Source organism: Marinitoga okinawensis, assembly GCF_055387075.1.
The window spans coordinates 519045-576715 of record NZ_AP042422.1; the positions used below are offsets into that span (position 1 = coordinate 519045).

Annotated in this window: 52 protein-coding genes, 1 tRNA gene and 3 rRNA genes (2 of these 56 cut by a window edge); 24 read left to right on the forward strand and 32 right to left on the reverse strand. The window is 29.1% G+C overall.

Annotated features, from left to right (window positions below; all coding sequences use genetic code 11):
* On the reverse strand, positions 1 to 2397 hold the 5' portion of the coding sequence (locus ACZ5CK_RS02515) for a DNA polymerase domain-containing protein (RefSeq protein WP_464582340.1). 63 nt of this gene lie to the left of the window's left edge; the window shows 2397 of its 2460 coding nt (coding positions 1-2397); the start codon lies at positions 2395 to 2397; the stop codon falls past the left edge of the window.
* Between the two features lie 69 nt (positions 2398 to 2466).
* On the opposite strand from ACZ5CK_RS02515, the gene ACZ5CK_RS02520 reads away from it, so the two are divergent.
* Positions 2467 to 3015, forward strand: coding sequence for a 3'-5' exonuclease (locus ACZ5CK_RS02520; protein ID WP_464582341.1), 549 nt, complete (start codon positions 2467 to 2469; stop codon positions 3013 to 3015).
* Between the two features lie 26 nt (positions 3016 to 3041).
* Here ACZ5CK_RS02520 and ispG read toward each other — a convergent pair whose 3' ends face one another.
* Positions 3042 to 4082, reverse strand: coding sequence for a flavodoxin-dependent (E)-4-hydroxy-3-methylbut-2-enyl-diphosphate synthase (ispG, locus tag ACZ5CK_RS02525; RefSeq protein WP_464582342.1), 1041 nt, complete (start codon positions 4080 to 4082; stop codon positions 3042 to 3044).
* Positions 4083 to 4096: 14 nt separating this feature from the next.
* Positions 4097 to 5614: a M50 family metallopeptidase gene (locus ACZ5CK_RS02530; protein ID WP_464582343.1), complete on the reverse strand. Its 1518-nt coding sequence runs from the start codon at positions 5612 to 5614 to the stop codon at positions 4097 to 4099.
* A gap of 358 nt (positions 5615 to 5972) precedes the next feature.
* Here ACZ5CK_RS02530 and ACZ5CK_RS02535 point away from each other — a divergent pair.
* From ACZ5CK_RS02535 to ACZ5CK_RS02560, 6 genes are all read left to right on the forward strand, one after another.
* Positions 5973 to 7514, forward strand: a 16S ribosomal RNA gene (locus tag ACZ5CK_RS02535).
* Positions 7515 to 7562: 48 nt separating this feature from the next.
* Positions 7563 to 7639: transfer RNA gene (locus tag ACZ5CK_RS02540), tRNA-Ile, on the forward strand.
* Positions 7640 to 7669: 30 nt separating this feature from the next.
* Positions 7670 to 10584, forward strand: a 23S ribosomal RNA gene (locus ACZ5CK_RS02545).
* Between the two features lie 33 nt (positions 10585 to 10617).
* Positions 10618 to 10731, forward strand: a 5S ribosomal RNA gene (gene rrf / locus ACZ5CK_RS02550).
* Together the 16S, 23S and 5S rRNA genes with 1 tRNA gene alongside form the textbook arrangement of a ribosomal RNA operon.
* 187 nt (positions 10732 to 10918) lie before the next feature.
* Positions 10919 to 12883 (forward strand): methyl-accepting chemotaxis protein, encoded by a 1965-nt coding sequence (locus ACZ5CK_RS02555; RefSeq protein ID WP_464582344.1) that lies wholly within the window; start codon positions 10919 to 10921, stop codon positions 12881 to 12883.
* A 79-nt stretch (positions 12884 to 12962) separates the two neighbouring features.
* Positions 12963 to 13589 (forward strand): hypothetical protein, encoded by a 627-nt coding sequence (locus ACZ5CK_RS02560; RefSeq protein ID WP_464582345.1) that lies wholly within the window; start codon positions 12963 to 12965, stop codon positions 13587 to 13589.
* A 24-nt stretch (positions 13590 to 13613) separates the two neighbouring features.
* On the opposite strand, the gene ACZ5CK_RS02565 is transcribed toward ACZ5CK_RS02560, so the two are convergent.
* The 4 genes from ACZ5CK_RS02565 to ACZ5CK_RS02580 all read right to left on the reverse strand — a co-directional run bounded on the left by ACZ5CK_RS02565 (position 13614) and on the right by ACZ5CK_RS02580 (position 15994).
* Positions 13614 to 13979, reverse strand: coding sequence for a VanZ family protein (locus ACZ5CK_RS02565; protein ID WP_464582346.1), 366 nt, complete (start codon positions 13977 to 13979; stop codon positions 13614 to 13616).
* Positions 13980 to 14292: 313 nt separating this feature from the next.
* Positions 14293 to 14712, reverse strand: a complete 420-nt coding sequence (locus tag ACZ5CK_RS02570; RefSeq protein WP_464582347.1) for a hypothetical protein — start codon at positions 14710 to 14712, stop codon at positions 14293 to 14295.
* A 24-nt stretch (positions 14713 to 14736) separates the two neighbouring features.
* Positions 14737 to 15327, reverse strand: a complete 591-nt coding sequence (locus tag ACZ5CK_RS02575; protein ID WP_464582348.1) for a hypothetical protein — start codon at positions 15325 to 15327, stop codon at positions 14737 to 14739.
* 19 nt (positions 15328 to 15346) lie between these two features.
* On the reverse strand, positions 15347 to 15994 hold the full coding sequence (locus ACZ5CK_RS02580; protein WP_464582349.1) for a hypothetical protein: 648 nt from the start codon (positions 15992 to 15994) through the stop codon (positions 15347 to 15349).
* Positions 15995 to 16323: 329 nt separating this feature from the next.
* On the opposite strand from ACZ5CK_RS02580, the gene ACZ5CK_RS02585 reads away from it, so the two are divergent.
* From ACZ5CK_RS02585 to ACZ5CK_RS02620, 8 genes are read left to right on the forward strand one after another with little or no spacing between them, the layout of a single operon-like run.
* Positions 16324 to 16674: a carboxymuconolactone decarboxylase family protein gene (locus ACZ5CK_RS02585; protein WP_464582940.1), complete on the forward strand. Its 351-nt coding sequence runs from the start codon at positions 16324 to 16326 to the stop codon at positions 16672 to 16674.
* Position 16675: 1 nt separating this feature from the next.
* Positions 16676 to 17704, forward strand: a complete 1029-nt coding sequence (locus ACZ5CK_RS02590; RefSeq protein WP_464582350.1) for an L-threonylcarbamoyladenylate synthase — start codon at positions 16676 to 16678, stop codon at positions 17702 to 17704.
* A 1-nt stretch (position 17705) separates the two neighbouring features.
* The gene (locus ACZ5CK_RS02595) at positions 17706 to 18473 is read left to right on the forward strand and encodes a type III pantothenate kinase (protein ID WP_464582351.1); all 768 of its coding nucleotides are present in this window, start codon (positions 17706 to 17708) and stop codon (positions 18471 to 18473) included.
* Positions 18473 to 19816, forward strand: coding sequence for a B12-binding domain-containing radical SAM protein (locus ACZ5CK_RS02600; protein WP_464582352.1), 1344 nt, complete (start codon positions 18473 to 18475; stop codon positions 19814 to 19816). The genes ACZ5CK_RS02595 and ACZ5CK_RS02600 overlap by 1 nt, the downstream gene beginning before the upstream one ends.
* A gap of 1 nt (position 19817) precedes the next feature.
* Positions 19818 to 20168, forward strand: a complete 351-nt coding sequence (locus ACZ5CK_RS02605; protein ID WP_464582354.1) for a hypothetical protein — start codon at positions 19818 to 19820, stop codon at positions 20166 to 20168.
* An 8-nt stretch (positions 20169 to 20176) separates the two neighbouring features.
* Positions 20177 to 21265: an AAA family ATPase gene (locus ACZ5CK_RS02610; protein ID WP_464582355.1), complete on the forward strand. Its 1089-nt coding sequence runs from the start codon at positions 20177 to 20179 to the stop codon at positions 21263 to 21265.
* A gap of 58 nt (positions 21266 to 21323) precedes the next feature.
* Positions 21324 to 22271, forward strand: a complete 948-nt coding sequence (fba, locus tag ACZ5CK_RS02615; RefSeq protein ID WP_464582356.1) for a class II fructose-1,6-bisphosphate aldolase — start codon at positions 21324 to 21326, stop codon at positions 22269 to 22271.
* Positions 22272 to 22327: 56 nt separating this feature from the next.
* Positions 22328 to 22942: a YigZ family protein gene (locus ACZ5CK_RS02620; RefSeq protein WP_464582357.1), complete on the forward strand. Its 615-nt coding sequence runs from the start codon at positions 22328 to 22330 to the stop codon at positions 22940 to 22942.
* A gap of 331 nt (positions 22943 to 23273) precedes the next feature.
* Here ACZ5CK_RS02620 and ACZ5CK_RS02625 read toward each other — a convergent pair whose 3' ends face one another.
* From ACZ5CK_RS02625 to ACZ5CK_RS02650, 6 genes are all read right to left on the reverse strand, one after another.
* A complete protein-coding gene (locus tag ACZ5CK_RS02625; RefSeq protein ID WP_464581024.1) occupies positions 23274 to 24521 on the reverse strand; it encodes an IS256 family transposase in 1248 nt (415 codons plus the stop codon).
* A gap of 173 nt (positions 24522 to 24694) precedes the next feature.
* Positions 24695 to 25441, reverse strand: a complete 747-nt coding sequence (locus ACZ5CK_RS02630; protein ID WP_464582358.1) for an ABC transporter permease — start codon at positions 25439 to 25441, stop codon at positions 24695 to 24697.
* Positions 25441 to 26454, reverse strand: coding sequence for an ATP-binding cassette domain-containing protein (locus ACZ5CK_RS02635; protein ID WP_464582359.1), 1014 nt, complete (start codon positions 26452 to 26454; stop codon positions 25441 to 25443). Before ACZ5CK_RS02635 ends, ACZ5CK_RS02630 begins: the two co-directional genes overlap by 1 nt.
* On the reverse strand, positions 26399 to 26737 hold the full coding sequence (locus ACZ5CK_RS02640; protein ID WP_464582360.1) for a hypothetical protein: 339 nt from the start codon (positions 26735 to 26737) through the stop codon (positions 26399 to 26401). The genes ACZ5CK_RS02635 and ACZ5CK_RS02640 overlap by 56 nt, the downstream gene beginning before the upstream one ends.
* Positions 26734 to 27093: a hypothetical protein gene (locus tag ACZ5CK_RS02645; RefSeq protein ID WP_464582361.1), complete on the reverse strand. Its 360-nt coding sequence runs from the start codon at positions 27091 to 27093 to the stop codon at positions 26734 to 26736. Before ACZ5CK_RS02645 ends, ACZ5CK_RS02640 begins: the two co-directional genes overlap by 4 nt.
* A 269-nt stretch (positions 27094 to 27362) precedes the next feature.
* Positions 27363 to 27494 carry a hypothetical protein gene (locus ACZ5CK_RS02650; RefSeq protein WP_464582362.1) on the reverse strand — a complete coding sequence of 44 codons (132 nt, stop codon included), beginning with the start codon at positions 27492 to 27494 and terminating at the stop codon, positions 27363 to 27365.
* 271 nt (positions 27495 to 27765) lie between these two features.
* Here ACZ5CK_RS02650 and ACZ5CK_RS02655 point away from each other — a divergent pair, with 271 nt between their 5' ends.
* Positions 27766 to 29358: a hypothetical protein gene (locus tag ACZ5CK_RS02655; RefSeq protein ID WP_464582363.1), complete on the forward strand. Its 1593-nt coding sequence runs from the start codon at positions 27766 to 27768 to the stop codon at positions 29356 to 29358.
* A 90-nt stretch (positions 29359 to 29448) separates the two neighbouring features.
* Here the strand turns inward: ACZ5CK_RS02655 and ACZ5CK_RS02660 are convergent, their stop codons facing one another.
* Together ACZ5CK_RS02660 and ACZ5CK_RS02665 are read right to left on the reverse strand one after the other, a co-directional pair.
* A complete protein-coding gene (locus ACZ5CK_RS02660; RefSeq protein WP_464582941.1) occupies positions 29449 to 32037 on the reverse strand; it encodes an ABC transporter permease subunit in 2589 nt (862 codons plus the stop codon).
* 5 nt (positions 32038 to 32042) lie between these two features.
* Positions 32043 to 33824 (reverse strand): ABC transporter permease subunit, encoded by a 1782-nt coding sequence (locus ACZ5CK_RS02665; protein ID WP_464582364.1) that lies wholly within the window; start codon positions 33822 to 33824, stop codon positions 32043 to 32045.
* 166 nt (positions 33825 to 33990) lie between these two features.
* On the opposite strand from ACZ5CK_RS02665, the gene ACZ5CK_RS02670 reads away from it, so the two are divergent.
* On the forward strand, positions 33991 to 35100 hold the full coding sequence (locus tag ACZ5CK_RS02670; protein WP_464582365.1) for a THUMP domain-containing class I SAM-dependent RNA methyltransferase: 1110 nt from the start codon (positions 33991 to 33993) through the stop codon (positions 35098 to 35100).
* Between the two features lie 20 nt (positions 35101 to 35120).
* Here the strand turns inward: ACZ5CK_RS02670 and ACZ5CK_RS02675 are convergent, their stop codons facing one another.
* Genes ACZ5CK_RS02675 through ACZ5CK_RS02705 form a run of 7 tightly spaced genes read right to left on the reverse strand, consistent with a single transcriptional unit; the run spans position 35121 to position 40907 of the window.
* Positions 35121 to 35543: a biotin/lipoyl-containing protein gene (locus ACZ5CK_RS02675; protein WP_464582366.1), complete on the reverse strand. Its 423-nt coding sequence runs from the start codon at positions 35541 to 35543 to the stop codon at positions 35121 to 35123.
* On the reverse strand, positions 35540 to 35917 hold the full coding sequence (locus tag ACZ5CK_RS02680) for an OadG family protein (protein WP_464582368.1): 378 nt from the start codon (positions 35915 to 35917) through the stop codon (positions 35540 to 35542). The genes ACZ5CK_RS02675 and ACZ5CK_RS02680 overlap by 4 nt, the downstream gene beginning before the upstream one ends.
* A 14-nt stretch (positions 35918 to 35931) precedes the next feature.
* Positions 35932 to 37485 carry an acyl-CoA carboxylase subunit beta gene (locus tag ACZ5CK_RS02685; protein ID WP_464582369.1) on the reverse strand — a complete coding sequence of 518 codons (1554 nt, stop codon included), beginning with the start codon at positions 37483 to 37485 and terminating at the stop codon, positions 35932 to 35934.
* Between the two features lie 24 nt (positions 37486 to 37509).
* Entirely contained in the window at positions 37510 to 37914 is a 405-nt protein-coding gene (gene mce, locus ACZ5CK_RS02690) for a methylmalonyl-CoA epimerase (RefSeq protein ID WP_464582942.1), read from the reverse strand.
* Positions 37895 to 38827 carry a methylmalonyl Co-A mutase-associated GTPase MeaB gene (meaB, locus tag ACZ5CK_RS02695; protein WP_464582370.1) on the reverse strand — a complete coding sequence of 311 codons (933 nt, stop codon included), beginning with the start codon at positions 38825 to 38827 and terminating at the stop codon, positions 37895 to 37897. Before meaB ends, mce begins: the two co-directional genes overlap by 20 nt.
* Entirely contained in the window at positions 38805 to 39206 is a 402-nt protein-coding gene (locus ACZ5CK_RS02700) for a cobalamin B12-binding domain-containing protein (RefSeq protein WP_464582371.1), read from the reverse strand. Before ACZ5CK_RS02700 ends, meaB begins: the two co-directional genes overlap by 23 nt.
* Positions 39207 to 39224: 18 nt before the next feature.
* Positions 39225 to 40907, reverse strand: a complete 1683-nt coding sequence (locus ACZ5CK_RS02705) for an acyl-CoA mutase large subunit family protein (RefSeq protein WP_464582372.1) — start codon at positions 40905 to 40907, stop codon at positions 39225 to 39227.
* Between the two features lie 212 nt (positions 40908 to 41119).
* On the opposite strand from ACZ5CK_RS02705, the gene ACZ5CK_RS02710 reads away from it, so the two are divergent.
* Genes ACZ5CK_RS02710 through ACZ5CK_RS02730 form a run of 5 tightly spaced genes read left to right on the forward strand, consistent with a single transcriptional unit; the run spans position 41120 to position 46507 of the window.
* Positions 41120 to 41731: a septum site-determining protein MinC gene (locus ACZ5CK_RS02710; RefSeq protein ID WP_464582374.1), complete on the forward strand. Its 612-nt coding sequence runs from the start codon at positions 41120 to 41122 to the stop codon at positions 41729 to 41731.
* Between the two features lie 13 nt (positions 41732 to 41744).
* Positions 41745 to 42779, forward strand: coding sequence for a M20/M25/M40 family metallo-hydrolase (locus tag ACZ5CK_RS02715; RefSeq protein WP_464582375.1), 1035 nt, complete (start codon positions 41745 to 41747; stop codon positions 42777 to 42779).
* On the forward strand, positions 42772 to 43809 hold the full coding sequence (locus tag ACZ5CK_RS02720) for a M42 family metallopeptidase (RefSeq protein ID WP_464582376.1): 1038 nt from the start codon (positions 42772 to 42774) through the stop codon (positions 43807 to 43809). Before ACZ5CK_RS02715 ends, ACZ5CK_RS02720 begins: the two co-directional genes overlap by 8 nt.
* Positions 43809 to 44807 (forward strand): M42 family metallopeptidase, encoded by a 999-nt coding sequence (locus ACZ5CK_RS02725; RefSeq protein ID WP_464582377.1) that lies wholly within the window; start codon positions 43809 to 43811, stop codon positions 44805 to 44807. Before ACZ5CK_RS02720 ends, ACZ5CK_RS02725 begins: the two co-directional genes overlap by 1 nt.
* A gap of 11 nt (positions 44808 to 44818) precedes the next feature.
* Positions 44819 to 46507, forward strand: a complete 1689-nt coding sequence (locus ACZ5CK_RS02730; protein WP_464582378.1) for a transcriptional regulator — start codon at positions 44819 to 44821, stop codon at positions 46505 to 46507.
* A 41-nt stretch (positions 46508 to 46548) separates the two neighbouring features.
* Here ACZ5CK_RS02730 and eno read toward each other — a convergent pair whose 3' ends face one another.
* From eno to ACZ5CK_RS02770, 8 genes are all read right to left on the reverse strand, one after another.
* Positions 46549 to 47841 (reverse strand): phosphopyruvate hydratase, encoded by a 1293-nt coding sequence (gene eno / locus ACZ5CK_RS02735; protein ID WP_464582379.1) that lies wholly within the window; start codon positions 47839 to 47841, stop codon positions 46549 to 46551.
* A 14-nt stretch (positions 47842 to 47855) separates the two neighbouring features.
* Positions 47856 to 48554 (reverse strand): UMP kinase, encoded by a 699-nt coding sequence (gene pyrH, locus ACZ5CK_RS02740; RefSeq protein WP_464582380.1) that lies wholly within the window; start codon positions 48552 to 48554, stop codon positions 47856 to 47858.
* A 52-nt stretch (positions 48555 to 48606) separates the two neighbouring features.
* Positions 48607 to 49206 carry a translation elongation factor Ts gene (gene tsf, locus ACZ5CK_RS02745; RefSeq protein ID WP_464582381.1) on the reverse strand — a complete coding sequence of 200 codons (600 nt, stop codon included), beginning with the start codon at positions 49204 to 49206 and terminating at the stop codon, positions 48607 to 48609.
* Positions 49207 to 49270: 64 nt separating this feature from the next.
* A complete protein-coding gene (gene coaD / locus ACZ5CK_RS02750; RefSeq protein WP_464582382.1) occupies positions 49271 to 49759 on the reverse strand; it encodes a pantetheine-phosphate adenylyltransferase in 489 nt (162 codons plus the stop codon).
* A 1-nt stretch (position 49760) separates the two neighbouring features.
* Complete coding sequence (mnmA, locus tag ACZ5CK_RS02755; protein ID WP_464582383.1) at positions 49761 to 50852, reverse strand: tRNA 2-thiouridine(34) synthase MnmA; 1092 nt, start codon at positions 50850 to 50852, stop codon at positions 49761 to 49763.
* Entirely contained in the window at positions 50809 to 51291 is a 483-nt protein-coding gene (locus ACZ5CK_RS02760) for an RrF2 family transcriptional regulator (protein WP_464582384.1), read from the reverse strand. The genes mnmA and ACZ5CK_RS02760 overlap by 44 nt, the downstream gene beginning before the upstream one ends.
* A gap of 4 nt (positions 51292 to 51295) precedes the next feature.
* Complete coding sequence (locus tag ACZ5CK_RS02765; protein WP_464582385.1) at positions 51296 to 53530, reverse strand: peptidoglycan DD-metalloendopeptidase family protein; 2235 nt, start codon at positions 53528 to 53530, stop codon at positions 51296 to 51298.
* The gene (locus ACZ5CK_RS02770) at positions 53530 to 54186 is read right to left on the reverse strand and encodes a DUF2225 domain-containing protein (RefSeq protein WP_464582386.1); all 657 of its coding nucleotides are present in this window, start codon (positions 54184 to 54186) and stop codon (positions 53530 to 53532) included. Before ACZ5CK_RS02770 ends, ACZ5CK_RS02765 begins: the two co-directional genes overlap by 1 nt.
* 198 nt (positions 54187 to 54384) lie before the next feature.
* Here ACZ5CK_RS02770 and ftsY point away from each other — a divergent pair, with 198 nt between their 5' ends.
* The gene (ftsY, locus tag ACZ5CK_RS02775; RefSeq protein ID WP_464582387.1) at positions 54385 to 55293 is read left to right on the forward strand and encodes a signal recognition particle-docking protein FtsY; all 909 of its coding nucleotides are present in this window, start codon (positions 54385 to 54387) and stop codon (positions 55291 to 55293) included.
* 33 nt (positions 55294 to 55326) lie between these two features.
* Here ftsY and upp read toward each other — a convergent pair whose 3' ends face one another.
* Positions 55327 to 55962, reverse strand: a complete 636-nt coding sequence (upp, locus tag ACZ5CK_RS02780) for a uracil phosphoribosyltransferase (RefSeq protein ID WP_464582388.1) — start codon at positions 55960 to 55962, stop codon at positions 55327 to 55329.
* Between the two features lie 164 nt (positions 55963 to 56126).
* On the opposite strand from upp, the gene ACZ5CK_RS02785 reads away from it, so the two are divergent.
* Positions 56127 to 57302 carry an ABC transporter permease gene (locus tag ACZ5CK_RS02785; RefSeq protein WP_464582389.1) on the forward strand — a complete coding sequence of 392 codons (1176 nt, stop codon included), beginning with the start codon at positions 56127 to 56129 and terminating at the stop codon, positions 57300 to 57302.
* A gap of 115 nt (positions 57303 to 57417) precedes the next feature.
* Here ACZ5CK_RS02785 and ACZ5CK_RS02790 read toward each other — a convergent pair whose 3' ends face one another.
* Positions 57418 to 57671 carry the 3' end of a glycine C-acetyltransferase gene (locus ACZ5CK_RS02790; protein ID WP_464582390.1) on the reverse strand. It continues 931 nt past the right edge of the window, so 254 of the gene's 1185 nt are visible here — the last part of the coding sequence; its start codon lies off the right edge, out of view; the stop codon is at positions 57418 to 57420.

The following is a 57671-nucleotide window of genomic DNA, read 5'->3' on the forward strand; positions in this document are numbered from 1 at the left end:
TTTTATATTAGCTTTTTCTATTAAATTTATATACTCTGAAAATTGTTTTAAAGAAGATAGAACTTGTTTCTTAAATAAAGTATAATAGTCTATCTCAAAATCATTATATAATAATTTTTTAAAATCTTCAAGATGTTCTCTTTCAATGCTGGCAGATATATAATATACATTATTTTCAGGATTTTTATTAAATATATTTTTTATAGCATCAAAATTTTTATAATTATAATACTTTATATAATAATATAAAAGTCTATCATCATAGTTAAATTTAAAGTTATATATTCTGTCCATAAATATTGCAGATCTAATATGATTAGGTAGGGTTTTATATTTTGAAAAATTTTTTCTTCTGACACTTTTTATTAGAGCGATTTCTTCAATATCATAATCTTTAATTTTTAAGTATTCCGAAATAATATCATCTATGGTTAATTCTTTATCTAAAGCTTTCAAAAATAATTTAGTTAGAATTTTTTTTATTGCTTCCGGGGTATCCTTTCTTATTATTTCAACTCCATGTGTAATAATGTTTCTATTAAAATCATAACCGAAATATCTCTTTTTAACACCAAAAAAACGCACTCTTTTATAAATTTTATCAACTTCAATGTTTAAGGTGCAATCTATTTTCTCGTTTGTAAATTTGGTAACGAATTTTTTAGGAAGTATGTCATTAATATAATTAGCAATGTAATTTCCAATTTCAATCATATCCTGATGAGATAATGTTTCTTCACATTCTATGTAATTAAATGAACTGTCAGTATCTGAATATAATACATGTGTTTTAAATGAAATAGTTTTATTATTTATTTCAATATTCTCAAAATAATGATTATCTAAAGTGTTATTAACAAAACGTAGAGCAGATCTTGCGGCAGCTAAAATAGCTAATGAAATTCTTATATCATGTAATGCAAAGTTATTAGTTCCTAATACGCCATAAATAGAATTCAATAGTATTTTATAATTATATTGTTTTATATCATATATTACATAATCAGGATTATCTTTAGGAGTTTCTTTTTTTAATTTTTTATAATATAATCGTTCTTTTAATAAATGTCTAACCAATGAGGATATAATGCCATTCTTTTCTAAAGTAAATTTTAGGGGTAAATATTCGTCGTTTTCTTCTTCTGATAGAATTTTTCCCAAGTCTATATGTTTTTCGTTATAATTTGCGTCATATATTAATGTTTCTGTAGATATATTAAAAGTGGTTATTATGTTAGGATAAAGCGAAGTGAAATCTAAAACAACAACATTATCAAAAGTTTTATTTGGCGGAGTTAATACTATAGCTCCTGTGATTTCTAAATTATTTTTTGGTCTTTCATAATATCTAAATGTGATTTTATCTTTCATTATAAATTGTTGAATATAATGTTCAATTGAATTAGAAGTGCCAAAAAGCAAATTAAATGGAATTCTTATTAATGCTTGTAATGAACATATTAAACCTATTAATTTTAATTTTTTTTCTAATTCTACTAATATTTCTACGTCACGAAATATGTAATCAATAAATTTATTGATATCAACATTGTAATAGTTATATCCTTTAATTTCAGTTTTTCCTTCTATTTTATGATGTTTAGCTATAATATCTAATTTATATGAAGATGGTTTATCTAAAACATATCTTCTATATAATTCAAGATAATCTATTAAATTAACACCTGGAATTAAATTATAATATCTTCCATCTATTTGAAAGGAATTATGTTTTAAGTTAGATATAGCAGATATATTAATTTTATAATTATTAGCTCTTTTTATAATATATGGTATGTCAAACCCATTTGAATACCATCCAGTGATTATATCGGGCTGTTCCTTATTAATTAAATTAGCAAAGTATTTTAACATATCTATTTCTGTATTAAAGAATATTATGTTTTTATCTGATTTTAATTTTTTCTTATATACAATAAGAGCAATATATTCTTTTTTAAAAGTATCATAGTATGTAATTGAAGTAATATTGCCACTATAATCTTCTATATTTTCTGAATCTACTTCAATATCTAAAAACCATATTTTTTTATCATCAGGATTTTCAGAAATTGTTTTTTTAAAAATATTCATAATGTTCTGACCGTATACTTTAATATTTTTATTTTCCATATCTTCAGTTATTCTTTTAAAAAGATGGTATGGAATATCAAGAGTAGCATTAATTAGTTTTTTTCCGTATATATCTTTCCAATTAAAATCCACGTCAATATAATTATTTATTCTGTATTTTGACAGAATTTTTTCTACTCTTATTATTTCATTTTCTTCAAAAATTAAATTAAAATATTTTTTTTCTTTTTTTAAAGGTGTATTTATACCTTCTTTAAAATAAAATTCTTTAGAATTAGGATTTTGCCAGATAGAAATAACCATTTCTTCAACTCCTGTATGATATAATATGCTAGAAAATATAAAATAGTATATTTTTATTTGGAGGTTGCAATGATTAAATTATTAAAAAATAATGAGTTTTGTATTTTGGATACAGAAACTACAGGACTTAATCCTCAAAATGGTGATAGAATAATAGAAATAGCTGTTTATAATATTATAACTGAAAAAGATGATTATTTTGTTAAAGATAAATTTGTAACGTATATTAATCCTGAAAGATCTATACCTTATTTTATTACAAAAATGACAGGTATATCAGATTATCATGTAATAGGTGCTCCAAGATTTTTTGAAATTGCAGATGATTTTTTAAATTTTATACATAATAAGATAGTGGTAATTCAAAATGTTGGATTTGATATGAAATTTTTAAATAATGAATTGAGATTATGCGGATATAGTCCTTTAAATAATAATACTATTGATACTGTATTATTATCTAGGAGGCTTTTTAAAACAGAAAGAAAACATAATCTAGATGTAATTGCTGAAAGGCTTAACATTAGGAAGAAAGTTAATAGACATTCTGCTGAAGGTGATGTAATAATTACAACAGAAGCATTTGTTAAAATGAGGAATATGATATTAAACAGCTGAAAAGGTCAACTTTTCAGCTGTTTTAATTATATTAATTTCTCAATATATTTTTTAAAGGTATCTTCTAATTTGTTTTCAGGGACTGTTTCTATAATTTCACCATTAATAAAAATTGCTCCGCCCGTTTTGGTTCCAGCAATCCCTATATCGGCGTGTTTTGCTTCGCCAGGACCATTAACAACGCATCCCATCACTGCAATATTTAAATCTTTTTCGATATTTTTCGTCCATTCTTTTACTTTTGTAGCTAATTCTTCAACCTTTATTTCTGTTCTTGCGCAAGTTGGACACGCAATTATTCTTGGCCCTTTTTTAAATCCTAATAGAGTTAATAATTTTTTTGCAACTAAAACTTCTTGAATAGGATCACCAGCTATGGAAATTCTTAAAGTATCTCCGATATTATTTAATAATAATGCGCCTAATCCAGCAGAAGAAAGTATTAAAGCATCTTCATATATTCCAGCTTCGGTAATTCCTATGTGTAAAGGATATAGCACTTTATCTGAAATATATTTATTTGCGAGAAAATTTTCTTGTGCATCTGTTGATTTTATGGAAATAACAATATTTTCAAAATCTAATGATTCCATTATTTTTACTTCTTGTAAGGCACTTTCAGCTAAGGCTTGATATCTTGGCATATTGCTATTTTCAAATTCTTTTTTTATTGATCCTGAATTTGCACCGACCCTTATTGGTATATTATATTCTTTTGCAGCTTTAACAACTTCTTTTACTTTCCAAGAGTCGCCAATATTTCCCGGATTAATTCTAACTTTTGCTGCTCCTGCTTTTATTGATTCTATAGCGACTTTGTAATCAAAATGAATATCAGCTACAATTGGAACATTTGAATTTTTACATATCTCTTTAAAAGAAGGAATATCTTCTAATGTTCTTACTGATACTCTTACAATGTCTGCTCCAGCATTGGCTAGTTTTATAATTTGTCTTATTGTTTTTTCTGTGTTTAATGTATCAGTGTTTGTCATGCTTTGAATTGTTATAGGGTGGTTTCCTCCAATTGGTATTTCATTTACAAATATTGTTTTTTTAGAAAACATATTTATTCCTCCAATTATTTAAAGAATCTTAAAATATCATTATATGTGAAGTATACAAATAACCCCATTAATAATAAAAATCCTATAGTATGTATTGTAGCTTCTACTTTAGGATTAGTTCTTTTCCCTGTTACCATTTCATATATAGAAAATACAATTCTTCCACCATCTAAAGCAGGAATTGGTAAAAGGTTAACTATACCTAAGTTTAAAGTTATTAAAGCTATTAAAGAAATCAAAGCTTCTGGTCCAGCTTTTGCAGCTTGGCCTACGACACCTGCTATTCCTACAGGGCCTAATACTTCAGTTGTTTTGGTTTTTCCTGTGAATAATTGACCTATTGAATCAACCATTGCTTTTAATAATGTATTTGCCCATTGAATAGAAACTGTTATTATTTCAAATCCTTTTGGTCTCCATTTATCAAATGCAAATTTTAATACTTGTGGTTCTTGTAATATTTTTAAAAATTCTGATTTGCTAATAACAATATTTTGTTCCTTTCCGCTTCTTAATAATGTAATATTTAAATTTTCTGTATCAAGCCCTGATATAAAATCTTCAATTTTATTATCAGTTATTGTTAGCATTTTATCTTCTGGTTTCATAGATATAGAAGAAAGTAATGTAATTATATCTAATCCACTTTTAATTTTATTTCCATTAATGTTTGTTATAATATCATTTGATTTGAATGGTTCAATATCCTTATTAATTATATTAGAAAATGTAGCAAAGTAAACCCCAATGGCATATCTGGATTCAGAAATGGAAATTCCTTCAATTTTACCTTCAATTTTATCTCCATTTTCCAGTTCTAAAATCAATTTATCTTCCTTTTCTAAATTAGGTAAAATTTCTCCAATTTTTTCTGGTGGGTTTAAATTGAAAGATTTAATTTTTTTTGATTTTAAATTAATAATATTATTATTATCTGTTTTAAAAATGATTGTATATTCTGGATTATATAATTTAGGCTTAATAGGTATAATTAATTTATTTCCATTTCTTATTACTTCTAAATTTAATTCTTTTCCTTCTCTAACGGCATAACTCAATATCCCACTGTCAAAAACAATATCTCCGTTTACCTTCTTTATAACGTCACCAGGTTTTAATCCTGCATAATAAGCAGGAGAATCGTTTATTACTTCTTCTATTTTAACTTCAGGAAATCCATATAATAATCCAGAAATAGATAAAATAATGTATCCTAATATAATTGAAAATAAAGGTCCTGCAAAGGCTATTAAAAATTTTTGCCATGGTTTCTTATTATAAAACATTTTAGGATCATCAGAAAGTTCATTTTCTATTTCTTCACCGGCAATTTTTACATATCCACCCATAGGTATGATATTAAATCTAAATTCCGTTTCTTTTCCTTTTATTGAAAATAATTTTGGTCCCATACCAATAGCAAATTCTTCAACTTTTGTATGAAATAACTTCGCAAAAATATAATGACCTAATTCATGAAAAAATACTACAATTGTAATTACAACCATAAACCAAAATAACGTTAGTAACATTGAAACACCTCCGAACATTATCTCTATCTTTATAAAGATTTTATCATATATATGTTAATGAATAAGTATAAAAGTTTGAAGTAATTAAAAAGAAGGATAATAAAAATTAAAACTAAGGAGATATGTAATAATGGCGGAAGTATAGAAATAGGAAAAGAAAAGGGTTAGGAATGAATTCACGAATGATTAACAAAATTAACGAAGCTGTAAGTTGACAAAGTGAAAGAAAGATGGTAATATATATACTCGGACGCGGACGAAGAGGTCTGCGGGAGAAAAAAGGAAGAAGCTCCTTGACAAGTGAACAGAGACACCCAGCGGAAGTAAGAAGTGAGAGTTAAGATCGAACTCGAAGTCTTGGATGGAGGGTTTGATCCTGGCTCAGGGCGAACGCTGGCGGCGTGCTTAACACATGCAAGTCGAACGAGGAGGCAGTCTTCGGGCTGTAGTACTAGTGGCGAACGGGTGAGTAACGCGTAGGAAAGTGTCCCTCAGACCGGGACAACCACTGGAAACGGTGGCTAATACCGGATAAGACCGAGAGGTGAAAGCGTGCTAAGGCATGGCTGAGGGAGCTGCCTGCGACCCATCAGGTAGTTGGGAGGGTAAAAGCCTACCAAGCCGACGACGGGTAGCCGGCGTGAGAGCGTGGCCGGCCACAGGGGGACTGAGACACGGCCCCCACTCCTACGGGAGGCAGCAGTGGGGAATATTGGACAATGGGGGAAACCCTGATCCAGCGACGCCGCGTGGAGGACGAAGTCCTTCGGGACGTAAACTCCTGAATTTATCGAACAATAAAGTGAGCAGGGAATGGCTCACAGATGAGGGTAGATAAAGAAAAGCCCCGGCTAACTACGTGCCAGCAGCCGCGGTAATACGTAGGGGGCGAGCGTTGCCCGGAATCACTGGGCGTAAAGGGGGTGTAGGCGGTCATCTAAGTCAGATGTAAAAGACCTTGGCTCAACCAAGGAGTTGCGTCTGAAACTGGAAGACTTGAGGTTACTAGAGGGAGACGGAATTACCTGTGTAGCGGTGAAATGCGTAGATACAGGTAAGAAGGCCGGTGGTGAAGACGGTCTCCTGGGGTAAACCTGACGCTGAGGCCCGAAAGCTAGGGGAGCAAACCGGATTAGATACCCGGGTAGTCCTAGCCGTAAACGATGCCCACTAGGTGTGAGCGGTAGTACCGTTCGTGCTGAAGCTAAGGCGATAAGTGGGCCGCCTGGGGAGTACGTCCGCAAGGATGAAACTCAAAGGAATTGACGGGGACCCGCACAAGCGGTGGAGCGTGTGGTTTAATTCGAAGCTAAGCGAAGGACCTTACCAAGGCTTGACATATAGGTGGTACTCACTAGAGATAGTGGGGACCTGGTACTTCGGTACTGGGAGCCTATACAGGTGGTGCACGGCCGTCGTCAGCTCGTGCCGTGAGGTGTTGGGTTAAGTCCCGCAACGAGCGCAACCCTTGCCGTTAGTTACCAGCACGTAAAGGTGGGAACCCTAACGGGACAGCCGCCGACGAGGCGGAGGAAGGAGGGGATGACGTCAGGTAATCGTGCCCCTTATGTCTTGGGCGACACACGCGCTACAATGGTAGGGACAGAGGGCAGCGAGGCCGAGAGGTGGAGCGAATCCCAGAAACCCTACCCCAGTTCAGATTGCAGTCTGAAACCCGACTGCATGAAGCCGGAATCGCTAGTAATCGCAGGTCAGCCACACTGCGGTGAATACGTTCCCGGGTCTTGTACACACCGCCCGTCAAGCCACCCGAGTTGGAAACGCCCGAAGATGGGTAGTCCAACCGCAAGGAGGACGCCTATTGAGGGTGGAGTCAGCGAGGGGGGCTAAGTCGTAACAAGGTAGGTGTACCGGAAGGTGCGCCTGGATCACCTCCTTTCTAAGGAGAAAAGAAGAATGGGTGTCTCTGTTCAGTAGTGAAGGAGTTGGGCTCGTAGCTCAGGTGGTCAGAGCGCACGCCTGATAAGCGTGAGGTCGGTGGTTCGAGTCCACCCGGGCCCACCAGCTCATTGACAAGTGCATAGTGAAAGATAAGGTCAAGGTAAAAAGGGCTTACGGAGGATGCCTAGGTGACGGGAGGCGAAGAAGGACGTGGCAAGCTGCGAAAAGCTGCGGGGAGCTGCAAGCGAGCGTAGATCCGCAGATATCCGAATGGGGCAACCCGAAGACCGGCGAGAGCCGGGGCGAACCCGGGGAAGGGAAACATCTTAGTACCCGGAGGAAAAGAAATCGAAAGAGATTCCCTGAGTAGTGGCGAGCGAAAGGGGAGGAGCCCAAACCAGTTAGGTGTAAAAGGGTGCAGCCGTTGCCTAACTGGGGTAGCGGGAAGTAATCGGAGCCAACTGCATGAGGCTCGGGAGTGAAAAATGTATAGCCGAAGTATCTGGGAAGGTACACCGGAGAGGGTGAAAGTCCCGTAGGCGAAATACATAGGAACTCCTGGATTACTCTCCCAAGTAGCGTGGGACACGAGGAATCCTGCGTGAATCAGGGTGGACCACCATCCAAGGCTAAATACTACCCGTCGACCGATAGCGGAAGAGTACCGTGAGGGAAAGGTGAAAAGGACCCCGGGAGGGGAGTGAAAGAGAACCTGAAACCGTAAGCCTACAAGAAGTGGGAGCTCTACGGAGTGACCGCGTGCCTTTTGATTAATGTGCCCACGAATTGCATGCATTGGCGAGGTTAAGCCGGGAGAGGTGGAGCCGAAGTGAAAGCGAGCCTGAAAAGGGCGTGAAGTCAATGTATGCAGACCCGAAGCCAGGTGAGCTATCCATGGGCAGGGTGAAGTTGCGGTGAAACGCAATGGAGGCCCGAACCGGTATGCAGTGAAACGCATTCGGATGACCTGTGGATAGGGGTGAAAAGCCAACCGAACCTGGTGATAGCTGGATCTCCCCGAAACGTGTGTAGGCACGGCCTCAACCAAGAGTTGCGGGGGTAGAGCACTGATAGGCGTAGGGGGGTAACCTCCGAAACTTGTCAAACTCCGAATACCGTAACTTAGTGGTTGGGAGACAGACTGTGGGGGAAAAGCTCCATGGTCGAGAGGGAAACAGCCCAGACCGCCAGCTAAGGGCTCAAAGGGACAGCTAAGTGTGAAAGGTAGTGGACTGCCAGAGACAGCCGGGATGTTGGCTTAGAAGCAGCCATCATTAAAAGAGTGCGTAACAGCTCACCGGTTGAGGCGGACTGCGCCGAAAATGTAAGGAGGCTGAAGCTGTACCCCGAAGCTGCGGAATCTGCGGATTGGTAGGGGAGCATTGTGCAGTAGGGAGAAGGCAATTCGTGAGGAATGCTGGACGAAGCACAAGAGCGGATGTGGGCATGAGTAACGAGAGGAAGGTGAGAATCCTTCCCCCCGAAAGCCCAAGGGTACCTGGGGAAGGGTCGTCCGCCCAGGGTAAGCCGGGACCTAAGGTGAATCCGAAAGGAGTAACCGATGGAAAACAGGTAAAGAATCCTGTGCCATACATGACCGATAGTAAGAGGGGGGACGCAGAAGGCGAAGCCTCGTGAGCAAGTGGCACGCTCATCCAAGCGCAAAGGTCGAAGAAGCTGGTAGGTAAATCCGCCGGTGGAGGCTGAAGCGTGATGGGGAGGACGAAGGTCCAACGAGGTCGTAGCCAGGCTGCCAAGAAAAGCCTCGCTTACTGGGAAATGTATGCCCGTTCCGAAAACCGACACAGGTGGGTGAGCTGAGAAGGCTAAGGGGAGCAGGCTAACCTCCGCTAAGGAACTCGGCAAAATAGCCCCGTAACTTCGGGAGAAGGGGTGCTCCTTGATGTAGGCAACTGCATTGGGGAGTCGCAGTGACAAGGTCCAGGCGACTGTTTACCAAAAACACAGGACTCTGCGAACTCGGAAAGAGGACGTATAGGGTCTGACGCCTGCCCAGTGCCGGAAGGTTAAGGGGAGTGCTGAGAGGTACGAACCGAAGCCCCGGTAAACGGCGGCCGTAACTATAACGGTCCTAAGGTAGCGAAATTCCTTGTCGGGTAAGTTCCGACCTGCATGAATGGCGTAACGATTTGGACACTGTCTCAGCGGAGGGCCTGGTGAAATTACAGACTGGGTGAAGATGCCCAGTACCCGCAGTTAGACGGAAAGACCCCGTGGAGTTTTACTGTAGCCTGACATTGTAACTTGTCATGATATGTACAGGATAGGTGGGAGGCAGAGAAACCTGCTCGCAAGGGTAGGTGGAGCCGCCGGTGGGATACCACCCTTATCATGATGGGTTACTAACCATTGATTGTGAAGAGCAGTGATGGGACAGTGTTAGGTGGGCAGTTTGACTGGGGCGGTCGCCTCCTAAAGAGTAACGGAGGTGCGCGAAGGTAGGCTCATGTGGGTTGGAAATCCACAGGAGAGTGCAAAGGCAAAAGCCTGCCTGACTGCGAGACTGACAGGTCGAGCAGGGTGGAAACACGGTCTTAGTGACCCGGCGGATCCGAGTGGAAGGGCCGTCGATCAACGGATAAAAGTTACCCCGGGGATAACAGGCTTATCGCGCTCAAGAGTTCATATCGACGGCGCGGATTGGCACCTCGATGTCAACTCATCGCATCCTGGGGCTGAAGTAGGTCCCAAGGGTTGGGCTGTTCGCCCATTAAAGCGGTACGTGAGTTGGGTTCAGAACGTCGTGAGACAGTTCGGTCCCTATCTGCTGCGGGCGTAGGAAACTTGAGGGGGGTCACACCTAGTACGAGAGGACCGGTGTGAGGGTACCGCTAGTGAATCAGCTGTTCCGCCAGGAGCAGGAGCTGAGTAGCTATGTACCTGACCGATAACCGCTGAAAGCATCTAAGCGGGAAACGGGCCCCGAGATGAGGTTTCCCACTCTTCGGAGGTAAGGGCAGTTCGAGACTAGGACGTAGATAGGCCGGAGGTGTAAGTACAGTGATGTATTGAGCCGACCGGTACTAATAGCCCGAGGCCTTGACCTTATTAAGTAACTATGCACATGTGAATGAGTTTTGAGGGGTGCAGATACCAGATATGGGCACACGCGGATCCATACCGAACCCGACCGTTAAGCATATCTGGGCCGATGGTAGTATGGGCAATCCATGCGAGAGTAGGTAGCGCCCCTCTTTTTATTTTTCCCCCTGTCAAAAGACAGGGGGTTTCTTTTTATTTCCTTTATTTTTTGGAAAATTAACTTAATAAATGTTATAAATTACAACATTGTTACTATTATTTTATATATACCTATATAAAATGTGGTATAATATAAAAGCATTATAATATAATAAAATAATTTTCTAAAGGAGGTATATTATGAAATCAATTAAAACAAAAATTACCTTAACTTTTTCAACTATCATAATTTTATCAGGATTATTTGTTGGTATATTTTTATATTTTTATTTAGGTTCTTCATTAAAAACTATGATTTCAAATTCTTCTTTTTCAATTTTAGAACAACAATCGAAACAAATTGAAGCTTTTTTTGATGGATTAATTCATCAAATGGAAATTATTTCTAATAAAAAAGTATTTAAAAGTATGGATATTGATAATTCTATTAATGTTTTAAAAAATGATTTAAAATTTTTGGATGATTTTTCAATGTTCTTTATTGCTGATAAGAATGGTGATGCCTACACTACCTCAGGTATAAAAACTAATATTAAAGATAGAAAATATTTTCAAGAAATAATGTCCGGAAAAAATATAGCTATTAGTGATGTTTTAATTTCAAAGGCAGATGGTTCTTCCATAATTGTTATAGCACATTCTATTAAAGATGATAATAATAAAACAATAGGATTAATTGGATCTACTATTTCTGTAAATAAATTCTTGGATTTTTTAACTACTGATAATGAAAAAAATATTTATAGCTTTATTACAGATTCTAAAGGAGTTATTATAGCACATTCTATTAAAGATTATGTTGGAGACAATATTTTAGAATCTAAGTTTAAAGGTATGAATGAATTGGCTAAAAAGATGATTAATGGTGAAAAAGGATATGGTAATATTGTTTCTAATGATGGAAAAAGGATGTTGTTTTATATTCCTATTAAATCATTAAATTGGAGTGTTGCTATATCTGTTCCGGAAAATATTCTCTTAGAAGGCTCAAAAAAATTAATTCAGTTTTTTAATATAATAGTTTTATTAGCTGTTATAGTTGCTTTGCTTATTTCAATATTATTAGGAAATTCTATAGCAAAACCATTAATTACTTTATCAAATAAAGTTAAAAAATTTGGTGAAGGTGATTTAACTCAAAAATTTGAAGTTAAGGGAAAAGATGAAATTGCTAGAATATCGCAATCATTAAATTATATGTCTCAAAATCTTGTTAGTTATTTAAAAGAAGTAAAGGAATCATCAGAGGATTTAGAAAAGATGTCGTTTGAAATAAATAAAAATGCAGATATTCAATCTGCACAAATGAATGAAATTAATGAAAAAACAGAAAAAATAAATGATAGTTCTAATTCTGCTGCGGCATCTGTAGAAGAAATAAATTCTGGAGTAGAAGAAATTACAGCAGCAGCTCAAAATATATCAACAGGTGCTCAAAATTTATCAAAAGAAGCACTGGAAATTTCAGAGACTGCAAAAGAAGGTAATGAATCAGTTATAAAAATTGTTGAAATAATATCTCAAGCTGTAGAGCAATCAAATAAAACGGTAAATACAGTTGAAAAACTAGTTTCAAATGCGGAAAATATTAGTCAAATAGTAGAAACAATAGAAAATATAACGGAACAAACAAACTTATTGGCATTAAATGCAGCAATAGAAGCAGCAAGAGCTGGAGAAGCTGGAAAGGGCTTTGCTGTAGTTGCAGATGAAATAAGAAAATTAGCAGAGGAATCTAAAAAAGCTACTGAACAAATAGCTCAAATATTGTTGGAAATTCAAGAAGGTGCAAAAAAAGCAAGTGAAGCAACAGAAAAAACGGGTGAAATAATAAAAAATGTAGAAGAAGAATCAGGTGATGTATCTGAAAAATTTAAAGCTATAATGAATGAAATAGAGCAGATTACATTAAGTATAGAAGATTTAAGTTCAAGTTCAGAAGAACAGAGCGCATCAACAGAAGAAATATCTGCTGGAATGGATAAAATCACACGTGAAGTATCTTTAGTTTCAGAAGAAATTTCAAATATTGCAGCGGCAATAAATAATCAAAGTGATAATATAAGAAAATTAGAAGAATTTACAGAGGAATTAAAAATGAAATCAAAATCATTGGTTGAAGGATTAAAGGTATTTAAAATGTAAATGAGAGGCTCCGAAAGGAGCCTTTTTTATTATTAATGCAATATTAAAAATAGTCGATTAATAAATTGGAGGTGATATAATGAGAATCGATAATAATGGTTTTGAGTATTTTAAATATTCAGAAGTAAAAAAAATTGATAAAAATTTTGGAAAAGCCAATGAAAAAGATGGAGTGGAAAAATTTAAAGGAGACGTTTATGTTAAAACCGAGATTGAATATATGAAAGCTACCTATTCAAGTTTAGTTAATAAAAAAGTTGAAATTAGTCCTAATCGTTGGAAAGAATTACAAAACGATTCACAAAAAATGTTTGATGAATTTAAAGCCTGGGTGGAAGATAAGATAAAAAAACAATTGGGAATTACTCAAGATGAAAAAATTGAAATAAAAAAAGAATTGAAAGATGGGAAGTGGAGCCCGGAAGCAGTATCAGATAGAATATTGGAATTTGCTAAATCAATATCAAATGGAGATAAAACAAAAATTGATTTATTAAGGAATGCAGTTAAAGAAGGGTTTGATAACGTTAAAAAACTTTTAGGTGACAATTTTCCTGAAGTAAGTAAAAAAACATATGATTTAGTTATGAAAAAATTTGAAGAATGGGAAAAAGGCGAAGATGAAAATCAAATGCAAATTGAAGAAGGTGGAGTAGAGCATATAAATGTAAAGCAGGAGATAATTGAAGATAATAATAAAAATTAAAAGGATTTCCAAAGGGAAATCCTTTTAATTATGTTTTATTAAAATTTTTTTATGGATTATCAAAGTGATTATAACAGCTAAAATGCCTGCATAACTCACCAAAGCATCATAAAATGAAAAATATCTATAAGGAGATAATGCTTGAATATATTCACTTCCTATAGGAAGAATAAGAATTATTGATCCAAAAAAATATAGAAAAAATTTTCTATGAAAATAACTTTTTAAAAATAAAAACATACCTCCAGCATAGGCTAAAAAATGCCACATTTTATCTTCACCATAAAATTTTGAGTAATTAAATGGAGGTTTTGGTGTGGTAGCAAAGTATATGAGTACAATTAAATATATAATAAATAGTATATCCCATAATATAATCTTTTTTTTCATATTCTCACCATCTTTTTTATTTTATACTATAGTATGTCCAAAAAGTTAAAATCACTCAGGCAGCTCGATTGCATATCTTTAAAAATTAATTATTTTCAGCCGTCGTTCAGATTTTGTATCCATGCAAAATCTTCACTCAAAAAACATCCTGTTTTTTTGACGACTTTCACTCATAATTTTAAAAAGCAATCTTCGAGCCTTCGTTTCTTTTATACTTTTTGGGCATTTTATTTTATATTAGTATATATCATAAATGTAAAAAAGATGTTTAAATAATAAAAAAAATCAGGACCTAAGTCCTGACTCATAATATTTAAAAATTAACAAAAAATTTCACTACTGAACTATCGTAATCATTTCCATAAACATGATCATAACCACCAATTAAATCATCACCATCTAATTTTTTATTGTCATTTAAATCCTTATAAACATACATAACTACACTATCATTTGATCCAAGTTGTACATCAAAAGAAGCTGATGAATATAATGTCGTATCTGGAGTTAAATGTTGATTATAAACAAATGATGTTGGTAAAGAATTATCATTATTATAGCTGATTTCAGGATCTAAGGCAGCAGTAAAATACCATTCATGATCGCCATTAGTGATAGAGGTAGAATCACTCCAACTTACTTTGTATGACACAGTGGCTTTTTGGGGTCCTAAACAACTACTTAATAAAAATGCCAAAACTAATAAACTTAAAACAATAAAACTTTTTTTCATAATAAAACATCCTTTCATTTAGATTTAGAATGTAACTTCTACCCCTAACATTAATGGCCATGGGAAAAATAGAGGTTTAATTACATATTTTTTATTTTTATCAATTGGGTCTGTAATAAATTCTATTCCATATGTTGGTGTAATAACAATATTATCACCTAATACTGAACCATCAATATATGGTTTTAAATCTTCGCTTATCTTATTTAGATAATAATCAGCTTTTAATCCAACAGATGCAACAGGTATAAATTTATATCCAAATAGTGTAAAGTTTATATCAGATAATCCGATTCCTAATTTAGCTTTACCATTAATAATTATGGAACTGAATTTTAAAGAATCATCAACACCTAAAACACTTGGATCGAAGTTTAAGACATCAAGACCCCCACCATAAAATGTTACAATTCTTATAAAATCATTATCAATACCAAAATTTTTCTTGAGATCATATATTTTTTCAATTGGTATATCGGTTTGTATTCCAGAGTATATACCATAGCCATCGAATCCAATAAATATATCACTCCATCCATAAGCTCCAATTACGGTTTTTGAAAAAATTCCAATCGTAAGAATAATGAATATCAAAACTAATAAACTTTTTTTCATTTACTTTCCTCCTCTAACATTAATTAAGTTTTTCTAATTTAAGAAATATAGTGCCTTTGTTATTTAGCATATTTGTATCTTTTCCAGTTAATGTAAGAGTATTTCCTGATAATGTGTAATTTAAATTATCAAATATTACGGGAAATAAATCTTTTGTTCCAGTAGCGGCAGTTGCAGCTTTGTTTATAAGACCTCCCATTATTCCACCTGAATCAGTGGCTTTAGACATTTCAAATTTGGATCTTTCGAAATCGTAAAAACTTTGAAAATTTTCACCAGAACCTGTTATAATAATATTAGTATCTTTTTCTTCTAAAGATAAATTTTTATCAGTTGATAAAGAAGATACTTTAGCTGAAACCACTATTTTATATGTATCAACAGTTAAATCAGGCCATTTTTCTTTCCAAGCTAGTAATTTTTCAGATATAGTTTGTTCTGATACGTAAAATTCCAATTTTAAAGTTTTTGTATCAAAATCAAAGTAAGCAATTCCTTTTTCATAAACATTTGGAATAAGGGTATCATCATTATGTTTGTATTCAGCAATATTCCATTTGCCTTCTAATGGTTTTAGAAAATCAGAATTTGCTGGTTGAGAACTACAACTAGAAAAAACAAATAATAAAACAATAATAAAAAATGCAAAAAAAATGATTTTTTTCATTTTCCCCCCCCTATAATTCGGTTTTGAAACTGTTAATGAGAAGCTTTTAGGATTATTTAAAAGAAGATTATGAAAGTTATATGTTGAAGAGTAAATATTAGAATCAAAGATTAAATATTTTTTAATAAAATGTTACCCATTAGTAGTATACAATATTAATATTACGTAAATATATATTTATTATTACATTATAAAATAGTTATATTTTTTTTAAAAAAAAGAATTAAATGATATAATCTATGATGATCAAAAAGATAGAATCACTCAGATAGTTAGATTCAAATTCTTTAAAATTAATCATTAAAATGTAACCTTAAGGAGGTGTTATTATCAATTTAAAAGAATTTGAAGAATTTAGAGATAAAATGAATAAAAAAATATTAGAAAATGGTACATTAAATACCAAAAGGTTTTTTAATTTAGATAATTCAGTATATAGAGAAGGATCAATACCAACAAAATATAAAGAAATGATGGGACTGGTTGCCTCAATGGTTTTGAGATGTGAAGGTTGCATTGATTATCATATTAGAAGATGTTTAGAAGAGGGTGTTACAGATAAAGAATTTTATGAAGTATTTGATATTGCATTGATTGTTGGTGGATCAATAATAATTCCACATTTGAGAGAAGCAGTAGCATTTTTGGAAGAAACAAAAAAAGAAATTAGAGGAGAATGAAATGGAAACTAAAATATTAAAAATGAATCCTTTTGATATAGATTTTAAAAAAATAAATATAGCAGCTGAAATCATTAAATTAGGTGGATTGGTTGTGTTCCCTACTGAAACAGTATATGGGTTAGGTGCAAATGCGTTAAATGAAAATGCAGTAAAAAGTATATATAAAGCCAAAGGAAGACCATCAGATAATCCTTTAATAATGCATTTTGATAAATTAGAGAAAATAAAAGATTTTGTGTATATTTCTGAAAATTTATATGAAAAAATAAAAGTATTTATACCCGGACCAATTACTTTTGTATTAAAAAGAAAAAATATAGTTCCCAATATAATAACAGCAAATATGGATACAGTAGCAGTAAGAATACCAATTCATCCTATTGCAAATAAATTAATTGAAATGTCAGGAGTTCCTATAGCAGCTCCAAGCGCTAATTTATCAGGAAAACCGAGTCCAACCATAGCAGAACATGTGGTGGAAGATATGAAAGGTAGAGTTGATATAATAATCGATGGTGGAAATGTCGATTTTGGATTAGAATCAACAGTGATTGATTTGACAGAAGATATTCCTACAATATTAAGACCTGGACCGATAACACCTGAAAATTTAAAAGAAGTATTTGGAGAGATAAAAATACCAGAATTTATATATGGAAAAGGAAAAGTTGATACTGCTAAAGCGCCAGGAATGAAGTATAGACATTATGCACCAGATAAAAAAACAATTTTAGTAGAATATTCTGAAAATAGAATAGACATTATAAAAAAGATTATAAAAAATTATAAAAATCCTTTACTTGTATTATTTGAAGAAGATAAAAAATACTTTAATGGATATGATATAATAACTTCAGGAAATAAGAATGATTACTATAAAATAGCAGTAAATTTATTTTCTATTTTAAGAACTGCTGATAAAACGAATAATGATGTTATTATAATAGAAGGTGTAAAGGATAAAGGATTAGGAATTTCTATAATGAATAGATTAAGAAAAGCATCTTCAGAAATTTGGGGTGAATAATTTGAGATTATTATTCGATGTTGGTAATACTCATATAGTTGTAGGAGTTTATGAAAAAGATTTTTTGTATACATGGCGAATTGGGACAAAATCATTTGAAACAGAAGATGAATTATTTTCTCATTTATCACCATTATTTAATAGAGAAAATATAAAAGAAGAAGATATTGATTCTGTTATTATTTCTTCTGTTGTTCCTTCTATAAATTATATATTGAATAAATTTGCAGACAAATATTTTAAGTCTGAGGCAATTTTTGTAACACCAAAAAATTTGAAGAGTATTGAACTAAAGGTAGATTATCCAAATGAAGTTGGAGCAGACAGAATCGCTAATGTATTAGCGTTAAAAAAATACTATAGCGAAAATGCTATAGCTATAGATTTTGGAACAGCAATAACAATTGATGTGTTATATGAAGGAGATTTTATTGGAGGTTCAATTATACCTGGAATAAATACACAAATGATGGCATTATTTTCTAAAACAGCAAAATTACCTCAGGTAGAGTTAAAATTTTTAGAGTATTCTGTTGGTAAAAACACTATAGATAATATACAAATTGGTATAATTAAAACAGTTGTATATGGAATACAACAATTATTAAAAGATATCGAAAAAGAATATAAAAGAAAATTTGAGATAGTTATTACAGGTGGAATCGGTAAGTCTTTACATGGGATAATACCAGAATTTAATAATTATGATGCCTATTTAACCTTGAAAGGATTAAATGTGTTTTATGATTTTATGAAAGGAGCAGATTGATGAAACATTCATCAAAGCACTTTTTATTAATAAATCCATGGATTTATGATACAGCAGCTTATGATTTTTGGTTAAAACCCCTTGGGTTGCTTTATATAGGTAGTATTTTGAAAAATTATGGATATGAAGTAAGTTTAATAGATTTAATGAATAGATATGATAACTATTTTAAAGAAAATAATTTGATTAAAGATAGATATTATGGTACAGGTAAATTTTATTATGAAGAGGTAGAAAAGCCAAAGGTTATAGAAGATATTCCAAGAAAGTTAAAAAGATATGGTATACCAAAAGATGAATTTATTAAACGACTTAAATATTATAATGATGTAGATGGAATATTAGTAACTTCTGTAATGACATATTGGTATTATGGGGTGTATAAAACTATTGAAGTAATACGAGAGATTTTTCCTGAAAAGCCTATTTTTCTTGGTGGAGTTTATGTAAATATAATGTCTTCTCATGCTAAAAAAGTTTTTAAAGATTTAAATGTGCATATAATAAATGGAACAGGAGATATTGCTGTTAAAGAATTGCTAGAATATTATGATGATTCAATAGAAAAAATAAATTGGTTTGAGGAATTAGATCCCGCTTATGAATTATATGAGGGAGATGTGCCAAATGTTGTAATAACTTCTTCAATAGGTTGTCCTTTTAAATGTACGTATTGTGTTACTCCAAGAATGTGGAAATATCAAAAGAGAAGCATAGAAAAAATAATAAAAGGATTAGAAAAAATGTTAAAAGAAAAGCCAGTAAATGATGTAGTATTTTTTGATGATGCTTTTTTGATTCATCCAGAAAAAGAAAAATTATTAGAAGAGCTTTCAAAGTTTGATGTTAGATATCATCTCCCAAACGGAATACATGCTAAACTTGTAAATAAAAAATTAGCAAAATTATTTGCAAGAGCAAATTTTAAAGTAATAAAGTTAGGTTATGAAACCTCTGATGAAGAACTTCAAAGAAAAACAGGTGGAAAGGTTACTAATAAAGATTTGGTGAAAGCAGTTCGATATTTATTAGATGAAGGATTAAATGAAACATCGGCATATATTATGGCAAATCTTCCAGGTCAAAAGGTTGAAGATGTAATAAGAGGAATAGATTTTTGTTTTGATTTAGGAATAATACCATCTGTAAATGAATTTACTCCAATACCAAATACGCCACAATATATGGAATTAGTGTATAAAGGATGGTTAGATATTAGTACAGATCCATTATTATTAAATAATTCTATCCTTCCACATTGGTGGAAATATGGCATGAGCGTTGAAGAAATAGAAAGTATTAAAGCTTATTTGCGTGATAAAAAGGTTGAAAGAAGGAATTAAAATGGAAGATAATTTTGAGGAAATTAGTAATCTAATTACAGATCTCGATAAGATAGAAAATTTAATAGATAGAATTATTTTAAATGGTGATTTTGAAACACTTCCAAAAATATTAGAGCAAAGAAAAAAGATTTTAGAAAAAATGACTACATTTTCATATTCTGATTTAATTAAGAATAGAGTTATGGAAGTTATAGAAGATGATAAAGAAAGAATTAATAAGATGAAACCTGAAATGGAAAATTTAAGAAATCAATTAAAAATAACTAATAAAGGAAAAGTTGCTATTAAAAATGGTTATTTAAAGGTTCAAGAAGAATTTATAAAAAGAAAATTTAATTCTAATGGGTAGGTGAAATAATGAGACCAAGTGATGTAAAATTTTTATCAAAGAAAATTATGGAATCTGGAGAAATACCCTTAATTTGGGGGCATTTTGGTGTTGGTAAAACAGATATTGCAAGGGATATAGCAAAAGAAACAAATAGAGAGTTAATAATTTTAGTAATATCACAAATGGAACCAGGAGATTTAATAGGAATGCCTTCAAGAGATGAAAATAAAACTGTTTTTTTAAAACCAGATTGGTGGCCAGAGAATGACAATACTATTATTATGATAGATGAAATAAATAGAGCACATAGATCCATAAGAAATGCAATAATGCAATTATTATTGGATAGAAGAATACATAATCATATATTACCAGAAGGAACTTGGATAATGGCTGCGGCAAATCCACCAGATGATGATTATGATCAGGTTGATTTAATAACAGATCCAGCATTTATGTCAAGATTTTTTCATTTGAGTTTGAATCCTGAAGTTAATGAATGGATAGATTGGGCAAGCGATCAAAATGTTTCATCCCAAATAGTGGAATTTATAAAGGAATATCCTGAATTTATTTCGGAAGGAAAGAGTGTCTCGTATAGGTTGGATTTAAAACCAAGTCCAAGAAGCTGGTATAAACTAAGTAGAGTTTTGAATAAATTAAATGAAAATGAGATAAAAGAATATTCATATATTTTAGCAGCTGGTATTGTAGGTCCAGAAGCTGCTAGAACATTTGTTAATTATATAGGGAAAAAGAATACTTTACCAGATCCTAGAACAATACTTTTTGAATTGGATGAAAATGTTATGAATAGAATAAAAGAATTAAATATTGATGAAAAAAATTCTATTATTTTAAGGATAAACAAATATTTTGAGAATCTTGAAGAAGATGAAATGGTAAAAATATTGGATAATTCAGAGCATAAATTAATTGCAAAAAACTTTAAAAAATTAGTTGACGTTTTTCCAAAAGATTCATATTATTCTATTTTAAGAAGTATAGATCATTTTGCTAATAAAAATAAAGGATTAAAAAAAGCTTTTTTTGAAAAGTTATTTGAAGAGTTGGCAATTGTTTTAGATAATGTAAATTGGTTAGAAGAGATTTAACAGTATTATGATATAATTATTTTGAATTACGACAAATTACTTGTTGGGAGGGGTTAAAATGCCTTATGTAAACACTAAAGTTATTTTGGAAAATGCTGATAAACATGGATATGGAGTTCCAGCTTTAAATATTAATAATCTTGAATTTTTACATTATATAATTGAAGCTGGAAAAAAGATGAATTCACCTGTTATTATTGAAACAAGTCAAGGTGCAATGAAATATGCTGGGAATGGTGATTTTAGAAAAGGTGCAGAAATATTTGTAAAGATGGTTAGAACATTTGCTGATGACGCAAATATTCCAGTAGCATTGCATTTGGATCATGGTAAGGATTTTGAATATATTGTTGCAGCAATAAAAGCTGGTTATTCCTCTGTTATGATTGATGCTTCAGAATATCCATTTGAAGAAAATATGAGACGTACAAAAGAAGTTGTAAGAGTTGCTCACGCTGCTGGTGTATCAGTTGAAGCAGAATTAGGTCAATTAGCAGGTATTGAAGATGAAGCGGTAGCTGCAGAAAATGTATTAGTAAATCCAGAAGAAGCAAAGAAATTTGTTGAAGAAACAGATGTTGATTTTTTGGCTCCAGCAGTTGGAACATCACATGGTGCATTTAAATTCAAAGGTGCTGCAAAAATTGATTATGATAGAATTAAAAAGGTTAAAGAATATGTAAAAAGACCATTAGTATTACACGGTGCATCTTCAGTAGTTCCAGAATTTGTTGAAATTGCAGAAAAATATGGTGCAGATTTTGGAGGAGCAAAAGGTGTACCATCAGACATTTTGAGAGAAGCAGTAAAATGTGGAATTAATAAAGTTAATACAGATACAGATTTAAGAATAGCGTTTGTAGCTGGTTTAAGGGAATTTTTGGATGGAAATCCAAAGGAATTTGATCCAAGAAAATACTTCAAATTAGCAAGAGAATATACAATTAAAGTAATTACAGATAGAATGGAAGTTCTTGGTTCGGCTGGTAAAGCAGACTTATTCTAATATAATTAAAATCCCGGAAAATTCCGGGATTTTTGCATTTTAACAGTATATGTGAGGTGGTTGAAATATATTTTTCAATATTAACGCCTAAAGAAACAACGATAAAAATAAAGCGTTCAGAGTTTATTGGTAATGTAAAAAAAGTTGATACTGAAGAAGAAGCAAAAGAATTTATTAAAGAAATATCTTCAAAGTATAGAAATGCTACGCATAATTGTTGGGCATATAAAGTAAATGGAAATAAATTTAATTATTCTGATGATGGAGAACCATCAGGAACTGCTGGAAAACCTATATTTGGTATTATTGAAAAACATGATTTAACAAATATAGCAATAGTAGTAACTCGATATTTTGGTGGTGTAAAACTTGGAGTGAGAGGCTTAATAGATGCTTATTCGCAATGTGCAGAAGAAACAATTATAAATTCTAAAATAGGAAAATATATTGATTTGAAAATATATAAAGTGAAAACAGATTATTCAAAACATGCGGAAATTGAAAGATTATTAAAAAGACTAGATGGATGGAAAATAGTGAATCAGGAATTTGCAGCAGATGTAAGTTTTGAAATTGCAATAGAAGAAGATAAAGAAAATGAAATATTGAAAATATTAAAAAATAAAGGTCACATTGAATATTTAAGAACTGAAGAAGTTGGAATAGAATAGGATATGAGGCCATAAAAAATTTTGTGTAAATGGAAAAACTAAAAGGTAGCATGTAATTTTTTGTGTAAATACCTCTTCTTGGATGGTAATAAATTAATTAAATTGGATTATAATTCTTAAATTATTTTCATATGAATTATCGTCTATATTATAATATGCTTTAATAGTAATTTCTAGAAGTTTTTAATGTGAGTTTTTGAAAACAAACACCTTTTTGCAATTTTCACTGCAAGATTTAACATTATTAAATTAAGAATATATTTTTGGCGTTAGTTTTTAGCATTTAGTTTTATGTATTATTGATTATTACAGATTTTGGAATTTAGTTGTATTAAGAATTATAGACGTATTTTGTGATTCTTTCTTTGAAAAAGATGGATAGTTCGTTTAGGACTTTACTCCAGTTTCTATATCGAGCTGTCCATCTTTTTGTTGCATCTATTGTTGCTAAATATAATATTTTTAATAATGCATCATCATTTGGAAAAGATGTTTTATTTTTAGTCACTTTTCTATATTGCCTATTCAATGATTCTATTACATTTGTTGTATACATTATTTTTCTTACTTCATCACCATAATCAAAATATGGAGATATTGTTTCCCAATGTTTTTCCCAGCTTTCTAATGCCAATTTGTATTTTGTCCATTTGTTTTCTTTTAAATCTTGTAGGTTTGAATAAGCTATATCTTTATTGGGTGCTTTATATACTTTTTTTAAATCATTTACAAGTTCTTTTCTATCTTTGTAATTAACATATTTTAATGTATTTCTTATTTGATGTATTATACATCTTTGTACTACAGTATCAGGAAATGCTGCTTTAATTGCTTGTGGGAATCCTGTTAATCCATCTACTGAAGCTATTAATATATCTTTAACTCCTCTATTTTTTAAATCATTTAATACTCTTAACCAGAATTTTGATGATTCTATTTCACCTATATATATACCAAGAACTTCTTTAAATCCATCAATATTTACACCTATTACAACATATGCAGTCTTTTTAATTATCTCACCATCATCTTTTACTTTAAATACTATTCCATCCATGAAAACAAAAGTGTATATCTCTTCTAATGGTCTGCTTTGCCATTCTCTAATTTCTGGTAATATCTTATTAGTAATTTTACTTATCATTTCAGCTGATAATTCTACACCATATATATCTTCAACATTCCTAACTATATCTTTCGTACTTAATCCCAAACCATACATTCCTATTATTCTACTTTCAATATCTGAAATATCTCTTTTATATTTTGGTATTATTTTCGGTTCATATTCACCCTTTCTATCTCTGGGTATTTTCAATTCCATCTCACCCATGCTTGATCTTACCTTTTTTGAGCTGTATCCATTTCTGGAGTTATCCGTTTCTTTATTTTCCTTATCGTATTTCTCATATCCTAATTCATCTTCTAATTCCGCTTCTAACATTTCTTGTATTATTGGTCCCATCAATTCTTTTATCTTGTCATATACGTCTTTCATTGTGTTTACTTCAGGATCTCTTGCTATTAACTTTGCTAATTTTTCAATGTTACTTTCTTCTTTTTTCTTTCTCTTTGCCATTTAAAATACCCCCTTCTTGGTTTTATTTTACCATACCAAGAAGAGGGTTACCTATTTTTTCTACTTTTTATTTACACAAAATTTTTTATGGTCTCAACTAAAACCCTTTTCTTGGTATTTTTAATATCAAGAAGAGGGTTTCCTGTTTTTAACAGCACTATTATAACTTAACCTCAATTTTTGTATTTCCATATGTTAATTATTGTTATTTTTAATAAAATATATCCTATAACAAACCAGAACATAGCATTCAATGCTGAAATTGATAGCATTTTTGCATTGAATATTCCTCTTAAAACATATTCTCTAACAAATTCTATTGCATGAGTTATTGGATTTATTTTGACTATAGGTTGTAATATAGAAGGAAATACATTTATTGGGAAATATATAGGGCTTAAATATTGTAATAGAGGTATTATTATTGAATTTACTACTGCTACTGCTGTTACGCTTTTTCCTATTATTGCTGAAACCGATGCTGATATTCCTGATAATGTCATTGTTTGAATTAGTAAAAATATAAATACAATTATAAACTTTAAAAATCCCAGATGTAAATATATTAAATTTACTAATGTTAATGCATATAACAATACTATCGTATTTAATAATCCCATTCTAAAGAATTTTCCAAATATTAATGTTCTCATTTTTATTGGCAAGCTTAATTCAAAATATATCTTTTGTTTCGTCACAAATTCTATTCCTAATTCAACACCACCAACTATCGAAACTATTATCATTGCCAGAGATATTAACCCTATTGATAATGCCTGTGAATACATATCGTTATTAGAAATTTTTCCCAGACCATATGGTAATATCATTATAGATATAGTCTGGGATATCAACAATGTGATTATTTTTGATTTTTCCAGAAATAAGTATTTGGCTTCATATTTATAATATTCCAGCATTAATTTACCTCCATACTTAATATCTGCACTTTATATTCAACAAATGTTTTTAACACATCATTTTGTACTGTTTCAATATTATCATTTGTATATACTTCTATAACATGTTTTAATTCTTTATTTTCCATAGTTGCTACCTGTGTTTTTTCAATACCTAATTTTTCCAGAACATCGTCAACCGATATATCTGTATTTGATAAATCAACCACTTTTATATTTGCATTACCAAATTTTTGTTGAATATCATTCTTTATTTTATCTAATTCTGTTTTAACAACTACTTTTTCTACTCCTTCTATTTTTTCTATTTTTTCCTTTATTTCTTTTTTCCAATTTTTTACTGTAAATTTCAATATTTTCATTGTTTTCCCCTCCCTGAAATCTTTTATTTTTCCATCTGTTATTATTTTTTTAGTATCAGCCAATTCATTTAATTCATTTCTCATATTTGTAACCAATAATATTATCTTCTTTTCTTTTTTTAAACTCCTTATATGATCCCATGCCATTTTTTGAGATTCTGGATCAAATCCTATTGTGGGTTCATCAAATAAATGAAATAGCGCATCTTTATTTATTATGGATTTTAAAAATTCTATTTTCTTTTTTGTTCCCCCTGAAAGATGCGTTATCTTCTTTTTCATATCTTCATTTTTTATCCCATAACTTTCTGCTAAAGAGATAATATCTTTTTTTCTATATGGACTTTTCACAATTTTAGAATAAAATAATAAAAAGTCTATTGTTTTAAATCCAGAAGGTACTATGTTTTCCTGAAAAACTGCACATATATCCTTTTTAACTTTATTATTTTTGTGTATATCTTTTCCATTTAAAAATATATTTCCGCTATCTGGTTTCATTATTCCGCTCAATATCTTCAATAATGTACTTTTACCACTAGCATTATGTCCGAATAAACTGAAAATTTCTCCTTCTTTAATTTCAAAAGTTATATTATTTAATATTATTTGCTTTTTTAAGCCTTTCTGCAATTGTTCTACTTTGAGCATTATTGCTTACCTCCAGTAATATATCTATTAAATCCGTATTTTCATCTTTAATCAATTCTAGACTCTTTACTATATTCTTAAATTTGTTTGATGTTATTCCAAATTTATAAAATAATAAAAATGAATAATAATAATTTTCCTTTTCTTTTTTTGATTCATGATATTCTAAAAGATAATATCTCAAACTTTTAATAACCTCATTCAAATTATTTGTATCTATATTATTAAATATATCCACAGCATTTTTCCACATAATTAATTGTAATATTTTATCATCGTTCAATTCATTTTCCTTACCATACCATAAATTTCTTTTGTCATTTCAAATCCATTTATTTGTGCAAATCCTTCATAAAACCACCTGCTTATATAACCATATTTTCTTAATAAAAAAAATTCTGTAATTTCATGTGTAATATACCATATTAACCTTTCATCTGGATAATTTAAATATAATGGAATTGCAAAGTCATTAGTTATAGCCAAAGGTTTTTTCTCATTAAATGGAATAATGTAAATTAACATTTTTTTATCAACAAAATTTATATCATCATACCATGATATATATATATCCTCTAATCTTTTCAAATTAATCATTAAACTTTTTCTATCATTTATAGATTGATTAATAATAAACATATAATACCTCCATTTCCAATAAGAGGGCCCCCATTTTAATTTGAATTAAAATTACTCAGCTGCTGCTATAATAGTTACACTTCCGTCTTTTTCTATGAAAATAATTATCATTCCACCCATTTTCATTCCACCTTTCAATTATATTTTTTTCCAGTACTAGATAATAACAGCCGGTTGAAAAATTTTAATTTTAGTTTATAAGACTGCATTGTATTACAAAAGTGTCATATGTTATAATATTAATAAATAATCGAGTATAGAGCTATTTTTTATTCAGAAAATTCAGCTTGAACTTGAGGATTAGTTGAATCTGTTTTATATTTATCCTCATTATCTCCAGCAAAAATGATATTTGTTAACATTAATAAAAAGATTATAAGTAAAATCACTATTTTTTTCATCCCTATCACCTCCACTGTTATTTTACTATTTCTAACATGGTTTTCAAGCATTTTTGGCTATTTTATAATTCTTTATTTATGGTGTTTTTAATTTTTATATTTTCTCATTTTTTTGTTAACTCCGTCTTGTTACTTTATGTTAATATTAGCTATTTCCTTTTTCTTAATGTTTTTAATTTAATGTTCTTCATTTTGTTTTTGTAAAAAATTACAAAATAAATCAGAGATTTTTAAGTAAAGATATAGTTACAAATTTATTGAGGTGTTTTTAATGAAAAATGATATTTCTTTAAAATCCTTGATTGATATCATAAGTTTTGGATATTATTCTTATCCAATTATTAATTTTTTATATTTAAATATAAATGATATTTCTTTAAAATATTATCTTTTGTTATTAAAATCCAAATGGAAAAAAGATTATTATTTATCTATTGATTATGCTAATAAAACTATTTCAACAATAACAACAACAACAATATTAAGAGAACTTGCAAGATTTGAACTTGTTTCTTTATACAATAAAGTTGGGAAATATGATTTAGCAAAAAAAGAAATTAATATTTTAAAAAATAATTTTGATAAACTCCCATCATATGCAAGATATTTAATGTTACCAGGGTTAAACTTGTTCAATAAATCATATAACATAACTGATAATTTTAAAGTTTATTCAGACAATTATATTGAAAATGATTTGGATAAAGCTATTTTGATTTATTCAAAAGCAAGAGATTTTATTAAAGAGAAAGAATATTCTAAAGTATATAAAAGATTTATTGAGGGATTTTTTCTTTCTAAAAATTTCCCTCATCCTACTATGATTTGTAATGGTTTAAATGGTGCTGCGTGGTGGATAAGAGAAGTAGATAAAAAGAAAGCGTTAATTGCAGCCGATTTATTAGAGTATTATATTGGTTATTACTTTGAAGATTTACCCAAGATATATAATTGGTTTGATACTATTTTTGAAGTAAAGAAAAGTAATAATGATATAACAATATTTGAGATATCGAGTATTGTTATTAAGCTAAACAAATTAAATAAGGTTAAAATAAAAAAACAGTTTTTCCATTTTATTCCTGATGTTTCTTCATCAACATATAATATAACCAATGAATTAAAAAATTATATTTTAAAATATGTTGATTTAAAGGTTAAAAAAGGAATTATAAACTCAAAAAGCATATTAAAAATCATAAATTCAAAAAAAGTAAGTTATACCTCTAGAAAACCATATGCTATAAAAAATGAATTGTATAAAATATATATAAATAAAATCTTTAAAGAAAACATAATCAAATTTAAAAAGAAAAATAAAATAAAAATACCAGATTTATTTTTAGCAACATATTCATCATTAATAGAAAAACCATATTTTACAAAGAGTCGTGTTTTAAAATTGATTTTTGAAGGAGATAAAGATAAAATTATTAAATATTTCTCAAGTAATTATGATAAAATGTATTTTTTTAACTTAATGCTTTCTGAATTTAAGGTTAAAGAAGTTGAAAGGAAGATAATGAATTCTGATGATTTTGAAGAGATAAAATTTAATGTATCTCCATTTTTTGTATCAAGAAAAAAACTCATCATTGAGCTTTTTAAGAAGGTGAAGAATTTTAAGGAATTTGTTTTTCACTATTTCGAACTCACAGAGGAAGAAATGAGAACTTTTGATATGTTTTTAAGAAATTGTGTTCGTTATGATATAAAATGGCCTATTATTCCAAAAGTTGAAGGTGATTTGAAATCTTTCGCTTTAAAATATAATATTACTCAAAAACGTGTAGCTTTAGGATATTATTCTTTTGAAGACAATGAAAGACTTTTTCTTGATTCTATTATTGAGAAGTTTTTATAATGAAATTAGTGTATCCTGTATAAATATTTAAGAATCGAGGAAGTTGGAATAAAAATAATAAATGTCCCAGCATTGCTGGGACATTTATTATTAACCTTTTACAGCACCTTGAGTTAAACCACCAACTAAATATTTTTGCATTGATAAGAATAGTAATACCATTGGTATAGCTCCTAATAATGCAGCGGCTGTAAATAATCCCCATTCTGTTTCAAATGGACCTGATGTAAATGTTTGTAATCCAACTGCATATGTATAATTTTGTTCACTGGATAAAACAATTCTTGCTAAAACAAATTCATTAAAGGTACCCATGAATGATAAAATTGTAACTACTGCAAGTATTGGAGAGGCTAAAGGTAAAACAATTCTCCAGAATGTTTGGAATCGAGTTGCGCCATCTATCATAGCAGATTCTTCTAAAGAGTCCGGAATAGTATCATAATAACCTTTAATAAGCCACATATTAAACGATACTCCACCAAGATATACAAAAATTAATCCAGATAAAGTGTCAAGTCCTATAAAACCAAAGTAATCTCCCATAAATTTAAGAATACCATATAAAGCAACCATATACATAATTGCAGGGAACATTTGTATAAGCATTAGATAAAGCAAACCTTCTTTTCTACCAAAAAATCTCATTCTACTAAATGGATAAGCGGCAACTGATGTAATCATAACAGTTATTATTGAAGTTAAGCCAGCAACAATAATAGAATTTAGTAACCATCGCAAGAAAGGTTTTCTTTGTTTTGGATTCCAATTATCTAATAAGTTATAGATATTTTTATCTATAGTTCTTAAATCAGATTTTAATGTTTTATATTTTACTGAATCAGCCAAATCGGAAACGATTCTTGAAGCTCTTGAGATATTAGCTTTTGCAGGACCAAATTTAGAATTATATATTGATGAAATTTCCATTACAGGTGAAATATCAGCGGTGTAACCACCATAATTTATTTTTAAATAGTCATGCGAATTTTCCTTTAATTTTTCTAAATTTGGTTCAATTTGTGAGATGATATTTTTAAATGAAATTTTACTTTTTTCAAATTTTTCATTAGCTTCTTCTATGCTTTTTCTTAAAGTGAAAATATTTAAATCTTTTTTTATTGGTTTATAGTATTCAAATAGTTTGGAGTTTAGCAAATCTGCAAAATATTCTGCATCATAATAATTTTTGATTTCTGAATTAGCGATATTTTTTATAATTAAAAATTCTCCGTATTTTTCTAGTTTTGCAAAATTATCTAAGGTATTTTTATTTTTAGAATATAACGCATCATATTTTTGTTGGGTATTTTCTATCTGTTTTTTTAATTTATCAAAAGAATTTTGATATTTTTCTAAATTTACTAAAGCATCAGATAAGTTTATAGTTGTATTTTTCAAAGTATCTATAGTCGGTTTAATGTAGCTTATGACTTCATTAATTGTTTTAAATGCCGGTGAAATATAATCTATATTAGGATTAATATATTCTAAATTATCTTTGAGCCATGCAAATGATTCTTGGAACTGTTTTATAGAATCTTTATATGATTCGAAATCTCCTAAATTTTGTATTTTTGAGTTTATGATATTAAAAGAATTATATAGATAATTAATATCTTCAGATAAAGCTAAAACCTTTGGTGAATTAACTTTTGAATCTTTATATTTTTTAAATAAATTAACTGCCGATGAAATTTTAGGAGCATTTGGTGCATAAAGTTCTAATAAAGAATTTAAATCGCTATTGTATTTAACAACAATAGATTCAGTTTTTGAAATTTCATTATTTATTAAAGATAAGCTTTTTTGAGTTTCTTTTATTTCGTTTTCGTAATTATTTAAATTTACTAAATCATTACCCAATGTTTGTTTTTTAATAGTTGAAAAATAATTATCAATTTTTTTTGCGGTGTTTTTAATATCTTTCCAGGAGTTTGATAATTCTTTTATCATTGGAGCTAACTTTGATAGATTTTCGCTATTATCAATTTTTTCCCACTTTTTATAACTTTTCACATTCCATAATATATAATTTGGGTTAGTGGAATATAATGTTTCCAATGTATTCAAATAATATTTTTTGTTTTTCTCTGTTACTTTTATTGAGTTTAATAAGTTATATATATTATTTCTTAATACAAAATAATTATCAATTTTTTGCGATAAATTTTCGATTTCTGGATTAATATTCGATAAATTCATGTTTGTTAAATACTCTTTTTCTAGTTTTTCTAATTTTTCAAGTTCGACTTTTCTTGATTTATTAATATCATTTAATATACTTTGCATATTTTCGTTATATAATGATTTTTTTAAGTCGTCAAATTTTTTACTAATATCATCAATGTAATTATTGGTTTCAGATATATAATTTTCAAAATTAGAAATTTCTTCTAATAATTTATTGTTAGCTTCGTCTAAAGATAATTTGGCATTTTCTCCTATAAAATGTGATGTGCCGTTAATATCTTTTATTAACTCTGGAACAGTTGCTCTTGGGAATAATAGATCTCTATAATAATTTAATGTAATTCTCGATGAAAATAGTTTTGGTGAAAAAGCTGCATTATCTCTTCTTATAGATGTTGTTACTACCCAAACCAATGGAAAAAGAACAATAATTAATATAATTATTAAAAATATATGCCTTAGTGTATAATTCTTTTTTTGTATCATAGCCATTATCTGCTCACCTCTTCAAAAGCACCTGATAATTTGAAGTTGAAATAACTTATACCTGAAACAATAGCAAAAATCAATATAGAAATGGCACTAGCAAAGCCAAAATCCTGACCTCTGGAACCCTCAAAAGCAAGTTTATATGTATATGATATTAAAATATCGGTTGATCCGGCAGGAGTTGTTGCACCAGGCATTGCAGGACCGCCACCAGTTAATAAGTATATATTAACGAAATTATTGAAATTAAATGCAAAACTACTTACTAATAATGGAGTTAATGAAACCATTAATAATGGTAAGGTAATTTTGCTAAATTGAGTCCAGCGAGTAGCACCATCTATTGAAGCTGCCTCATATAATTCATCAGGTATGCTTTGTAATGCTCCAAGAGTTATAGTCATCATATAAGGGAATCCTAACCAGGTGTTTACAATTAATACTGATACTTTTGCCCAAAATGGATCATTTAACCATTTTATAGGTTCTAATCCCAAATTAGATATGATAAATCTATTTATAATTCCATAGGTCTCATTAAAAAATCCGTTTCTCCATATTAATACTGAAATAAAGGCTGGAATTGCCCAGGGGATAATCAATAATGTTCTATATAAAACTCTTCCTTTCATGAATTTATCATTTAGCATTAATGCAAGTATCATACCTATTATAAAACTAAATAAAACACTTAATGCTGCATAGGTAAAAGTCCATGTAAATATTTTTAAAAACGGGCCAGAAATTTTAGGGTCTTTTCTTATCCTATCAAATTGATAAGTTCCAATAAAAGAAGAATACCCAACTAATCTAACTAATTCGCCTTTATCATTATAATCCCAGAATGCACTATCTCTGTCTACTAGTTCTTTATTAGTTCTTGTGTTGAAAATCACAGTTTTATAAGTTTTTTTATTGTTAACAAAAACAGGTTTTACTCTTAACTCATATATTCTGTATGCTTCAGAGAATTTTTTATAAATATATCTTGAAGAAAGCCTATATTTTTTACCATCATAATTTTTTAATTCCAGTACTCCAAGATATTTTTGTCTTAAAACTGTGTTATAAAATGATGCGTTTTTAAAAGTGGTAGGATCTGTTGGTGAATAGAAATAAACATATTTGTTTCCTTTATTATCCTCAAATCCTAATACGTTTTTCATTTTTTCCTCTATTGATAAATTTCTAAAAGATTCATCTAATGGCCTTTTTAGAAAAGCAGTAAAAGTGTCACCGTTAATACTAATATTCATATAATTTTCATTTACTTTTTTTAATTCAGAAGTAGCGTTCTTTGGATTTCCTTTTGAATCATAAGTTATATCTTTTGGTTTTTGTGATAATAAAATTTCTTTGTCGTTATACAAAGCAATTAAAAAGTCTTCAGTGGGTTTAAAATTTTCCATTTTTACAAAAATTTTAAAGTTATAAGAATTTCCATCATCTGGTTCATACAAATAATTAGGGTCATTTAGTAATATCTGTATTGCCTGATCTCTTGTAAATAAATGACCTGTTCCATAATTTGTAAAAGCAGTTTTGACCGTGTAATATATAGGATATACAGTTAAAATAAACAGGAAAAACATTGCAGGCAAGGTATATCTATAAGGATATCCTTTTTTAGAAAAAATAGCGACATTTGCTAATACGACGAAGGCTGCTATAACTACTGCTAAACCATAGTTTCCTAATCCAGATAATATGAATATTGTCCATACTAATCCAGCATTTAATAGGGCTATAAATGAGTACAACAAAAATTTACCAAGAGTTTTCATGGTGTCCCTCCCTTAAAATGTATGAAAAATTTTGATTTTTGGTTATAAACGATAATACTTAAATATTATAACATAAAATGAACATTTTTATCAAAATGAAAATAAAATATTATGTTAAAAAAATGATGGTATAATAATTATAAATAAAAACAAATGAGGTGTTTAGATGAAGTATTTAGCATTATGTTCATTGGGACTTGAAAAAATTCTTTCTAATGAATTAAAAAAAATGAATTATAAAATTGATAAAGCAAATGATGGAATGATTGAATTTTCAGGTGGGGAATTTGATTATTACAACTTAAATTTAAATTTAAGAACAGCAGAAAGGGTATTTATTAAATTAGGAGAATTTAATGCATTTACCTTTGATGATCTTTATGACGGTATAATTTCTTTGCATTTATCTTCTTTTTTTCCAAAAAATGGAAAAATTATTATAGATAAAGTTAGAACATCCAGATCAGCATTATATAATCAATCTGTAATTCAATCTGTTGTTAAAAAAGCGATTGTAGAGAAATTAAAGAAGGAATATAAAATAAATTCATATAAAGAAGAAAATGGTGAATATAAAATTAGAGTGTATATTAAAAACAATAAGGTTACTTTAGCTTTAGATACTTCAGGAGAAGGGTTACATAAAAGAGGATATAGGAAACTTGTTAGCGAAGCACCATTAAGAGAGACAATAGCTGCTTCTATGATTTTGAAAGCAGGATGGAAAAGAAAGCATGTGTTAATAGATCCTTTCTGTGGTTCTGGAACAATTCCTATTGAAGCAGCAATGTATGGATTAAATATTGCTCCAGGATTATATAGAAATTTTGTATTTGAAACATGGTTTAATTTTGATAAAAGTAAGTTTGGAAAATATAAAAAAAATGCAATTGAAAATATTAAATATACAGATTTAAAAATTTTTGGTTTTGATAAAGAGTATAAAATGATAGAGATAGCAAAAGAAAATGCTTCAAATTTTAATTTAGATAAATATATAGAGTTTGAAAGAAAAAATATGGAAAGTGTAACATTAGATTTTGAAGAAGGATATATTATTACAAATCCGCCATATGGCGATAGATTAAATGACAAAAAACATGCAGAAAAAATATATGAACAAATGAGATATTTAAGAAAAAAATATCCTAAATTTAAATATTCTATAGTAACTTCCCATGAAAAGTTTGAAGAGTTTTTTGGCAGTAAATCAGATAAAAAGAAAAAGGTTGTAAATGGGAAACAAGTTTTATATATTTATGAGTATAATAAATGAGGAGCAGTAGCTCCTCATTTTTATGAAATAATAATTAAATCTTGATCACCATCTACATTATCGCCTTTTTTAACAAGTATTTTTTCAATGACACCATCATAATCGCTTAATATTTCATTTTCCATTTTCATAGCTTCAATTACTAATAATTTTTGTCCTTTTTCTACTCTAGCTCCTTCGGAAACAAATAAATCAACTATAACACCAGGCAAAGGAGCTTTTACAGTATTTTTTCCAGAAGATACTGGTGCTGGTGCAGTTTTTGGCTTTGGCTTTGGTTCGCTTTTTACTGGAGCAGGAGTTGGGTTAGAAGTAGGAATATTTTTTGGTTGATAAACTACTTGGGGTTCAGGTTTTTCAATAGGTGTATTTTCTGTTCCTAATTCTTCTACTTCTACTTCATAGCTTTTTCCATTAACTTTTACATTAAATTTTCTAATCATTTTCTCCCTCCTATTTTTTTAACTCTCCACGTGACAGTTGGTGATAACATACCCCACATGGTTAATTTTTTATTTTTTGGAATTGATGTAGGTGTAACGCTTTTTATTCTAAAGTTTTTGCTTTTTGTTGATGCCGATATTGCACCAATAATTGCAGCGACTATCTCAGTATCATCTTCTTCAATTAAATTCATATTTTTGTTAATAGTTTCTTCTGGTTTAGGATCAGTATGAGGAATATTTATTTCTTTTTTTAAAGTACTTTTTCTCTCAGGAGAAAAATATTTAAATAATATGAAAAAAATGCTTAAAATTGCTAAAACAATAAAAACAATAACTATTCCTACAAGAGTTATAGATAAAACATCATTCATAATAACACCACCAATTATAATGGAATATTTCCATGTTTTTTGTTTGGTCTTGGTTCAGCCTTTGATTCAGCCATAAATAAAGTTTGAATTAATACTTTTCTTGTATCTTTAGGATCAATAACATCTTCTATATAACCTCTTCCAGCAGCAACATAAGGATTAGCAAATTCTTTCTTATATTCTTCTATTTTTTCTAATCGTGTTTTTTCAGGTGTTTCAGATTTTTGTATTTCTTTTCTAAATATAATATTCGCAGCACCTTCAGAACCCATAACGGCAATTTCAGCCGTGGGCCATGCAAATACAAAATCTGCTCCTATATGTTGTGATGACATAGCAATATAAGCTCCACCATACGCTTTTCTTAAAATAATAGTTAATTTTGGAACAGTTGCTTCACTATATGCGTATAATAATTTAGCACCATGTCTAATAATTCCACCATGTTCTTGATTAACGCCGGGTAAAAATCCTGGAGTATCTACAAATGTAATTATTGGAATATTAAAAGCATCGCAGAATCTAATAAATCTTGCAGCTTTATCAGCGGAATTGATGTCTAAAGCACCAGCTAAAAACTTAGGTTGATTTGCAATTATTCCTACACTTTTTCCACCAATTCTTCCAAACCCAACAACAATATTTTGTGCAAAGTATTTATGTACTTCAAAAAAAGAATCTTTATCTAAAACAAGATCTAAAATATCTCTAACATCATATCCTTTTTTGGGGTTTGGAGATACAATATCATAAATCTTATCTGATATATCAAAATTATTGTCAAATTCAAAATCTTCAGGTGTTTCAAGATTATTTGAAGGTATATAAGATAATAATTTTTTTGTAATATCCATAGCTTCTTCATCAGAATTAGCTACAAAATGGGCTACTCCGCTTTTTGCATTATGAGCCATAGCTCCACCTAGTTGGTTTTTATCAACATCTTCTCCTGTAACAGCTTTTATTACTTGTGGCCCGGTAATAAACATTTGAGAAGTTTTATCTACCATTATAATGAAATCCGTTATAGCAGGAGAATATACAGCACCACCAGCACAAGGACCAGCAATTATTGTTATTTGAGGAATAACTCCAGAAGCCAATGTATTTCTATAAAAAATTCCTCCATAGCCGTATAAAGAATCTACTCCTTCTTGAATTCTAGCACCACCAGAATCATTTATTCCAATAAGCGGTATACCATATTTCATTGCCATGTCTTGGATTTTCATAATTTTTTTTGCATGCATTTCTCCCAATGAACCGCCTTGAACTGTAAAATCTTGAGAATATACAGCAACTTTCTTACCATTTATTGTTCCAACGCCAGTTATTACACCATCATACGGAAATGTTTTTTTATCAAGGCCAAAATTTGTACTTCTATGTTTTACGAATAAATCTGTTTCTACAAATGATCCCTTATCAAGTAAAATATCAATTCTTTCTCTGGCGGAAAGTTTACCGAGCTTATGTTGTTTTTCGATTTTTTCAGCACCGCCACCTTCTAGCAACTTTTCTTTTCTTTTTAAAAATTCTTCATAAATTTCTTGAAACTTTTCATCCATATATTACACTCCCTTCAAGAGTAGTTATTTGTGTTCAACAAGTTCAATAAGGACACCATTGGTTGTTTTAGGATGTAAAAAAACTACTTTTGTGTTATGAGCTCCATCTTTTGGTTCGTCACTTAAAGGCTTAATGCCCAACTCCTTTGATTTATTTATCATTTCTTGAACATTTTCAACTTCATATGCTATATGATGAATACCTTCACCTTTTTTGGATAGAAAACCAGAAATTTCAGAGTTTTCATGTAATGGTTCAAGTAATTCTAATCTTGTTTCACCTACTTGAACAAAAGCAACTTTCAAACCTCGATCTTCTAAAATTTCTTCACCGGATGTATTTAAACCTAATAAATTTTTATATAAATTTAATGCATTGTCTATAGATTTTACAGCAATTCCAATATGATCAATTTTTTTCATTTTTATTCACCTCGCACATATATTTTATTATATTATTTTTTAATGATGGCATATCATTGAATTCAAAATTGTAAGTTTCTAGAATTTCATCTATATTTCTAATAATAGAACTTCTAATTCTTCTTTTCATTCTTCTTTTTTTTCTAAAATCATATTCTCCAGAATTCTTAATATTTTCAAAATGATTATTTATCCATTTTATGGCATCATTAATCCCATCATTTCTAATAGAACTAACAGGTAATATTACCTTGGATTTTGCATCACTTTCTAAATTTAGAGTGTTTTTGAGTTGGAGGATAAATTTACTAGATTCCGGTAAATCAATTTTATTGATTACATATGCATCAGCAATTTCCATTATACCAGCTTTAAACAATTGTATTTCATCTCCGTTGTTTGGAGACAAAACTAATAATATAGTGTCTGCAACAAAAATAACTTCTATTTCTGATTGTCCAGCGCCAACTGTTTCTATAATGATTTTATCAAATCCAAATGATTTCATCACATCAACAATATCATATATGGAATCACATAACCCACCAACACTACCTCTAGATGCAACACTTCTGATGTATATATTATCTTTTCCAGATAAATTTCTCATTCTTATTCTATCACCTAAAAATGCTCCACCAGAAAAAGGACTAGACGGATCAACAGCAATAATTCCTATTTTTAATCCTTCTTTTGCCCATTCATTTACAACTTTTGATAAAAATGTACTTTTTCCTGCACCAGGACTTCCAGTTATTCCTATTATTTGAGTCTCTTTTTTGGGTTTGGGTAGTTGTTCTATAATATCCCATGCATAATTTATATTATTTTCTACTAAAGATATAATTTGTGCTAAAGCATATTTTTCTCCAGATTTAAATTTTTCTATTATATTATTAAGCTTCTTTTGAAATGGCAATTTCTTTCACCTTTCTAATAATTGTTTCTAAAGGTGTTCCAGGACCAAATACTTCATTGATACCCATTTCTTTTAAAGAAGGTATGTCTTCTTCTGGAATTATTCCACCAAGGAAGACAGGAATATTAGCGTTTTTTTCTTTTAATAATTTTAATATTTTTTCACATAATTTCATATGAGCACCGGATAATATTGATAATCCAATTATATTAACATCTTCTTCTAATGCAGTATTAACGATATCTTCAGTGGTTTGTCTAATTCCAGTATATATAACTTCCATTCCAGCATCTCTCAAAGCTCTGGCCACAACTTTTGCACCTCTATCATGGCCATCGAGACCAGGTTTTCCTATTAATACTCTTATTTTCTCCATCATCAGGCCTCCTCTATTATTTTATAATATAACTGCTTCATGGTATTCCCCATAAACATCTCTTAAAACGTCAGTTATTTCTCCTAATGTGGCATATGATTTAACAGCATCTAATATATAAGGCATTATATTTTCTTTGTTTTCAGCAGCATTTCGTAATTTTAGTAAGTTTTTCTTTACTAATTCATTATCTCTTTCTTGTTTTAATTTTCTTAATTTTTCTTTTTGTTTTTCTTCTACTTCTGGATCAACTCTTAAAATAGAATCATTTTTATGATTTTCTTCTACTTTAAATTTATTAACCCCAACAATTATTTGATCAGAATTTTCAATAGCTAATTGAGATTCATAAGCAGAATTTAATATTTCTTTTTGTACATATCCGTCTTCGATAGCTCTTACCATACCGCCCATTTCTTCAATTTTTTCAATATATTTCATAGCTTTTTCTTCTATATCTTTAGTTAATGCTTCTATAACATATGATCCTGCAAAAGGATCAACAGTTTCAGTTACTCCAGATTCATAAGCTATAATTTGTTGAGTTCTCAAAGCAATTGTAGCAGAAAGCTCTGTAGGTAATCCTAAAGCTTCATCATAAGAATTTGTATGTAATGATTGTGTTCCACCTAATACAGCAGCTAATGCTTGCATTGTTACACGTATAATATTGTTTAATGGTTGTTGAGCTGTTAAAGTTGAACCAGCTGTTTGTGTGTGGAATTTTAATCTTAATGCAGAAGGATTAGTAACATTGAATTTGTTTTTCATTAATTTAGCCCATAATTTTCTTGCGGCTCTAAATTTAGCAATTTCTTCAATGAAATTATTATGTGCATTAAAGAAAAAGGATAAATTTTTACCAAAAACATTAGGGTCTAATCCAGCTTTTATGGCAGCTTCAACATAAGCCAATCCATCAGCTAATGTAAAAGCCACTTCTTGAACAGCATTTGCGCCAGCTTCTCTAATATGATAACCGCTTATACTAATTAAATTGAATTTAGGTAAATATTTAGAACCATATTCAAAAATATCAACAATAATTTTCATTGAAGGATCAGGTGGAAAAACGTAAGTGCCTCTGGCAATATATTCTTTTAAAATATCATTTTGAATAGTTCCTCTTAATTTTTCTTTTTCTACTCCTTGTTTTTCCGCGACAGCTATTAGCATAGATAACAAAATGGATGCAGTAGAATTAATTGTCATGGAAACACTAACTTTATCAAGAGGAATCCCGTCGAATAGAATTTCCATATCTTTTAGAGAATCAATAGCAACACCTACTTTACCTACTTCTCCTTCCGACATTGAATGATCAGAGTCATATCCTATTTGTGTAGGTAAATCAAAAGCTACTGAAAGACCAGTTTGTCCTTGTTCTAAAAGATATTTATATCTTTTATTTGATTCTTCTGCAGTTGCAAATCCAGCATATTGCCTCATAGTCCAAAATCTACCCCTATACATTGTAGGTTGGACTCCGCGAGTAAATGGATATTCACCTGGAAAACCAATATCTTTAATATAATCAATATCTTTAATATCTTCTGGTGTATAAAGTCTTTTTAACTCTTCATTATATGTTGTTTTGAATATTTCTTTTCTTTCAGGAAATTTTTCTAATGTTTTTTTTAATGTTGTTTCTTCCCACTCTTTTTTCTTTTTGGAAATTTCACTTATTTTTTCTTCTTTAAACATAATGCACCTCCATTATTGTGGGTATATGTACTCTTTTATATTTTACAATATTTTTTTTAATTTTGCTAATTAAAAAAAACGCAATAAATCATAATTTCAGCTAATAATTAAGGATTATCTTGGATATAATAAGAATAATAAATTGGAATAAATAATAATTATATGATATTATAGTATATAGATATTAATTGAAAATTACGGGAGGTTTTTGTATGGCTTCTGAAAAGGAAAGCGTATATCCAAAATTTATTGATGGCGATATTATATTTTTTTTGGAGAATAATGTTACACAAAAGCAACTTTTAGAAGAGCTTTCTGAAAATTTAGACAAGTTGAATAACTTCTTCTCCAAAGGTGATGGATTCTATGTTTTAATAAAGAATCCAGAAATGTATTCGATTGTTCCCAAGATAGGTAAATTAGCAAAGGGAAAAGGTTTATATCTTTCTGGTGCATATTTTGAAGACTTACCAGAAATAAAGAAAAAGAAAAAAGAATTTAGATTAAGTGGAACAAATATTTATAAGAAACATGTTAGATCTGGACAAATTTTAGATAATCCGGGGGATATTATCATATTTGGTAATGTAAATCAAGGTGCAGAAATTAGAGCAGGCGGTAGTGTGATTGTTTTTGGTAAGATTAAAGGAACTGTGAGGGTTGGAATGACTCAACATAAAAACACATTTATTGTTGCTGCGGAAATGGATTCGCCTTTAGTTGAAATATGTGGAATTGTTTTAAATAATTACGCATGGCCTAAAGGACCGGTTTCAATACATTATGATAATGATCAAATAAATGTTGAACCAATAGAATTATAATGGAGGTAATGAAATGAAAAGCAAGGAGATGATTAAGCTTTTAAGCGATTCAATAGGTGTTTCTATGTATGAAAATGAAGTAAAAGAAAAAATAATTGAGATTGCTAAAAAAATATCAAATGAAATAGATATATTTGATGTTGGGAAAGGTTCATTGGGGATTAAATATGGTGATGGTAATATAAAAATTGCTTTATTTGCTCATATGGATGAAATAGGTATAGTTATTACAAAAATAGTTGATGAACAATTTGCTATGGTTCATACAATAGGTGGAGTAGATCCAAGAACATTAATTTCAAAAAGAGTTAAATTTAAAACAAAAAATGGAGAAAAGATAGGTTTAGTAGGAATGTTGGCTCCTCATTTACAAAAAGAGAAACATAGAAATACTTCTCCAGATTTTGATAATTTATACATAGATTTTTCTATTTCAAATGGAACTTCAGATATTGAAGTTGGAGATGTAGGGGTTATAGACGTAAAAGCTGAAGAATTAAATAATAAAATCACTGGAAAAGCTATGGATGATAGAGCTGGATGTGTAGTTTTATTAAAAACATTAGAATACTTGAAAAAATTTAGAATTGATGATAAAACTGTATATTGTTTATTTAATCAAGGAGAAGAAATAGGTTTAAAAGGTGCTAAAAGAACCAGTTATGAAATAAATCCTGAAATAGGAATAGTAGTAGATGTTACATTTGGAAGTGATACACCTTCACATTTTGAGAAAATAGAAATGGGAAAAGGCCCTGCTATAGCATTAGGACCTACTATGAATAATGATGTTACAGAAAAAATTATAGAAGCAGCAAAAAATTATAATATTAAATATCAACTTGAACCACTTCCTATTAGAAGTGGAACAGAAGCTGATATTGTCCAAATTGTAAGATCAGGAATAAAAACTATAGGGATTTCTATTCCTATTTTAAATATGCATTCTTCAGTAGAGGTTGTTGATCCTTCAGATATTGATGAAGCTGCAAGGTTAATAGCTCAATTTATAGCAGACTATGGTAAAGAAGGTGAAGCAAATGAATAACTTGTTAAAATATTTACCAGAATTAACAGAGTTACCAGGAATTTCTGGAAAAGAAGATAAAGTTAGAGAATATATTTTAGAGAAAATAAAAGATAAAGTAGATGAATATCATATTGATGTGATGGGGAATTTAATAACAAAAATAAAGGGTCGCGATTCATCAAAGAAAATTATGTTACTTGCCCATATGGATGAAGTAGGTTTTATGGTAACAAAAATAAATGATGATGGAACCTTTCATATTTCCCCTGTCGGCGGAGTAGACCCAAGAGTTGTATTTTCACAAAGATTAAAAGTGAATGATGAAATATTATCAGTGGTACAAATAAAACCTATTCATCTTTTAAAAGAAAATGAAAGAAAGAGTAAACCAGATTATTCTAGTTTTAAGATATATAGTGGATTTGAAAAAGAAGAATTAAAAAAGAAAGTTAAAATAGGGGATATGGTTACTTTTGATACTGAATTTTATATGAATGATGATAGAGCTGTTTCAAAAGCATTTGATGATAGAGCGGGATGCTCTTGGATGATGAATCTAATAGATAAAATCAGTGAAGGTCAAAAGCCAATGTTTGATACATATTTTGCTTTTGTCGTTCAAGAAGAAGTGGGGTTGAGAGGTAGTGGAGTAGCAGCTTATCAAATAAATCCTGATGTAGCACTTGTTTTAGAAGGGACTACGGCTGGTGATTATCCATTATTAGATCAAGATAAATGGGCTACACATTTGGGAAATGGACCAGCAACATTTTTTATGCATTCTGGAGTAGTTTTATCAAAAGATATATTTGATAAGATAGTAAGTATTGCAAAAGAAAATAATATTAAACTACAATTTAAAATGAGAACGGCAGGAGGAACTGATGCTAGAAGATTGGCAACAACATTAGATGGTATTCCTTCGGGAATTTTAGCTGTTCCATCAAGGTATATACATTCACCAAATACAATTATAGATATTAATGATTATATAAATGGATATAAATTATTAGAATTATTAGTACTTGAAGGGAGGATATTAAAATAATGAAAGAATTAATAAAAAAATTAACTGAAATCAGCTCTCCAAGTGGAAGAGAGTATGAAATTAGAGATGCAATAATTAATGAAATAAAAGATTATGTAGATGAATATAAAGTAGATAGATTAGGAAATTTAATTGCAATAAAAAAGGGTGAAAATGATAAAACCATATTATTTGACGCGCATATGGATGAAATTGGACTAGTAGTTACACATATTACCGATGATGGATTTTTAAGAGTAGAACCAGTGGGGGGAGTTAACCCTAGAGTTTTAATAGGTGCAAAGGTACAATTTAATGGTTATGTAGGAGTAGTTGGTTTTGAAGGAGAGACAATTGAAGAATATTCTAAAAATATGAATAATATTAATTTTGATGTATTGTTTGTAGATATAGGAGTAAATTCAAAAGAAGAAGCTGAAAAAGTTGCTCCTATTGGAACATTTGGAACATATTATGCTCATTTTAATGATTTAGAAGATAAAATTATTTCAAAAGCTTTAGATGATAGAATAGGTTGTGCAATTATGATAGAAGCTATTAAAAAGATAAATACTCCGAAAAATAATTTAATATTTGCTTTTACAGTTCAAGAGGAAGTTGGGTTAATAGGAGCTTCTGTCGCAGGCTATAATTATAATATAGATATGGCAATTGCTCTTGATGTAACGGCTGCTGCTGATACCCCTAAAGCATTTAAAAGAATGTCTATGAAATTAAATGATGGTCCATGTATAAAAATAAAAGATGGATACACAGTAAGTGATAAATTTGTTGTAGATACATTAAAAGAAGTAGCTAAGGAAAATAATATAAAATATCAAATGGAAGTGTTATTGTTTGGAGGAACTAATGCAGGTGGTTATCAGGTTACAAAATCAGGAATTCCTTCTGGAACAATTTCAATACCTACAAGATATATTCATACTCCACATGAAATGGTATCTATTTCGGATGTGGAAGAAACAGTAAAATTGATTTTAGCTTTATCTAATAGTTAATTGGTGAAAAAATGACAAGTAAAAATTGGTTCAAAGATTTTTTTGTTATATCTATAATAACGTTTTTACTTATGTATTTATTTTTAATATTCATAAATACACAATATATAAAAAGAACGGTTGAAGAAATAGTAAACCGTTCTTCTGCTTCTGTTGTAAACGAAATAAATGAACGAAATAGAGTTTATAATAATATAATAAAAAGTTTTAGTAACGATATTAGAATAAGTGCTTATACTAAGTCTATGATTTATTTTAAAGAAAGCAAAAATAACGATATTTTCAATAGAACATATAAACAATTAGAGGATTATTTAAGTGAAAAAAAAGAGCTTTTATCATCTCCTTACAATATTATTATCACAGATTTTGATAATAATATAATATTTCCTAAAAAGATTAGAATATTAAATTTTAGTATATATGAAAATAATATATTTAATCTAGAGAATAACAAAGATATGATAAAAAGTTCTCCTTTTTTTATAATAGATGATAAAATTTATTTTTATTTGACAACATATATTTTAGATACAAATCAAATTCCTGTAGGATATATTACTTTTGAAATAAGGACGAATTTTTCAAACATAAAAAATTTTTACATGGAAGGGTTGAAATTTTATATAGTTGATAGTGAATCTAAGGTTATTTGGCCAGGTATTTCTTTGCCATATTTTATATTTTCAAAATTATTTTTATCTATAAAAAATGAAAGTAATAATAAATTTTATTTTAATGGAAAAATTTATTTTTTAAAAAAAACTAAATTTGGTGAAAGTTCATATATATTAGCTATTTATGAAAATAAAGAAAGTTATGTATATTCGGTAATATATTTTGTTTTTATAACCGTATTTATTCTCTTAGTAATGATTGTATGGTTAATCAAATATTTATCTTATGAGAGAAAACTTACTAAAAAAATGGTTAATATTTCTAAAGAAATAGGTATTGAAGAAAGTGAATTGATATCTTTTAATATAAAAAAATTAAAGCATATTAGAAAGTCTTTGTTTAAGGAAATTAATACATTTCAAGAATTAGAAAATAGAGTAATTGATTCTATTAGACTGTATGATGATATTTACTATATAGGGTTTTATAAAAAAGATTATAACAATTATAATTATTTTGAATATACTATATTTAAATCTGAGAAGTATAAAATATCTAACGAAATTATTGAAATATTTATAAAATCAAAAAAGAGTTATTTATTGTCATTTGAAAAAAGACTTTTTGACTTTGATGGATTTTTAATTATAAAGGAAAATAAAATGGGAGATTTGGAAAAAAATCTTTTTTTTGATGGAATAAAATATTTATTAAATGAATTATATATAAAAATGAATAAAATATATAGTATTGAAGATTTAGAAAAGTATTATATGAATGATGATTTTAAAAGTATTTTGATAGTGAAATTTAAAGATAAAATATTTGATTTGAAATCATTAGATATTTATAGAAGTTATATCATAAGGTATAAAAATAATTATATATTTTTAAATACTTTCAATGAAAAATTTAATATTAATATAATAGATTATATAGAAGTTTTTAGTGAGTTTGAAAATTCAAATGCTAAATATATAAATTTAAAAATCCCAAAATATGAATCTAAAAGGAAAAAAGCTTTAAAAGAAGTAAAAAAGCTTATAGAATATAATTGGGAAGATATAGAAGATACATATTAAAAAAACCCCCGGAAAAAGTTCCGGGGGTTTAATTCAAATTGTTATTTTTTTAAAGAATAAAATGCATTTAATCCTCTATATTCCGCAACTTCACCTAATTCTTCTTCAATTCTTAATAATTGATTGTATTTTGCAATTCTTTCACTTCTTGATAAGGAACCTGTTTTTATAAAACCAGCATTCATTGCTACTGTTAAATCAGCAATAAATGTATCTTCTGTTTCTCCAGATCTATGAGATACAACATTTGTCATATTTGATTTCATAGCAAGTTCCATAGCATCTAAAGTTTCTGTAACAGAACCAATTTGATTTAATTTGATTAAAATGGAATTTGTTGCTTTCATATCAATACCTTTTTGTAATCTTTTTACGTTTGTCACATATAAATCATCACCAACAATTTGAACTTTTGATCCAACTTTAGCTGTAAACTTTGCATATGCTTCCCAGTCTTCTTGGTCAAAAGGATCTTCAATAGATACTATAGGATATTTATCAACTAACATTTCATAATAATTCATAGCTTCTTCGGCACTTAATTCTTTTCCATCGATATTATACACTTTCTTTTCTTCATCATAGTATTCAGATGCGGCACAATCCAAAGCTATAAAAACGTGTTCTCCAGGCTTATAACCTGCTTCTTCAATAGCTTTAATTATAAATTGTATTGCTTCTTCATTTGAATTTAAGTTAGGTGCAAATCCTCCTTCATCACCAACAGCTGTGACATGACCTTCTTTTTTCAATAGAGATTTTAATGTATGAAAAACTTCAGAACCTGCTCTTAAAGCATCAGAGAATTTGTTAAAACCAGCAGGAACAATCATAAATTCTTGAATGTCTAAGTTATTATCAGCATGTTCTCCACCATTTACTATGTTCATCATAGGAACAGGTAAAACTTTCGCATTAGGACCACCTAAATATTTATATAAAGGAATTCCTAAAGAATCAGCAGCAGCTCTTGCAACAGCCATGGATACAGCTAATATAGCGTTTGCGCCTAATTTTGATTTGTTTTCTGTTCCATCTAATTCTAACATCACTTTGTCAATTAATGGTTGATCGAAAACATTAAAACCTACTAATTCTTTTTCAATAATTTCATTAATATTTTTTACAACAGTTAAAACACCTTTTCCTTTAAATCTTGATTTATCACCATCTCTTAATTCTAAAGCTTCAAATTTACCTGTAGAAGCACCTGATGGGACAATGGCTTTCCCCATAGCACCACTAGCTAATTCTACAACAGCTTCAACTGTTGGATTTCCTCTTGAATCTAATACTTCTCTTGCACTAATTGCAACGATTTCATCATACCACATGTTTCTACACCTCCTTAAGGTTTAACAAATGTACCTACGTTAAAGTCTGTAATAGCTTTTAACAAATTTCCATTTTTGAAAAAGTTTAATACAATAATAGGCATTTTATATCTTTTACATATTGAAAAAGCTTCGGTATCCATTATCTTTAATCCTAGATTAATAGCATCATCATATGTAATTTTATCATATTTTTTAGCATTATTAAATTTTTTAGGGTCTTTATCATAAATTCCATCAACTTTAGTAGCTTTGATCAAAACATCCGCTTTCATTTCTACAGCCCTTAATGCAGCAGCTGTATCTGTTGTAAAGAAAGGATTAGATGTTCCTCCAGCAAAAATTACAACATATCCAGCATTAAAATATAATTCTATATCATCATAGTGAATAATTCTTACAGAAGGGAGGTTTACTATTTGAGAAACAACAACTGTTTTTATTCCTTTTTTCTCAAAGTAATCTTTTAAATAAAGAGCATTAATTACTGTTCCTAACATACCAATATGGTCACCAATACTATTTGTAACATCTTGTAATTCTCTTCCTCTAAAGAGATTCCCTGCTCCGATAACCATTCCGAGTTTTAATCCGTTTTTAACAACATCTTTTATTTCTTTAGCAAGATAGTCTAATGCCTCATCATCAAAACCTTTTTTGTTTTCACCAGATAAAACTTCACCACTTAATTTTAATAAAATGCGTTTATACATTATTTCCCCCCTTTTTTCTTAAAAAAAAGGGTGGACAAAGACCACCCTCTATTTATTCACCAATTTCAAATCTTGCAAATCTTGATACTTGAATATTCTCTCCTATTTTTGCAATTGCAGCAGTAATAAGATCTTTTATTTTTGTGCCTTTTTCTTCAGCAAATACAAACTCTTGTTCTAATAAACAATTATCTTCATAGAATTTGTTTATTTTATTTTCAACGATTTTTTCTATTATGTGTTCAGGTTTTCCAGATTCTTTCATTTCTTCCTTATATATTTCTTTTTCTTTTGCGATAACATCTTCTGGAACATCTTCCTTTTTTAACCATTTTGGTCTCATAGAAGCTATTTGTAATGAAATTTGTTTTGCTAATTCATGGAATTCTTCTGTTCTTGCAACAAAATCTGTTTCACAATTTAATTCCAATAAAACACCTATTTTCTCATTGTGGTGGATGTAAGAATAAATAATACCTTCTCCTGTGCTTCTGCTAGCTTTTTTAGCAGCTTTTGCAGCACCTTTTATTCTTAAAATTTCAATAGCTTTATCAAAATCACCATCAGCTTCAACTAAAGCTTTTTTACAATCCATCATTCCAGCGCCTGTAGCGTCTCTTAATTTTTTCACATCAGCAGCAGTAATAGCCATTTCAATTCCCTCCTAGTATTTTCTTAAAATTCACGAATATTCTAACATAATTATTTTTCTTTTTTTAAACATTGTTATTACCAATTTTTTTAATTATAGCGTCTTCTACATTTTTTGGAACCCATTGAGAAACATTTCCACCAAATTTAGCTACTTCTTTTACTATCGTGGAAGATATAAAAGAGTATTCAGTATCTGTCATTAAAAACAATATTTCTACATTAGGGTTTAGTGATCTATTAGCATTTGCAAGCTGTAGTTCGTATTCAAAATCTGAAACAGCTCTTAATCCCCTAATAATAACATTAATATTTTTTTCTTTTGCATAATCCACTAATAGTCCATCATAGCTTTCAACTTTTATATTTTTAAAATCCTTTAAAGATTCTTTTGTAATATTAATACGCTCATCTAAAGAAAAAAAATATTTTTTATTGATATTATGTAGTACAACAACATAAAGTTCATCAAATATTTTTGCAGCTCTTTTTATTATATTAATATGTCCGTATGTTATTGGGTCAAAACTGCCTGGATATATAGCTTTAGCCATATCATACCTCCAAATATTTTTCTATTTTCCCTGCACCTAATACTATGCCATCATTATCATAAACCACAGCAAATTGTCCAGGAGTAACTGCAAATATAGGTTCTTTAAACATAACCTTTATTTTATTATTGGCAATTTTTTCAATATAAGCATCTTTTTCTTCATTTCTTTTTCTTACCCTGCATTTTCCATAGATTTTCTCAAAATCCACCAAAAATTCAAAATCTTTAGCTATAAGTCCTTTAAAATAAATTTTTTCAGTAGGAGCAACAATCAACTGATTTTTTTCTGGTATAATTTTATATACGTGCATTTTTATATTAGGGTTTTTAAAATACGATATACCAGTTCTTTGACCAATTGTGTAATTAGTATATCCAGTATGTTCTCCTATAACATTTCCTTCTAAATCTAATACTTGTCCTTTATTTATATTGATACCGTTTTCACGCAAAAACCTTCTATAATCATTGTCGGGAATGAAACACAATTCCTGACTATCGATTTTTTTTGCTATTTTGATATCAAGGCCTTCTGCAATTTTTCTTATTTCATCTTTTGTATAATAACCATTTGGGAAAAATAATTTAGGAATAGCATTTTTATTAATATATGCAAGAAAATATGATTGATCTTTTGATATATCAACACCTTTTTTTATTACTTCTGTATTATATTTATCAGAAAATTCTCTTATAACATAATGTCCAGAAGCAACATAATCAGCATTGAATTCTTTTAATAAATCAATAGCAAGACCGAATTTAAAATATCTATTACATAATATACACGGATTAGGGGTATTTCCTTTTTTGTACTCTTCAATAAAATAATTAATAACTTTATTCTTAAATTGATCATAAATTTTTATAATTTTTAATTCAAATCCCAACTTATCAGCTATTCTTAGTGCATCATAAGTATCAGATGGGCTACAACAAATTTTTTTCTTTTCAGGTATTTTGATAAATATTTCATCAGGAATAGTTTTAAAATGAACACCTATTATATCATATCCCATATCTTTGGCGAGAAAAGCAGCTACTGAACTATCCACTCCTCCGCTCATTAGCATTATTAATTTTTTCTTCAACAGTATTTCCTCCCATTAATTCTAATTTTTCTCCAATTTCTATTAGATCATGTAAAGTAATTTTTGAGAGCTCTTGCATTAAAATTGTATTAATTTTTTTCCAGATGTATCCGACAGCACATTCAGAACCTAATGTTTCACATTTTCCAGTAACAACACATTCGTAGGATTGAAATGGCTTATCCAAAATATATACAATTTCATTTAATTTTAAATTTTTAGGGTCTTTACTAAGTGCATAACCACCATATCGACCCCTTACAGAATCAACGATACCATATTCTCTCAACTCACTAAATATTTTTTCCAAAAAATCTTTTGGGATTTTTTGTTTTGTAGATAATTCGTTAATAGATACTCGATGTATTCCTTTTTTATGAAATAGAGCTAATTCATATAATGCTCTTAATGCATAACTACTTTTTACAGTTAATCCCATGATTTTACCTCCTGGTTTTTTTTCCTACAACATACACACTTACGTCTTGACTACTTTGAGCAAGTCTTACATCGTTTATATATATATCTAATCTATTACCTACAATTTTTGAGCCTATATCTTCTATTTCAAAAAAACCCATATTTGGAGAATTTCTAAATTCTGGTATATAAACGACAGTACCTAGAGGTAAATATTTTGGGTCAGCAGCTACGGTAACCCAAGGTCTAGGAACATTCTGAGATTTAGTCAATCTAAATGCTGGATAATATATTATTTTATCATCCCATTCTGTATAAAAGGTTGCTTTAAAATTACCAATATATTTAAAGAAAAGTTTCATAGGGTCTTTAGGTTCTCCATTTTTCCATATTTCAAAATTAAACAATTTATCCTTTTTTACATTTCCTAATATAGTTTCATTATCTACCCATTGACCCACTTTTACATTTTTAGAAATCAAATTAGAATAAACACTTACTACACCATTTCCATGATCAATTTTGATATAGTAAGAAGAATTTGATGATTGCCCTACGTCAATTATTCTTCCTGGTAAAGCTGGTTTTACAGTTTCATCTTTTAATGGAAGTATTCCAAGGCCAACAGATACTCCAGTTGATATTCGATCTCCAAATCTAATTATAATTCTTTCGTAATTAGAAGGTAAAGTATAACTAAGAGGCCAAGTTAAAAATTTTTCTATATTATTAACAGGAATTATTAACTTTTGCCCAACTCTAATACTTCTTGGATCATCAATGTTATTAGCGACCTTTATTAAATCTATTCCGTTATATCCTAAACCAAATGCAATAGCAATTTGACTTAAAGTATCACCAGGTTTAATTTTATAAATTATTTGATCTCCAGAACCAAAAAGATTTTTAATTTCTGCATTTGAAAAAGAAATTAGAGCATTAGTCAACTCTCTTTCTAAATCTTCCAATTTTGTTTTATATTTTTCATCAAATGTACTAATAGGTCTAGAGGATAATAATTCAAATGAACTTTTTAAAGTTTCAATAGTTTTATCGATATTTCCTAGTTTTTCTTCAATATTTTTTATTTTTAATAATTCTTCGCTTTTTGTTTTGTAAAATAATTTTGCAACTTCTCTTTGAGTTTCAGTTTCAACAGATTCATAAACGTATTTTTTCAAATTTTCTTCTTTTATTAAACCTGTAATGTTTCCTTTGAATTCTGAATAATCATTTTTTAAAGTATCTAGATCCTTTTCAAGGGTTTCAAAATTAATCTGCCATATTTTATCAAGAGAATTAACAGTCTTTAGTAGGTTATCAATATGTGATTTAACTGAATTATCAATAGCATTTTTAATTTCTGTAGAACTTAATGTTAAACTTTTTAATTCGTTCTTAAATTCTGTAATTTCTTTGACAATAGACATATCATTTTTTTCTAAGAATTCTATTCTTTGCGATAAAACATTTAATCTTGAAGCAGTATTAGAAAAAGATAATTCATTATCTTTTTTCACCTTATTAAATAGTAAATTGGTTTTATTTATTTTAGATTGTAAATTGGTTATACTAGAATTTAAAGTTGTGATTTTTTTAGAAATGGAATCAATAGAATTGATATTAGAATTAATAGCTTCTGTAAAAGTTAAATTTAATTGGTTTATTTTATTATCAACATAATTTTTAGTATTTTCCAATAATGTTGAATCTTTGGTAATAAAATTTTTTGATAAAATTTGAAAATCTTCTTTTTTAAATGAATCATTATTTAAAACTCTAATATTGCTTTCTATATTGTTAATCCTGTTTTCTATTGAATTTAGTAATTCTGTTAAATTTTTATTGTTTATAGTAAGAGATGCACTTTGAGTTGTATTTTTAATATTTTCAATAGAAATTTTTATTGAAAGTAAATCATTTTTATAAGATATTAAAGAATCTTGAAAATGAGTTAAAGAAGCATTTGTAGTGTCTTGAAAAATTTTTGAATTGCTTTTAAGAAAATTAATTTCATTTTCAATAGAATTAATTTTTAAGGAAATATCATCGATTTTTTTATTGATAGAATCAATATTGCTATAATATGAAGATATTTTATTTTCATAATTCGTAATAGATAATTTTAAATTAGTTATTTCAGCTTCTAAAGAGTCTAACCTATCAGTAGTTTCTGTGCTTTGGGGGTTTTGTAATAACGAACATGAAGAAGACAAAAAAACTATAGTAATTAATAATATAATGTAAAATTTCCTCATCATAAATCTCCTTTCAATAAATCTGCCTTTTTAACATATGGATTATTTGAATGCCTGTAGCGTGCAATAAGCTTATTGAAGAAATCTTTAGCCTCTTTTCTCTTTCCGATTTTTAAACTGGTATATCCTTTGAAAAAATAATATAATATTAACTCTTCATCCGAATTTAAATTTTTAAAATTTTCTTCTAGAATATTAACGGCAGATATTAATAATTTAAGTTCTTCCATTAATTTTCCTTCATCTCTAAATACCCACGCTAATCTTATAAGACTCTTCGCACTTCTTCCGGGTTTGTTTAAAATTATATAAATGATACTAGCAATTGCATATTGTTTTTTTAAAAATTCTGTAGTTTTATCACTTGAATTATCTATTGCACCTAACTTATTTCTAGACCTTTTAAGGTAATCTTTTAATTCTTTTTTTTGATCTTTTTTAATTCTTTTTAATACATCAACATCTTCAGCATAAAAAGTGAAACCACACTTGGGGCATGTAACTATAGAATAATTAAGAGGATTAGGACCTTTGTAAGTAGGTTTTAGATCATCGTCATAATGTTCAACTATTATACTATCATATTTTATTTTAGTATAATTAAAAGCTTTTCCGCATAATGGACATGTAATAGAATCTTCCCAAAAATCTCCCATTCTTACACACCTCAATTAAACTATATATATTATATATAGTTATTTTACCATTTCGTTGTAAAAAATCCAAATGATATAAATGAAATTTTATAAAATTTGGAAATTAAATAATAATAAAAATTTTGAAATATAAAAAATTAATGGTAAAATATATTCGAAAAAATTAATTATTATAGTAAAGTTTAGGAGGTTTTATATATGGGTTTTTTTAATAAAATCGCACAAGGTTTAAAGAAAACAAGAGAAAAATTTTTTGGCAATATTAAAACAATTTTTTCTGGAAGATCTTTGGATGATGAAGTTTTAGAAGAATTGGAAGAAATTATGATTTTATCTGATGTTGGGGTTGATGCAACGAAAGATATTTTAGAAAAGTTAAAAGAGAGATATAAAAAGGACAAAGCAGAAGATCCATTAATATTATTAAGAGATATTATGGTAGAGCATTTAGATAATGAGCCTATTGATTTTAATCCAACAAAAGTTCCATATGTTATTTTAGTTGTAGGTGTAAATGGTACTGGTAAAACTACAACAATAGCTAAATTAGGTAAACTATATAAAGATAAAGGTAAAAGTGTTGTATTTGCTGCAGGAGATACTTTTAGAGCTGCAGCCATTGAACAATTAAAAGAATGGGGACATAGATTAAATATTAACGTAATAGCACATTCCCATGGTTCTGATGCGGCAGCAGTAGCCTATGATGCATTAAATCATGCTGTTTCAAAAAATAAAGATATTGTTATTATTGATACTGCTGGAAGATTACATACAAAAAGTAATTTGATGGAAGAGCTAAAAAAAATAAAAAGGGTTATTCAAAAAGTTATACCAGATGCACCTCATGAAACTCTTTTAGTTCTTGATGGAACAACTGGACAAAATGGCATTGTTCAAGCAAAAGTATTTAAGGAAGCGATAGATTTAAGCGGTATTGTGATAACAAAATTAGATGGAACAGCAAAAGGTGGAATTGCATTTGCAATAAATCAAGAATTAGGTATACCTATTAAGTTAATAGGTGTTGGTGAAAAGGAAGATGATTTACAAATATTTGACCCAAAAACATATTGTGATGCGTTATTAGGTATAGAAAAAAACTAACCGATGCGATACATCGGTTAGTTTAACATATTATTATTTTGTTCTAAATAAGCGATCACCTGCATCACCTAAACCTGGTATTATATAAGCGTGATCATTCAGCCTTTCATCCATAGCAGCTGTATATATTTTAACATCTGGATACTCTTCTTCAATGTTTTTAATTCCTTCTGGGGCTGATAATAACGACATTACTATAATATTTTTTACGCCATAATCTTTAACCTTTTTTATAGCATATTTTATCGAAAATCCTGTTGCTAACATTGGATCAACAATAAATACATAATGATTTTTTGTAAATGGAGGGAATTTCAAATAATATTCTACAGGTTTTAAAGTTTTTGGATCTCTATAAATACCTAAGAAACCTATGCTAGCATTTGGAACAAGGCTAAGTATTCCATCCATCATTCCCAAACCTGCTCTTAAAATTGGGACTATTGTTATTTTTTTATCTTCTACCATGGCACCTTTAGTGGTTTGTATAGGAGTATCAACATCTATTTCGATTGTCGGTAAAGTTCTTGTAGCCTCATAAGTTAATAATTGTGTAATTTCTTTTAGCAATTCTCTAAATTCTTTTGGACCAGTATTTTTATTTCTCATAATAGTGAGTTTATGCCTGATTAAAGGATGGTCAACAACTGTTAAATTTGAAAAATTCATTTTTTAGCCTCCTTTTATTTATTTATTATATTATATCATAAAAATTTGTTACCTTATTTAAGATTCTATAAAATTAAATTGTTTTTGTAATAAGTGATATATTTAAATAAAATGTTTTTTCTGATAAAATATAAATAAATTAATTATAAAAAAGAGGTGGTTGTGTGAAAATATTCTCTTTGATGAAATATGAATTGATAAAGATTTTTCGCAATAAAGGTTTTATAATGTCAATTATTTTAATTCCAATATTGCTTTCTTATTTAGGATCTAATCTTTTTCCAGAAAATATGCTATTGGATTATAAAATAGCTGTATATAATGAAGATAATTCTTTTTTAGGTAAATTTGGATTTTTATTTTTGAGTCAATTTTTTAAATGGAAAGATGCAGTACAAATTTCTTCTCAAAAGGAATTAATTAATGCTGTAAAAAGCAATGAATTTGATTCAATTCTAATTGTACCTAAAGGTTTTATGATGGATCTCAAAAATTATAAAGATACTAAACTGATATTAATACCTAATCCAAATAATTTGGATAGTAGTGTGGCTATTTATACGGTAGTAAAAGCATTATTTAATGAATTATCAGGTATTCCTGAAATATCTACAGGATCTACAACTCAATTTTTGTTAAAAGGAGGTATATCAGTAGATAAAGATAGAAAACCTCCAGAAATAGAAATTCAAATACCAAATATAAAAGATGGTAGTTTAAAAAACATAAAAAATGCATCTTTAGATTTTCAGGATATGTTAGCTCCATCAGCTATATTAGTTTTAATCTTGATTTTTTCGATGGGGGGTATAGGAATATCAGTTTCGCAAAATAAAGAAAACGGATTATTAGATATATATAGAGCGAATGGATTAAAAATATGGGAATTTTCAATATATAAATTATTGACATATATAGTATTAGGATTGATTTCTAGTATAATAACTTTTTATGTTTTTCAATATTTTGGAAGTAATTTTTCTGGTAAAGAAATAGACTTGTTGGTGCTTATTATTTTAAACGTTGTAATGTTTGCAACTTTTGGATTATTAATAGCAGCTATTTCAAGGACTACAAGAACAACAACATTCTTATTAGCAATATTTATAGGAATAATGGTATTGTTTGGTGATGTTTTGATATCAATTCCGAAAGAATCTTTATGGTATAAGTGGTCGTATGCTTTACCAATAAAATATTCAATAGATTCTTTGAGAAAAGTAGCTTTGTTAAATTATAATTTGCAAATGGTAATTAATGATATATATATAATATTATTATTTACAATTTCATCATTTATAATAAGCTATATATCTTTATCATATATAGAAAGAAAATAAGGAAATTAAGAAAAAATTTAATTTCATAATATAAAAAATAAAAATAATTATAAACTATAGAGATCCGAAAGTAGATAATAAATAAGAAAAGTAGGCATCAGCCTACTTTTCTTATTTATTCTATTATTTTTAATTCTTTTCCAATCTTTTCGAATTTTTCTATAGCAAAATCTAAATCTTCTTTTGTATGAGCAGCACTAATCATAACTCTGATTCTTGCTAATCCTTTTGGAACAGTTGGATATCCAATTGATTGAGCAAAAATTCCTTCTTCGAACAATTTTAAACTAAATTCTTTTGCAACTTTAGCATCATATAACATAACTGGAGTAATAGGAGTTTCGCTATGCCATGTATCAAATCCTAATT

What these genes read in the sequence shown, in the direction of transcription:
- ACZ5CK_RS02520 (WP_464582341.1), top strand. Translation starts at nt 2,467, where the DNA reads ATGATTAAATTATTAAAAAATAATGAGTTTTGTATTTTGGATACAGAA.
- ispG (WP_464582342.1), bottom strand. Translation starts at nt 4,082, where the DNA reads ATGTTTTCTAAAAAAACAATATTTGTAAATGAAATACCAATTGGAGGA.
- ACZ5CK_RS02530 (WP_464582343.1), bottom strand. Translation starts at nt 5,614, where the DNA reads ATGTTACTAACGTTATTTTGGTTTATGGTTGTAATTACAATTGTAGTA.
- ACZ5CK_RS02555 (WP_464582344.1), top strand. Translation starts at nt 10,919, where the DNA reads ATGAAATCAATTAAAACAAAAATTACCTTAACTTTTTCAACTATCATA.
- ACZ5CK_RS02560 (WP_464582345.1), top strand. Translation starts at nt 12,963, where the DNA reads ATGAGAATCGATAATAATGGTTTTGAGTATTTTAAATATTCAGAAGTA.
- ACZ5CK_RS02565 (WP_464582346.1), bottom strand. Translation starts at nt 13,979, where the DNA reads ATGAAAAAAAAGATTATATTATGGGATATACTATTTATTATATATTTA.
- ACZ5CK_RS02570 (WP_464582347.1), bottom strand. Translation starts at nt 14,712, where the DNA reads ATGAAAAAAAGTTTTATTGTTTTAAGTTTATTAGTTTTGGCATTTTTA.
- ACZ5CK_RS02575 (WP_464582348.1), bottom strand. Translation starts at nt 15,327, where the DNA reads ATGAAAAAAAGTTTATTAGTTTTGATATTCATTATTCTTACGATTGGA.
- ACZ5CK_RS02580 (WP_464582349.1), bottom strand. Translation starts at nt 15,994, where the DNA reads ATGAAAAAAATCATTTTTTTTGCATTTTTTATTATTGTTTTATTATTT.
- ACZ5CK_RS02590 (WP_464582350.1), top strand. Translation starts at nt 16,676, where the DNA reads ATGGAAACTAAAATATTAAAAATGAATCCTTTTGATATAGATTTTAAA.
- ACZ5CK_RS02600 (WP_464582352.1), top strand. Translation starts at nt 18,473, where the DNA reads ATGAAACATTCATCAAAGCACTTTTTATTAATAAATCCATGGATTTAT.
- ACZ5CK_RS02605 (WP_464582354.1), top strand. Translation starts at nt 19,818, where the DNA reads ATGGAAGATAATTTTGAGGAAATTAGTAATCTAATTACAGATCTCGAT.
- ACZ5CK_RS02610 (WP_464582355.1), top strand. Translation starts at nt 20,177, where the DNA reads ATGAGACCAAGTGATGTAAAATTTTTATCAAAGAAAATTATGGAATCT.
- fba (WP_464582356.1), top strand. Translation starts at nt 21,324, where the DNA reads ATGCCTTATGTAAACACTAAAGTTATTTTGGAAAATGCTGATAAACAT.
- ACZ5CK_RS02625 (WP_464581024.1), bottom strand. Translation starts at nt 24,521, where the DNA reads ATGGCAAAGAGAAAGAAAAAAGAAGAAAGTAACATTGAAAAATTAGCA.
- ACZ5CK_RS02630 (WP_464582358.1), bottom strand. Translation starts at nt 25,441, where the DNA reads ATGCTGGAATATTATAAATATGAAGCCAAATACTTATTTCTGGAAAAA.
- ACZ5CK_RS02635 (WP_464582359.1), bottom strand. Translation starts at nt 26,454, where the DNA reads ATGCTCAAAGTAGAACAATTGCAGAAAGGCTTAAAAAAGCAAATAATA.
- ACZ5CK_RS02645 (WP_464582361.1), bottom strand. Translation starts at nt 27,093, where the DNA reads ATGTTTATTATTAATCAATCTATAAATGATAGAAAAAGTTTAATGATT.
- ACZ5CK_RS02650 (WP_464582362.1), bottom strand. Translation starts at nt 27,494, where the DNA reads ATGAAAAAAATAGTGATTTTACTTATAATCTTTTTATTAATGTTAACA.
- ACZ5CK_RS02655 (WP_464582363.1), top strand. Translation starts at nt 27,766, where the DNA reads ATGAAAAATGATATTTCTTTAAAATCCTTGATTGATATCATAAGTTTT.
- ACZ5CK_RS02660 (WP_464582941.1), bottom strand. Translation starts at nt 32,037, where the DNA reads ATGATACAAAAAAAGAATTATACACTAAGGCATATATTTTTAATAATT.
- ACZ5CK_RS02665 (WP_464582364.1), bottom strand. Translation starts at nt 33,824, where the DNA reads ATGAAAACTCTTGGTAAATTTTTGTTGTACTCATTTATAGCCCTATTA.
- ACZ5CK_RS02670 (WP_464582365.1), top strand. Translation starts at nt 33,991, where the DNA reads ATGAAGTATTTAGCATTATGTTCATTGGGACTTGAAAAAATTCTTTCT.
- ACZ5CK_RS02675 (WP_464582366.1), bottom strand. Translation starts at nt 35,543, where the DNA reads ATGATTAGAAAATTTAATGTAAAAGTTAATGGAAAAAGCTATGAAGTA.
- ACZ5CK_RS02680 (WP_464582368.1), bottom strand. Translation starts at nt 35,917, where the DNA reads ATGAATGATGTTTTATCTATAACTCTTGTAGGAATAGTTATTGTTTTT.
- ACZ5CK_RS02685 (WP_464582369.1), bottom strand. Translation starts at nt 37,485, where the DNA reads ATGGATGAAAAGTTTCAAGAAATTTATGAAGAATTTTTAAAAAGAAAA.
- ACZ5CK_RS02700 (WP_464582371.1), bottom strand. Translation starts at nt 39,206, where the DNA reads ATGATGGAGAAAATAAGAGTATTAATAGGAAAACCTGGTCTCGATGGC.
- ACZ5CK_RS02705 (WP_464582372.1), bottom strand. Translation starts at nt 40,907, where the DNA reads ATGTTTAAAGAAGAAAAAATAAGTGAAATTTCCAAAAAGAAAAAAGAG.
- ACZ5CK_RS02710 (WP_464582374.1), top strand. Translation starts at nt 41,120, where the DNA reads ATGGCTTCTGAAAAGGAAAGCGTATATCCAAAATTTATTGATGGCGAT.
- ACZ5CK_RS02715 (WP_464582375.1), top strand. Translation starts at nt 41,745, where the DNA reads ATGAAAAGCAAGGAGATGATTAAGCTTTTAAGCGATTCAATAGGTGTT.
- ACZ5CK_RS02720 (WP_464582376.1), top strand. Translation starts at nt 42,772, where the DNA reads ATGAATAACTTGTTAAAATATTTACCAGAATTAACAGAGTTACCAGGA.
- ACZ5CK_RS02725 (WP_464582377.1), top strand. Translation starts at nt 43,809, where the DNA reads ATGAAAGAATTAATAAAAAAATTAACTGAAATCAGCTCTCCAAGTGGA.
- ACZ5CK_RS02730 (WP_464582378.1), top strand. Translation starts at nt 44,819, where the DNA reads ATGACAAGTAAAAATTGGTTCAAAGATTTTTTTGTTATATCTATAATA.
- eno (WP_464582379.1), bottom strand. Translation starts at nt 47,841, where the DNA reads ATGTGGTATGATGAAATCGTTGCAATTAGTGCAAGAGAAGTATTAGAT.
- pyrH (WP_464582380.1), bottom strand. Translation starts at nt 48,554, where the DNA reads ATGTATAAACGCATTTTATTAAAATTAAGTGGTGAAGTTTTATCTGGT.
- tsf (WP_464582381.1), bottom strand. Translation starts at nt 49,206, where the DNA reads ATGGCTATTACTGCTGCTGATGTGAAAAAATTAAGAGACGCTACAGGC.
- coaD (WP_464582382.1), bottom strand. Translation starts at nt 49,759, where the DNA reads ATGGCTAAAGCTATATATCCAGGCAGTTTTGACCCAATAACATACGGA.
- ACZ5CK_RS02760 (WP_464582384.1), bottom strand. Translation starts at nt 51,291, where the DNA reads ATGGGATTAACTGTAAAAAGTAGTTATGCATTAAGAGCATTATATGAA.
- ACZ5CK_RS02765 (WP_464582385.1), bottom strand. Translation starts at nt 53,530, where the DNA reads ATGAGGAAATTTTACATTATATTATTAATTACTATAGTTTTTTTGTCT.
- ACZ5CK_RS02770 (WP_464582386.1), bottom strand. Translation starts at nt 54,186, where the DNA reads ATGGGAGATTTTTGGGAAGATTCTATTACATGTCCATTATGCGGAAAA.
- ftsY (WP_464582387.1), top strand. Translation starts at nt 54,385, where the DNA reads ATGGGTTTTTTTAATAAAATCGCACAAGGTTTAAAGAAAACAAGAGAA.
- upp (WP_464582388.1), bottom strand. Translation starts at nt 55,962, where the DNA reads ATGAATTTTTCAAATTTAACAGTTGTTGACCATCCTTTAATCAGGCAT.